Raw genomic sequence first — 55347 nt, forward strand, 5'->3', positions numbered from 1 at the left:
ACCGGCTCGACCGGGTGCCGGCCGAGGTGCTGCGCTCCCTGGAGGCGACGGACCGGCTGCGGAACCGGGAGGGCGGCTTCTTCACCGCGGCGGCGGACCCGGAGGTGGCCGCGCGGGCGGTGACCGGGACGGCGCCCCGCGCGGAGGTGCGGGCCCTGGCGGCGCTCTCCGACGGGGCGAGCCGCTGGGTGGAGCTGTTCGGCGAGGGCGACTGGACGGACTGCTTCGGCGTCCTGCGGAAGGAGGGCCCGGCCGGCCTGCTCCGCCGGGTGCGGGCCCTGGAGGCGGCGGACGCACGGGCCGGCGGCGCGCGGCGCTGGAAGCTGCACGACGACGCGACGGCGGCGTACGCGGAGCTGCCGGGGCGGTGAGCCTCGACCCGTCACCCCTCCGAGCGGAGGTTGAAGTGGTTCAGGAGGCGGGCCAGTTCGGCGACCTCGGCGCGGTCCCAGTCGGCGAGTTTGCGGACGTAGCGTTCGCGCCGGGCGTCGCGGACGCTGCGGAAGCGGCTGCGGCCCTCCTCGGTGAGACGGACGAGCGAGGCGCGGCCGTCGGCGGGGTCGGGGTCCCGGGCGACGAGCCCGAGGTCCTCCAGGGCCCGGAGCTGGCGGCTCATCGTCGCCTTGCCGACACCGAAGTACCCGGCGAGTTCGGTGGCCCGCTGGGGTCCGGCGTCGTCGAGGCGTACGAAGAGGCCGTAGGCCGCGGGTTCCAGTTCGGGGTGGACCTCGCGGGCCATCTCGCCGGACTGGGCGCGGGCGCGGCGCAGAAAGACCGCCAGCTCCCGTTCGAGGGCCAGGAATTCCTGGTCCACACCACTTCCGGCGGTGGCCCGGCCTTCACTTCCCGTACCGCTTCCGTGCACGTCAGCACCTCCCGCACGCTTTCCGGACCCTGAAAGTTTCTTGCGGCGACGTCCATCGCCGCAGCTCCTTCAGTATTTCGCAGGCGTAGACCAACGGCGGCAACCAGGCCCCCTTCCGCAGGGCGGGTCTACGTGCGTAGCGTCTTCTCCGGCAGGGCGTATGACATGTCCATTCCAGGCTTTGTCGTGCGGTCCGCCGCCATCGCTCCCCCACCGAGCCTTTCGGAGGCACGCAATGCGTGTGCACAGATCCGGAACGACCCTCGCCGGCGCCGCCCTCGCGGCCCTGGCCCTCCTCCTCCCCCTCGGCCTCTCCGGCACCGCCACCGCCGCCCAGGACCCGGGCGCCCGGAAGGCGACCCCCGCGCGCGGCTCCGCCTACATGGGCATGGGCGTGATCGCGCACGACGGACAGGGTGCCGAGCCGGCCGGCGGCGCCTCGCTCCTCGCCACCCAGACGGAAGGCGTGGACGTCTCCAGCCACAACGGCAACGTGGACTGGTCCACGCTGTGGAACAGCGGGGTCAAGTGGGCCTACGTCAAGGCGACGGAGGGCACGTACTACAAGAACACCTACTTCACCCAGCAGTACAACGGCTCCTACAACGTCGGCATGATCCGCGGCACGTACCACTTCGCCACCCCGGACACGACGACCGGAGCCGCCCAGGCCGACTACTTCGTCAACAACGGCGGCGGCTGGTCGAAGGACGGCAGGACCCTGCCGGGCGTCCTCGACATCGAGTGGAACCCGTACGGCGCGACCTGCTACGGCAAGACGGCGTCCGGGATGGTCGCCTGGATCCAGGACTTCGTGAACCGCTACCGGTACCGGACGGGCCGCGACCCGGTGATCTACACGGCCACCAGCTGGTGGAAGCAGTGCACCGGCAACTCCGCGGCCTTCTCCTCCACCAACCCGCTGTGGATCGCGCGGTACGCCACCGACGTCGGCGAACTCCCGGCCGGCTGGCCGTACTACACGATCTGGCAGTACACCTCCTCCGGCCCGACGGTCGGCGACCACAACCACTTCAACGGGGACTACTCGCGCGTGCAGGCACTCGCGAACGGCTGACCCCCGCCGCCCCGACGGCGGCCCCCGGTGTGCGGCGGCATTCCGGGGGCCGCCTTTTTCCGTCCACCCCCTTGCCCATTGGTATGGACCAATGCGAGGCTTCCTCCGCCGGTCGCCCGGATCAACTTCCGTGCGCCCGGCGCGCGTTGCTCAACCCGTACTCCCCCACGCACGAGAGAGAGCCCCCGCATGCCGTCCTCCCGCCGCACCGCCACCGGCGTCGCAGCCCTGTCCGCCGCCGCGGCCCTGGTCAGCCTCACGCCCGCCACCGCGAGCGCCCACGGAGCCGTCTTCAACCCCGTGAGCCGGATCGCGGCCTGCTACGCCGAGGGCCCCGAGACGCCCAAGTCGCAGGTCTGCAAGGACCTCGTCGCCGACTCCGGCACCCAGCCGCTCTACGACTGGAACGAGGTCAACATCGCCAACGCCGCCGGGCAGCACCAGGCACTCATCCCGGACGGCAAGCTCTGCTCGGCCAACCGCGAGAAGTACCGGGCGCTGGACTGGGCGCGCACCGACTGGCCGGCGACGGCCGTCGCAGCCGGCTCCTTCGACTTCAAGTTCCGCGTGACGGCGCCGCACTCGGGCACGATGACCGTCTACATCACCAAGGCGGGCTTCGACCCGACGCATCCCCTGAAGTGGTCGGACCTGGACCCGACGCCCGTCGCCGTCTACAACACCGGCCGCACCGCGACCGACGGCTACTACAACTTCACGGGCACCTTCCCGGCGCGCACCGGCCGCCACATCGTCTACAAGATCTGGCAGCGCAACGACAGCCCCGAGGCCTTCTACAGCTGCTCGGACGTCACGTTCGGCGGTACGGCGACGGCTTCCGCGACGACGGCCGGGGCCCAGGCCCCGACCGAGGCGAAGATCGCGGCGGGCGCCGAGCTGTCCACCGTGAGCCACGCGGGCCACGGCGGCGACGAGCAGCCCCCGGCCCTCTCCGCCGAGACCACCGAGGCCCCCGCCTCGCCGCTCCCGCTGGCCCTCACGGGCGCGGGCGCCCTCGCCGTCTTCGCAGCGGGCAGCCTGCTCCTGGGCCGCCGCCGCAACTCGTCGGCGTCCTGAACGCTCAGGGACCCGAACCCCTGAGGCCCCCGACACCTCGGACCTCGGGCCCCTGAGCCCCGGAGCCCGAGGTCCGGGCCCCCTCGGCTCCGGACACCGAGGCCCGGACACCGAGGCCCGGGCCCCGAGGCCCCGAGATCCCGGGAGCCGGGCCCCGTCAGGCTCCGACCCCGAGGCCCGGGCCTCTGAGGCCCGTACCCCTCCGGCTCCTAGGAGCCGGAGGTGGCGGGTGGGAAGAGGGCGGTGAGTCGGGGTATCGCCAACCCCTCCGGCCGAGAGCCCCGGGGCGACTCGCCCTCTTCCCATTCCCCCGCCGCCTCCGCGGCGTCCTCCGCCGCCTCCACCGCGTCGAGGAACTCCTCGCCGTGGTCGTCCTCCTGGCCCGTCAGCTCGTCCCACGCGTCCTGGGCGACGTAGTCGAGCTCCTCCCACTCGGGCCACTCGTCGTCGTGCCACTCGTCGTGGTGCCGGCCCACGAGCGCGCGCACCCCGGGCAGGTCCGCCAGCGCGTCCGGGTCGGCGAGGACCGACTCGTACGCCTTCCGCCCCTGGCCCACCAGCCAGAGGGTGAAGTAGTGGAAGCCGTCGTCCGTGCAGGCGCCGCCCTCTATCCGGTTCGCCGCCTTCCACAGCGCGCGCGTGTCCGCGAGCTCGGTCGTCCGCTCCAGGCGCACCTGGAACGCCACGCTCTCGGCCTCCGGACGCCGCAGCAACTCCGCCCGCAGCCATTCGAGCCGCTCCTCCCGGTCACCCGGCCGGCGGCCCAACTCGTCGATGAGAGCCCAGAAGGCGTCGTCGTTCATGCGTACGAGCATGCCAGCCCCGACTGACATCCGGGTAACGGGATCCGTACGCGCCGGAGCGGGGTGCCGACAGGGCACCCCGCTCCGGCGCGTGGGGAGTTACGCGGCCACGTCCACCGGCACGACCGCCGGGGCGAGCGCGATCTCCAGGACCTGGCGGACGTCCGTCACCGGGTGGACCTCCAGCTTCTCCAGGATCTCGGCCGGGACGTCGTCCAGGTCGGCCTCGTTCCGCTTGGGGATCACGACCGTCGTGATGCCCGCCCGGTGCGCGGCGAGGAGCTTCTGCTTCACGCCGCCGATCGGCAGCACGCGGCCGGTGAGGGAGACCTCGCCGGTCATGGCCACGTCCGTACGGACGAGCCGGCCGCTCAGCAGCGAGGCGAGGGCGGTCGTCATGGTGACGCCCGCGCTCGGCCCGTCCTTGGGCACCGCGCCCGCCGGGAAGTGGATGTGCACGCCCCGGTCCTTGAGGCCGGTGACGGGCAGCTCCAGCTCCGCGCCGTGCGAGCGGAGGAAGGAGAGCGCGATCTGCGCCGACTCCTTCATCACGTCGCCCAGCTGACCCGTGAGGGTCAGACCGGCGGCGCCCGTCTCCGGGTCGGCGAGGGACGCCTCCACGAAGAGGACGTCACCGCCCGCGCCGGTCACGGCGAGCCCGGTGGCGACACCCGGCACGGCCGTCCGCCGCTCCGCCGGGTCCTGGGCCGACTCCGGCACGTGGTGCGGCCGCCCGATGAGCTCCCGCAGGCCGTCCGCTCCGACCGTGAACGGCAGTTCGCGGTCGCCGAGTTCGTGCTGGGCCGCGACCTTCCGCAGCAGCCGGGCGATCGACCGCTCCAGGGTGCGGACACCGGCCTCGCGGGTGTACTCCCCGGCCAGCTTCCGCAGCGCGGACTCCTCCAGGACGACCTCGCCCGGCTCCAGACCGGCCCGCTCCAGCTGGCGCGGGAGCAGGTGGTCACGGGCGATGACGACCTTCTCGTCCTCCGTGTAGCCGTCGAGGCGCACCAGCTCCATGCGGTCGAGGAGCGCCTCGGGGATGGCTTCGAGGACGTTGGCCGTGGCCAGGAAGACGACGTCGGAGAGGTCGAGTTCGACCTCCAGGTAGTGGTCGCGGAAGGTGTGGTTCTGCGCGGGGTCGAGGACTTCGAGGAGGGCCGCCGCGGGGTCGCCGCGGAAGTCGGAGCCGACCTTGTCGATCTCGTCGAGCAGGACCACCGGGTTCATGGACCCGGCCTCCTTGATGGCGCGGACGATCCGGCCGGGCAGGGCGCCGACGTACGTCCGCCGGTGACCGCGGATCTCCGCCTCGTCGCGTACGCCGCCGAGGGCGACCCGGACGAACTGGCGGCCCATGGCGTGGGCGACGCTCTCGCCCAGGCTGGTCTTTCCGACGCCGGGAGGACCGACGAGAGCGAGCACGGCACCGCCGCGGCGGCCGCCGACCACGCCGAGACCGCGGTCGGAGCGCCGCTTGCGCACCGCGAGGTACTCGGTGATCCGTTCCTTCACGTCGTCGAGGCCGGCGTGCTCGGCGTCCAGGACCGCGCGGGCGCCCCGGATGTCGTACCGGTCCTCGGTCCGCTCGTTCCACGGCAGTTCGAGGACGGTGTCCAGCCAGGTGCGGATCCAGGAGCCCTCGGGGGACTGGTCGCTGGACCGCTCCAGCTTCTCGACCTCCTTGAGGGCGGCCTCCCGCACCTTCTCGGGCAGGTCGGCGGCCTCCACGCGGGCGCGGTAGTCGTCGGACTCGTCGCCCTCGGCCTCGCCGTTGAGGTCGCGGAGCTCCTTGCGGACGGCTTCGAGCTGGCGGCGGAGCAGGAACTCGCGCTGCTGCTTGTCGACGCCCTCCTGGACGTCCTTGGCGATGGTCTCGGCGACGTCCTGCTCGGCGAGGTGCTCGCGGAGCAGGGCGGTGGCGAGCTTGAGGCGGGCGACCGGGTCGGCGGTCTCCAGGAGTTCGACCTTCTGCTCGACGCTGAGGAAGGGCGAGTAGCCGGAGTTGTCGGCGAGGGCGCCGACGCCGTCGATCTGCTGGACGCGGTCGACGACCTGCCAGGCGCCGCGCTTCTTGAGCCAGCTGGTGGCCAGCGCCTTGTACTCCTTGACCAGTTCGGTCACGTGGCCGGGCAGCGGGTCGGGCAGGGTCTCCTCGACCGTGGCGCCCTCGACCCACAGGGCGGCGCCGGGGCCGGTCGTGCCGGCGCCGATGCGGACGCGGCCGAGGCCGCGGATCAGCGCGCCGGGATCGCCGTCGGACAGGCGCCCGACCTGCTCGACGATGCCCAGGACGCCGGTGCCGGCGTAGGTCCCGTCGACCCGCGGCACCAGGAGGACGCGGGGCTTGCCCGCGACGGCGCGGGCGGCGGCCTGGGCGGCCTCGACGGCGGCCCGTACGTCGTTGTCGGACAGGTCCAGCGGCACGACCATTCCGGGCAGCACGACCTCGTCGTCGAGCGGCAGCACAGGCAGAGTGAGCGGCACGGACGCCATGGACTCAGAAGCCATGATCTCCCCTTCGGCAGTCAAGTTGAGCTATGTGCACTCAATGCTTGTGAGCCCAGAGATGTTCCCGTCCATACGTTCGCTCTGAGCGATCACCCCCACACGCACCCACAGAGCCCACATGTAATGCCCTCATGAACATCTCATCCATTACTTCAGCGTGGGTGGCGGGCTGGACCGTCTCCCGGGGCGCCCCGGCCGCCGTCGCCGAGCCCTGGGGCTACCGGATCGACGTCGGCCTGCCCCGGCATGTCGTGCGGCACGTCCTGCCCGCCCCCGACGCGGCCTCCGTCGGCGCGCTCTGCGCCCGGCTGACCACGCCGTACAGCTGGCTCAAGGTGATGGCGGGTCCCGAGGAGGCGGCGGCGTGGATCACCGACGGATGGACGGTCCCCGACGACCCCGGCTTCATGATGGTCAAGCCCCTGGACCCCGGCGTCCGCCCCGCGCCCCCCGAGGGGTACGCCCGCACGACCGAGGTCGCGAACGGCGTCATCCGCGTCCGCGTCCTCGCCCCGGACGGCACCCTCGCCGCCCGCGGCCAGATCGCCCCGACCGGCTCCACCGCCGTGGCCGACCAGATCGAGACCGACCCCGCGCACCGGCGCCGGGGCCTGGGAGCGAACGTCATGCGCACCCTGGAGGCCGCCGCCGCCCAGGCCGGCGCCGAGACCGGCGTGCTCGCTGCGACCACGGACGGCCTCGCGCTCTACGACTCCCTGGACTGGCGCTACCGGGGACCGATCACCGGAATGGTCCGAACAGACACCCGGGGCTGAAACCCGGCCGTCCGGCTGCGAGCGGGACCCCGGAGCGGGCATGCTCGTCCCATGGTGCGAGGCGTGAGGGGTACGGGGAAGTGGTGCGGGGCCCTGCTGCTGGCGGGAGCCCTGGCCGGCGGCCTGAGCGGCTGCGGCCCCGGGGTGCCGCCCGTGCCCGGCGGAGCGCCGTCGAGCGCGAGCACGCCGGCCGTTCCGAGCCCCACGACGGACCCCGGCACACCCACCGCGGAACCCCAGCCGGGCGAGGTCCTCGTCGAGGTGGTCGTCAACGGCGGCCTCGCCGGCGTCCGCAACCGGCTCGTCGTCCACTACGACGGCAGCTGGACCAGCCGCTCCGGCACCAGACCGCCCCGGACGGGCCGGCAGACCCCCGCCGAGGCCGCCGAACTGCGCGCGGCCCTGGAGGACCCCGCCTTCGCCCTGGTCCCGGACCGCCCGACGGGCAAGCCGATCCCGGACGGCTTCCAGTACTACGTGACGTACCGCCACCGCCTGGTCGTCGCGGACGACCACACCCGCCCACCGGCCCTCGACCGCGTCTTCGCGGCCCTCCCGGAGGGCGGCCCGCCGACGAGCCCGTGAGGGGCGTACGAGAGACGGCGTCCCCGCGCGCGTACGGCTCGTTAAGTGTTTGTCCCGGTCGTCGCCGCCCCGCAAGGATGGCCGGGAGAGACCGTACGTTCACGAGACCACGGAGTGATCATGACCAGCCCCGTCACCCTCGACCGCCGCGATGGGCCGTACGGAGAAGTGGTGCTCCGCCGCAGGGCCGAGCACTACGAGATCATCGCCAACGGCACCTTCCTCATGGACACCTCCGACGGGCGCTCCGAGCGGCTGCTGATCGACGCGGCGCTGGGTGCCCTGCCCGAGGAGTCGCGGTCCGGTGCGTCCGTCCTCGTCGGCGGGCTCGGGGTCGGTTTCTCGCTCGCGCACGCCGCCGCCGAGCCCCGCTGGCGACGGATCGTCGTCGCCGAGCGTGAGGAGGCGATCATCGACTGGCACCGGCAGGGACCCCTCGCGGCGATCTCCGGGGCTGCGCTCGCCGATCCGAGGACCGTGATCCTGCACACGGACCTGGTGGAGTACCTGCGCACCACGACCGACACCTACGACGCCCTGTGTCTGGACATCGACAACGGGCCCGACTGGACGGTCACCGAGGACAACGAATCCCTGTACTCGGCCGAGGGTTTGGCGGCCTGCGCGGCCCGTCTCGACCCCGGCGGGATCCTCGCCGTGTGGTCCGCCCAGCCGTCCGCCGATTTCGAAGAGTCGTTGCGGAATGCCGGATTCAGCGGGGTACGGACGGAAGAGATCCCGGTTGCCCGGGGCGTCCCCGACGTGGTCCACCTCGCCGTCCGTCCCGGATAGCTCCTGGATAGCCGGGACGCCGCCGGTACCTCTAGGCTGCTGCACCGACATCGGCGACGCGAGGCGGAGCAATGGAGCAGACACACACCACTCACCACGGTGCGGCGGCCACTCCGGGGGCCCAGCGGCGCGTCCTTGTGGTCGAGGACGACGCCACGATCGTGGAGGCGATCTCCGCGCGGCTGCGCGCCGAGGGCTTCCTCGTGCAGACCGCGACCGACGGCCCCGCGGCCGTCGACGCGGCCGAGGCATGGCAGCCGGACCTGATGGTCCTGGACGTGATGCTGCCCGGTTTCGACGGCCTGGAGGTGTGCCGCAGGGTCCAGGCCCAGCGCCCCGTCCCCGTCCTCATGCTGACCGCCCGCGACGACGAGACCGACATGCTGGTCGGCCTCGGCGTCGGCGCGGACGACTACATGACGAAGCCGTTCTCGATGCGCGAGCTGGCCGCCCGGGTGCACGTGCTGCTGCGCCGGGTGGAGCGGGCCGCGCTCGCGGCGGTCACCCCGCGCAGCGGGATCCTGCGCCTCGGCGAGCTGGAGATCGACCACGCGCAGCGCCGGGTCCGGGTCCGCGCGGAGGACGTGCACCTGACCCCGACCGAATTCGACCTGCTCGTCTGCCTGGCGAGCACCCCCCGCGCGGTCCTCTCCCGCGAGCAGCTGCTCGCCGAGGTGTGGGACTGGGCGGACGCCTCCGGCACCCGGACCGTGGACAGCCACATCAAGGCGCTGCGCCGGAAGATCGGGGCCGAGCGCATCCGTACGGTCCATGGTGTCGGTTACGCGCTGGAGACCCCGGCGCCGTGAGCCGGCCGGGGCCCGGGAGGCCGCACGTGCAGGGGCCGCGCCGGTCCCGCCGCATCGTGATCTCGATCAAGACGAAGCTGGGCGCCCTGGTCGTCGGGGCGGTCCTGCTGACCTCCTGCCTGGCCCTGGTGGCGATCCGGACCTCCACCGAGTTCCGGTACATCACGATCTTCGCGATGATCGCGACCCTGCTGATCACCCAGTTCGTGGCGCAGTCCCTGACGGCCCCGCTCGACGAGATGAACACGGTGGCCGGGTCGATCTCGCGCGGGGACTTCAGCCGCCGGGTGCGGGGCGCGGACCGGCGGGACGAGCTGGGCGACCTCGCCTCGACGATCAACCGCATGGCGGACGACCTGGAGGCCGTCGACCGGCACCGCAAGGAGCTGGTGGCGAACGTCTCGCACGAGCTGCGCACGCCGATCGCCGCGCTCCGGGCCGTCCTGGAGAACGTGGTGGACGGGGTGTCCGAGGCCGATCCGGAGACCATGCGGTCGGCCCTGAAGCAGACGGAGCGGCTCGGGCGGCTCGTGGAGACCCTGCTCGACCTGTCACGTCTCGACAACGGTGTCGTGGCGCTCCGGGCGAGCCGCTTCGAGGTCTGGCCGTATCTCTCGGGGGTGCTGCGGGAGGCGAACCTGGCCGCGTCCCAGCGCGGCCTCTCGTCGACCTCGGGCCTTCACCGCCGTACGGACGTGCATCTGCATCTGGACGTGTCGCCGCCCGAGCTGGTCGGGCACGCGGACGCGGAGCGGCTGCACCAGGTGATGGCGAACCTGATCGACAACGCGGTGAAGCACTCCCCGCCGCACGGCCGGGTCACGGTCCGGGCCCGGCGGGGCCCGTATCCGGACTCGCTGGAGCTGGAGGTCGAGGACGAGGGTCCCGGCATTCCGGAGTCGGAGCGGCACAAGGTCTTCGAGCGGTTCAACCGGGGCTCGGTCCCGGACCGGCAGGGGCCGGGCAGCGACGGCGGCACGGGGCTCGGGCTCGCGATCGCCCGCTGGGCGGTGGATCTGCACGGCGGCGGGATCGGAGTGGCCGAATCGTCACGTGGATGCCGCATCAGAGTCACTCTTCCGGGCAGCCTTCCCCCCAGAGATTGACGTAGGGTTCGAACCGGAAGCGCACGTTCTGCGTGTACGTGGGCAGGACATGCGTCTCCGTGAGCGAGACCTGCGTCTTCGTGAGCGGGACGTGTGCCTCCGTGAGCGGGGCGTGATCAGGGGTGCGGCCGAACAGGGCCGTGCTCGCGCTTCCCCGTACCCTCACACATGCGGAACCACGCTTGTTTCCCGCCATTCATGGCATCGAAACACGCTGTCAAGTGTGACTTGCGCAACGTTGGACTGCCTGGCCTGCACCTCTCGGCCGGACAGGCGTAGCCTTTATTTCCGCTGTCCATCACCTTGCGAAGCGGAAGAGGGCGGTTGCCGCCGTGTCGTCTCAGTCCCCCAGTACCCCGAGCTCCCCGGCAGACCAAGACGGGCAGGGCGTAAGCCCCGCAGCCGCCTTCGGTGCCAATGAGTGGCTCGTCGACGAGATCTACCAGCAGTACCTCCAGGACCCGAATTCGGTCGATCGTGCCTGGTGGGACTTCTTCGCCGACTACAAGCCCGGAGCGTCGGAGACCCCGGCCGCCCCGGCCGCCACCACCACGCAGAGCGCCGCGCCCGCCGCGCCGCAGGCGGGCCCCGCACAGGCCGCGCCTTCGGCTCCCGCGGTCGTCCCGGCCCCCGCGGCCGCCCCGGCCCCGGCTCCCGTGAAGCCCGCCGCGGCCCCCGCGCCGGTCGCCGCGAAGCCGGCCGCCGCCGCTCCGGCGCCGGTCAAGGCCGCCCCGGCCGCCGAGGCACCCGCCGGCCCCGAGCTGATCACGCTGCGCGGCCCCGCCGCCGCGGTCGCGAAGAACATGAACGCCTCCCTGGAGGTGCCGACGGCCACGTCCGTCCGCGCCGTCCCGGTGAAGCTGCTCTTCGACAACCGGATCGTGATCAACAACCACCTGAAGCGCGCCCGGGGCGGGAAGATCTCCTTCACGCACCTCATCGGCTACGCGATGGTGCAGGCGATCAAGGCCATGCCGTCGATGAACTACTCCTTCGCGGAGAAGGACGGCAAGCCGACCCTGGTCAAGCCGGAGCACGTGAACTTCGGCCTCGCGATCGACCTGGTCAAGCCCAACGGCGACCGCCAGCTCGTCGTCGCGGGCATCAAGAAGGCCGAGACGCTCAACTTCTTCGAGTTCTGGCAGGCCTACGAGGACATCGTCAAGCGCGCCCGCGTGGGCAAGCTGACGATGGACGACTTCTCCGGCGTCACGGTCTCCCTGACCAACCCCGGCGGCCTCGGCACCGTCCACTCCGTGCCGCGCCTGATGCCCGGACAGTCCGTCATCATGGGCGTCGGCTCCATGGACTACCCGGCCGAGTTCCAGGGCACCTCCCAGGACACCCTGAACAAGCTGGGCATCTCCAAGGTCATGACCCTGACCTCGACGTACGACCACCGCGTCATCCAGGGCGCCGCCTCCGGCGAGTTCCTGCGCATCGTGGCGAACCTCCTCCTCGGCGAGGACGGCTTCTACGACGAGATCTTCAAGGCCCTGCGCATCCCCTACGAGCCGGTCCGCTGGCTCAAGGACATCGACGCCTCGCACGACGACGACGTCACCAAGGCCGCGCGCGTCTTCGAGCTCATCCACTCCTACCGGGTCCGCGGCCACGTCATGGCCGACACCGACCCGCTGGAGTACAAGCAGCGCAAGCACCCCGACCTGGACATCACCGAGCACGGCCTCACCCTGTGGGACCTGGAGCGCGAGTTCGCGGTCGGCGGCTTCGCCGGCAAGTCGATGATGAAGCTCCGCGACATCCTCGGCGTGCTCCGCGACTCGTACTGCCGCACCACCGGCGTCGAGTTCATGCACATCCAGGACCCGAAGCAGCGCAAGTGGATCCAGGACCGCGTCGAGCGCCAGCACTCCCGCGTGGAGCGCGAGGAGCAGCTGCGGATCCTGCGCCGGCTGAACGCGGCGGAGGCCTTCGAGACCTTCCTGCAGACGAAGTACGTCGGCCAGAAGCGCTTCTCCCTGGAGGGCGGCGAGTCCGTCATCCCGCTGCTCGACGCGGTCATCGACTCGGCCGCCGAGTCGCGCCTCGACGAGGTCGTCATCGGCATGGCCCACCGCGGCCGCCTGAACGTCCTGGCGAACATCGTCGGCAAGTCGTACGCGCAGATCTTCCGCGAGTTCGAGGGCAACCTCGACCCGAAGTCGATGCACGGCTCCGGCGACGTCAAGTACCACCTGGGCGCCGCGGGCACCTTCACGGGCCTCGACGGCGAGCAGATCAAGGTCTCCCTGGCCGCCAACCCCTCCCACCTGGAGGCGGTCGACCCGGTCCTGGAAGGCATCGTCCGCGCCAAGCAGGACGTCATCAACAAGGGCGGCACGGACTTCACCGTCCTGCCCGTCGCCCTGCACGGTGACGCGGCCTTCGCCGGCCAGGGTGTCGTCGCCGAGACCCTGAACATGTCGCAGCTGCGCGGCTACCGCACCGGCGGCACGGTCCACATCGTCATCAACAACCAGGTCGGCTTCACCGCCGCCCCGGAGTCCTCGCGTTCCTCGATGTACGCGACCGACGTGGCCCGCATGATCGAGGCGCCGATCTTCCACGTGAACGGCGACGACCCGGAGGCCGTGGTCCGCGTCGCGCGGCTCGCCTTCGAGTTCCGCCAGACGTTCAACAAGGACGTCGTGATCGACCTCATCTGCTACCGCCGCCGCGGTCACAACGAGGGCGACAACCCCCAGTTCACCAACCCGCAGATGTACAACCTGATCGACAAGAAGCGTTCGGTGCGCAAGCTGTACACCGAGTCGCTCATCGGTCGCGGCGACATCACCCTCGAAGAGGCGGAGCAGGCGCTCCAGGACTTCCAGGGCCAGCTGGAGAAGGTGTTCGCGGAGGTCCGCGAGGCCACCGCCGCCCCGGCGGCGACGACCGTCCCGGACGCGCAGGCCGAGTTCCCGGTCGCCGTCACCACCGCGGTCTCCCAGGAGGTCGTGAAGCGGATCGCCGAGTCGCAGGTCAGCATCCCGGAGCGGATCACGGTCCACCCGCGTCTGATGCCGCAGATGCAGCGCCGCGCCGCCTCCATCGACGACGGCACCATCGACTGGGGCTTCGGCGAGACCCTCGCCATCGGCTCCCTGCTGATGGAGGGCACCCCGGTCCGCCTGTCGGGCCAGGACTCCCGCCGCGGCACCTTCGGCCAGCGCCACGCGGTCCTGGTCGACCAGGAGACCGGCGAGGACTACACCCCGCTGCTCTACCTGACCGAGGACCAGGCTCACTACAACGTCTACGACTCGCTGCTCAGCGAGTACGCGGCGATGGGCTTCGAGTACGGCTACTCCCTGGAGCGCCCGGACTCGCTGGTCATCTGGGAGGCCCAGTTCGGTGACTTCGTCAACGGCGCGCAGACCGTCGTCGACGAGTTCATCTCCTCGGCCGAGCAGAAGTGGGGCCAGACCTCCGGCGTCACGCTGCTCCTGCCGCACGGCTACGAGGGCCAGGGCCCGGACCACTCGTCCGCGCGCCCGGAGCGCTTCCTCCAGATGTGCGCCCAGGACAACATGACGGTCGCCATGCCGACGCTGCCGTCGAACTACTTCCACCTCCTGCGCTGGCAGGTGCACAACCCGCACCACAAGCCGCTCATCGTCTTCACCCCGAAGTCGATGCTGCGTCTGAAGGCCGCGGCGTCCAAGGTGGAGGAGTTCACCACCGGCGGCTTCCGCCCGGTGATCGGCGACACCACGGTCAACCCGGCCGACGTCCGCAAGGTCGTCTTCTGCGCCGGCAAGGTCTACTACGACCTGGAGGCCGAGCGTCAGAAGCGCGGTGACACGGAGACCGCGATCATCCGTCTGGAGCGCCTGTACCCGCTGCCGGGTGCCGAGCTGCAGGCCGAGATCGCCAAGTACCCGAACGCCGCGAAGTACATCTGGGCGCAGGAGGAGCCGGCGAACCAGGGTGCATGGCCGTTCATCGCGCTCAACCTGATCGACCACCTGGACCTGGCGGTCGGCGCGGACATCCCGGCGGGCGAGCGCCTGCGCCGGATCTCGCGTCCGCACTCCTCCTCCCCGGCGGTCGGCTCGGCCAAGCGCCACCAGGCGGAGCAGCAGCAGCTGGTCAACGAGGTCTTCGACGCCTGATCCGCTGTCCCGTACTCGTACGGAAGGAGGCCCGGCACCCCTTGTGGGGTGCCGGGCCTCCGGCGTTTCCCGTATGCGTACGAGCTGTCAGCCCAGGTTGGCCTCGAAGTCCCAGTAGGGCCGGTTGCGCTGGCGCGCCGACAGGGCGTGCGGGTGCTGGGCCCCCAGGGTGCGGGTGAGGGTGAGCAGGGCGTCCTCCTCCAGCTTGCTCGCCTCCTCGTTCTCCCTGAGCCCGCGCAGGTCGGTGGCGAGGGCCACCTGGGACGAGAGGGTGAGCGGGTGCTCGTTGCCCAGGGTGTGCCGGGCCCGGCGCAGGGTGTCCCGGCTGAGCTCGGCGGCGTCGGCCACCCGGCCGTTGAAGTTGCGGGCGGCGCAGGTGTTGAGGGCGCAGCCGAGGACCCAGGGGTGGTCGGAGCCGAGCGAGGAGGTCAGTCCGGCGAGCGCGGCCTCCAGGATGGCGAGGGCGCTCGCGCGTTCGCCGGACGCCTGGAGGACGAGGGCGGTGTTGGCGAGGACGCCGGTGGCGACCGGGTGGGCGGGGCCGAGGAGGGCGCGGTAGCCGGCCTCCGCCTCCTGGCTGAGTTCACGGGCCTGGTCGAGGTCGCCGTGCTCGCGGAGGTAGTTGGCGTAGTTGTTGAGGGAGGAGAGCGTCACGTAGTGGGTGCGGCCGTGCACCTGCTCCAGCTGTTCGAGCAGGCTGGCCATGGTGGCTCCGAGGTCCTGCTGGAAGCCGCCCTCGCGGCGCCGGCACAGGGCGAGCTGGGTGCGGGCGTAGAGGGTCTGGAGGTGCTGGGGGCCGAGCACCTGCACATGGCGCAGGACGTTGGCCTCCTGGCGGGCGAGGGCTTCACGGTACCGACCGAGCAGCCGCAGGTCGTGCGCGAGGGCGTTGCTGGAGTTGAGGGTGTGGGAGTGGCGTTTGCCGAGCACCCGCTCGCTCAGGGCGAGGGTCTCGGCGTCGGACTCGTACGCCTCCTGGAAGCGGCCGAGCTGCCGCAGGGTGACGCCGAGGTTGTGCCGGGCGACGAGGGTGGAGAACTCGCTGTCGCCGAGGAGACGTTCGGCGTCGGCGAGGACGGCGCGCTGGAGTCGTTCCGACTCCTGGTACTGGCCGAGGAAGCGCAGGTCGCTGGAGATGGCGCTGCTGGAGAGCAGGGTGCCGAGCTCGTTGGGGGGCTGGGCGGCGACGAGGCGTTCCCGCTGGGCGAGGTCGAGGTCGTACGCCTCGCGGAAGCGGCCGAAGGAGCGCAGGATGTTGCTCTGCTGGGTGGTCAGGTCCAGCATGGGCTGGTCCAGCGGGTCCATGAAGGTGGACCAGTTGTCCCGGATCTTCTCGGCGAGCTGGATGCCGGCCCTGAACTCGCCGCTGCGGAAGCAGTAGCGCAGGCAGTTGAGCACCGCGGTCTGGGTGCGCGGGTTGTGACTGAGGAGCGCGCCGGAGGGTTCCAGGTGGGGCAGGAGTTCGGCGTAGCGGGGCCACTGCCGGCTGTCCATGGGGTTACCGGGGTCGGCCTCGGCGAGCAGGGTGCGGACGGCCTGGCGGTGGGCGGCGCGGTGGTCGCCCTCGGTGAGCCGGGCGACGATGTCGTGGACGAGCCGGTGCATGTGCACGGACTCCTGGTGGGGACCCACCTCGGCGTTGTTGACGGGGCCCCGGGTCTCGCGGGTGAGCACCGAGTAGTTGACCAGGGTGTCCAGGGCCCGGGACCAGGCGGCGAGATCCGTGACCATCCAGCGCAGGTCCTCGGGGAGATCCGCCTGCGGATAGGCGCGGATGAGACCGAGCGGGATGCGGCCGGGGGCGAAGGACGCGCACAGGCTGAGCACGTCGATGGCCTGCGGCTGGGCACGCCGGAGCCGGTTGATCAGTATCGACCAGGAGGTGAGGGAGGCCTGCGGGAAGCCGTCGCCGGACGGCTCGACGGCGGAGATCCGTCCTTCGCGGACCATGTGCAGGTACTCGGAGACCTCCATGTGGGACTCGCCCAGCCAGGCCGCGGCCTGGACCAACGGCAGAGGTACGTCCCCGAACTCGGCGGCGACCTCGTCGGCCTCGGGTGCCGTGATGTGCGGGGCGCGCCGCATCAGGTAGGCGGTGGATTCGGCGCGGTCGAAGCCGGGGACCTCGAGGATGTCGGTGTAGTCGCCCCAGCCGCGGTTGCGCGAGGTGACGAGGACGTGGCCGGGGCCGTGCGGCAGGATCACGTTCGCGCCGTCGGTGTCGTCCCAGCCGTCGAAGACGATGAGCCAGCGGGAATGCGGGTCGCCCCGGCGCAGGGCCTCGCGGACGGCGCGGATGCGTTCGCCGGGTTCGTTGCCGGTGGCGAGGCCGAGTTCGGCGGCGAGCTCGCCGAAGCGGTCGCGCTGCACGTTGCGGTCGTCGGAGCTGACCCACCACACCACGTCGTAGTCGGAGCTGAAGCGGTGGGCGTACTCGGCGGCGATCTGGGTCTTGCCGATGCCGGACATGCCGAGCAGGGTGCACGCGGCGTTGCCGCGTTCGGCGTCCATGAGCCGTTCCTGGAGCTCGCTGAGCAGGTCGTCGCGGCCGGTGAAGCGCGGGTTGCGGCGCGGGATCTCGCCCCAGATCTCGGGTGGGGTGTCGGGGAAGCGGACGAGGGAGCCGGCGGGCAGCCGGCGGCCGGTGGCGCGGCGGGGTTCGACGCCGAGCCTGCTGAGCAGCCGGGCTTCAGCCTCCTCCTCGCCGACGCCCCACAGGCTGACGGGTTCGAGGACGGCGGTGGCCGGGAGCAGGGTCCGGTTGGTGAGGTTGACCGCGGCGAACCGCTCGGCGTGGGCGGCGACGAAGCCGCGCAGCACGTCGTTCCACTCACCGGCGGCGCGCGGTCCGAGCTGGAAGAACCAGTCGTCCAGGACGAGCAGCACCTGTCCGCGGGCGAGCAGCAGGTCGCCGAGCGAGTCCTCCAGGGGCACCTCGCGCGGCGGGTCCCAGCGCTGAAGGCTCGCGCGCACCCCGTACGCGTCGAGCCGTTGGTTGATCCAGGTGGCCCACGGGCGGTGATAGCCGGGGAAGACCACGAGGACATGTTGCGGCGCGCTCCCGACTCCGTGGTCCGCCGCACCGCCCGATCGCTGTTCCGCCATCTGTCGTGTCTCCCGTCCCGCTCCCGCGCAACGCAGTGTCTTGTGCCGTGAGCACAGTGTTACCCAGCGACCAGGGGGGTCGCGCCGAGGCTCGCGTGGTGCAGTCCCATTTGACGAACGAACTCCCGTCCGTTCGCGGTCAGTTCATCGGATTCAAGCAGGATCGGCAGCGCCTCGCCCACCTGATCGTGGATGTCGTCGAACTGTTGCCCGGCGGCGGACCGCCAGGCCGCCGGCACTCCGTCGGCGGTGACGGCGCGCCACCACAGATCGGCCAGGGCCAGATGCGCGTAGGCGCCGTGCAGCACACCGGCAATGGGCCGTGGGTCCGAACGCCAGCCGACCCGGTGCACGGCGCCCCGCCCGGGGCCGTACAGCGGCACGAGTTCATGGAGTGTCGCGAGCTTGCTGTGGTGCAGCTCGTGCACGAGCGTTTCGGCCATCCCCTGCCCTTCGGCGGGCAGCGAGGTCAGTACGGCTCCGGGGGCGGCGCTCAGGGTGGCGCCCAGGTGCCGGGGTCCGCGCGGGACGACCGGGACGACCGCGCGGACGCCGCGCGCCACCTCGGCGGCCCGGCCGGGGTCCGTACGGGCGAGGAGGTCCCGGGCGGCGCACCAGGTGGCGGTCCAGGCGGTGTGGTCGGTGTCGGCGGGATCGGCCGCGGCGACCACCGCGCCGCCGCCCCCGCCGAACGGCACCCGGTACGGGTCGAGATCGTCCAGAAGCGCGCTGCCGCCGGGCAGCGGGCGGACGGCGCGCCAGCCGGGCCCGTGGCCGGCGGGGATGCCGTCGCGGCGGCCGGTCAGCTTCAGGAGCGCGGGCGCGGCGTGGCGGGCACCGTCCGGGTGGAACCGTACGGTCCGCTCGTCGGCGCTGATCCTGACACGGTCCGCGGCCACGGTCAGCCGACCCACGCCGGGCAGCGGGAGCAGGCCGTCCGGGGTCTCCACGGTCAGGTCGAGCGGGCCTCCGGCGCGCAGGGCGGCGGTGACCGCGAGGTGGTCGAGGTGGTCGAGCAGCCGGTCGAAGGCCGGCCCGGGGGGCTCGGCGAGCGCGCCGGCCAGCCAGGCCCCGGTCGTCGGGTAGTCGAGGATGTCCCGGACGACAGCGGGATGGTGCCGCTCGACCCGTTCGAGTAGTTCCCACGCGCGCTCGAACCGGCCGAGCGCGGCCGGTTCGACGGACTCCCGGTGCCGGTGGACGCGCACCAGGAGTGCTTTGAGGAGCAGCAACCGCCGGGCGTGCAGGGCGGATCGCAGCAGCGTGAGCCCGTCCGGGGCGGGGCTGACCCGGGCCAGCCGGACGAAGACGGGCTCGTGCAGGGGCGCGGGGTTCACTCCCGCCTCCATGGGCCTACGGGCGGCGGTACGCATCTGACCGAAAACGTCCGGTCGCCGCGGCGAATCCACCGGAGGTCAGCCGTCGGCCTTGTCCCCGCTGCCCTCGACGAACCAGGAAGCCCCCAACTCCTGCGGATGCCAGAGGACCCGGTCGACGGCGGCGACCAGGGCGGGATCGTCCATGAAGCGCAAGGTGCGCAGGTCCACACCGGTGAGGTCGGGCAGGCCCCATGGCCGGTCGCCGCCCCGGTCGACGCCTGCGACCCGCTTCGTGTGCTCCAACACCCTCGGCTCCTCCTCACCGACCCTTGTCCCCCACGGTCGTAGCGGCGGAGCGGTTCTTCCCGACACCCCAGAGGCGGAAACCGGTTCGACTCAACTGCGCCCATGCGCGCCCCCGTTATCCAGCCGTTCCGCGTCCTCCTCGCGCCAGGCCCACCAGGGCGGCGCGATCCGGCGCCGTTCCTCGCGAGAGAAGCGGTCCGGCCGCGGGCGGGGGACGGCCCTGACCTCGGCGAGCAGGGTCCGGGTCCGCTCGACATCCGCCCAGTCCACCGCCACCAGCATGCCGTCGAGCCGTCGCCACTGCTCGGCGGCCTCCGCCAGGACCGTCGCAGCGTGGCCGACGCGGTCCATCAGGTACAGCGCCGCCCCCTGGGCGTGGAGCGCCCGCGCCAGGGTGACCGTGCCCGGGGTGTCGCCGTGGGCGGCGCGGGTCTCGTCGGCGGCGTGCCGGAAGGCGGTGAGGGCGCCGACGAGCTGCCCGTCCCTCGCCGCCTCGCTCAGCTGCAGTTGCACCCAGCCCAGTTGGAGCCGGACCTCGGCCCGGGTCGCCGGGTCGCGGGTGGTGCGGAGGGCCTCGTCGAGGAGATGGCGGCTCTCGTACAGGTCCGGCAGGAATCCCGCGCGGTCGAAGCGCAGGGCGAGCACGTTGCCGATGAGGATCCTGGCCCTCTCGCGGGCGGGGGATCCGGCGGGGAGGCAGGTGAGGGCCTCGCGCAGCACGGACTCCGCGCGGTCGACCGGGCGGGTCCCGGTGCCGGCGGCGGCGCGGCGCAGCAGGGACTCGCCCCAGGTGAGCAGGAGCCGGCCGCGCTGCTCGCCCTCGGCGGGGGTGAGCAGGGTGGCCCGCTCGTAGGCCGCGTCGGCGGCCGGTCCGTCGCCCGCGGTCTCGTACAGCCGTGCGCGTGCGGCGGTGTGACGCAGCCTCAGCGCCCGGCCGTCGCCGAGGAGGGCCTCCGCGCGGTCGAGGACGGGGCCGATGCGGTCGGGTCCCGCCTCGACGAGGTGCAGGGCGTCGGCGAGGTCGAGCAGGGCCGCGGCGCTCTCCCCGAGGGCGAGGGCCGCGGTGAGCTCCTCGGCCGCCGCCGCGCCGTCGCCGCGCGCGAGGAGCAGCCGTCCCCGGCGCAGGTGCAGGGTGGGCCGGGCGGTCGGGGGCCACCGGCTCGCGTCCCCGGCGAGCGTGGCGAGGGCGGCGTCGAGCTGCCGCGCGTCCCCGGTCTCCTGCCACAGGGCGTGCTGGACGACGGCCCGTTCGAGGCGGGCCTCGGCCCAGTGCTCGTCCCCCGGCCGGGCCAGCTCCGCGGCGTTGACGAGGATGTCGTCGGCCCGGTCGAGGAGCTCGCGGCGACGTCCGGCACGCCGGACGGCCCCCGTGCCCGCCTCCGCGTACATGACACGGCCGAGGACGATCCGGGCCTCGGCGGGCGCGGTGGGGAGCGCCTCCTCGGCGCGCTCGCGGGCGGCGGAGAGGAGGGCGGGGTCGGACTGGGCGCGCCCCTGTTCGAGGAGGCGACGGGCTTCGGTGAGGGGGTCGGGGGTGACGAGGTCGGGGTGGTAGAAGCGGAGCACGCGCGCGGGGATGCGGGCGAAGAGTTCCGCCTCGGCGCCCTCCGGCCCGGCCGGTTCGTCGGTCTCGTCGGGCGCCAGGACGGGGCCGGGTCCGCCCTCGCCGTCGGCGGGGCCGTGGCCGGCGAGCCGGGCGGCGGCGAGCGCCGGGAAGTTCCGCATGCCCTGGCCGAAATTGCGCTCCACGTAGGCGGAGCAGTGTTTCAGGACGAGAGCGGCGGCGCCGGGGTCGAGCGAGCCGAGCAGGAGCTGCTGGATGCCGGGCGGATAGCTGAAGCAGGGGTACGGGGTGGGGCCGGGCAGTCTCCGCAGGAGGCCGCTGAGCAGGACCTCGGCCAGCTCCATGGGCCCGGTGTCGGGCAGCATCGCGCGCTGGACGAGCTGCATGACGGGGAGGGTGAGCGGGGCCGCCGCGAGCTGGACGGCGAGCCGGAGCGCCCCCGGGGAGGCGCCCGCCCGGAACGCGCGCAGGAGCTCCTCGTCGCCGCGCGGGACGCGGGGTGTCCGGGGCTCCGGCGGCCGCGTCGGCCCGGGGACGAGCCAGGCGGCCCAGCCGCGGATGGTGTCGCCGCCGTGGCCTGTGTGAAGCCGGGCCCAGGAGGCGAAGGCCTCGGGGGTGGGAGTGAGCACGGGAACCGCCCGCCGGGCCGGGTCGGGGACCGCCCAGGGTTCATCGTCGGAGCGGAAGGCGGCGGGGCCTCCGGGGCGGGAGGAGCGCTGGAAGGTGCCCGGTTCGGCGGGGAGCGCGGTGCGCGGCCACAGGCGCGGCGGCAGCGGCTGGACGAGGGCGAGCGGGGAGTGGCGGGGCCACTGGCGCAGGAAGCGCTGGGCGGCGCCGCGCTGCCAGAGGGGCCCGACGCAGTCGCTGACGACGAGGGTGAGGCGGCGCCCGGTGGGGTCGTGGAGCTGGTCGACGGGGCGGAGCCGGGGCCGGCCGTCGGCGCCGGAGGTGGTGGTGACGAGCGGGGGGCCTTCGCCCGTGTCGTAGAGGCGGTGCACCTGGACGTCGCGGAAGGCGCCGGACTGCTGGCAGGCCTGGCGGAGCTCCTCGACCATGCGATCCCAGACGACCATCGCGGGACCGGTGTCCATGAGGAGCTGGATGTCGGGGCGGCGGCCGGCGGCGGGGCGCAGGACGGGCGTGAGGATGCCCGCGGCGGCGCTGCTTTCGGCGGTGGCCTCCTCGTCGAGGACGCCCTCGTCGGGGCGCGGCGGGGCGGGCGCGTACCCCCGCAGCGGGCGCAGTGCCTTCTGGAGGCCGAGGAGCCCGGGCAGGGCGTTGGCGCCGGGCGCGCGTACGGACAGGGCCGCGCCACGCCCCGTACCGACGCCCCCGCCGCGGCGTGCTCCGTCCGCCGGGCCGACTCCGGCGCGCGTGTGGAGGGCGACGGACTCACGGCCCGCGGTGCGCTCGGGTGGGGGCGCGGGCGTGGGCGCGGGCGTCTCCTCGTGATTGGCCGGATCTCGCCCCTCGCCGACGGGCCGGGCGGCCTCCGCGTCTCTGCCCTCCGCGCGGGACGGTGACTCCGGATCGGGAGTCACCGGTTCCGGCAGCCACTGGGACAGCCAGAGCGCGTCCGCGACCGCCTCGGCGGACGGGTCCGTCCCGCCCGCCCGGAGTCTGCGGGTCAGCTCCTCCAGAGGCATCCGGTGCGTCCGGTGCATCCGGTCATCACCTCGGCTGATCGAGCGGCTGCATGAGCATGTCCGCGATCCGTTCCCTGGTCACCCGTTCGGCGCGGGAGGCGTGCTGGGTCAGATAGAGGGCGTTGAGGAGCTGGTCGGTGGCGATCACCTCGCCGGGCTCGCGGTTCAGGAAGCGCTGGACGAGGCCCTGTTCTCCGTCGCCCGTGACGGCTTCGGTCCCCAGGTGGGCCTCGATCATCGCGCCGAGCTGCTCCTCACCGGGCGGTTCGAGCTCCAGTCGGATGCAGCGGCGCAACAGGGCGGCGGGGAAGTCCCGTTCGCCGTTGGAGGTGAGCACGATGAACGGGAAGGTGCTGCAGCGGATCCGGCCGCCGTACACCGGCACCTTGCGGCCGTCGTCGCTGAGCACCTCGACGACCGGCTCCCGGTCGGCGAGCCGCTCCAGCTCGGGGATGGCGAACTCGCCCTCCTCCAGGGCGTTCAGGAGGTCGTTGGGCAGGTCGAGGTCGCTCTTGTCGAGCTCGTCGATGAGCAGGACACGGGGCTGCTCGGAGGGGAGCAGCGCGGTGCCGAGCGGTCCGAGCCGGATGTACGAGCCGATGCCGGCCGGGGCCGCGGCGGCGGAACCGGACGCACCGGCCTGGGCGCGCTCCAGCTGCACGTCCTGGAGGCGGCCGATGGCGTCGTACCGGTAGAGGCCGTCCTGGAGCGTGGAGCGGCTGACGATGGGCCAGCGGAGCACCCGGCCGAGGCGCAGCTCATGGGCGACGGCGTGCGCGAGCGTGGACTTGCCGGTGCCGGGGTTGCCGGTGACGAGGAGCGGACGCCGCAGGTAGAGGGCGGCGTTGACCGCGTCGGTCTCGGCGGGCCGGGGGTGGTGGTTCTGGACGAGCCTGCGCTTGACGCCGAGCCGGCGGTCGGAGCCGGCGAGGGTGTCGTCGGCGCCGCCCGCCGAGAAGTCGCGCCAGGGCGGCGGGGCGGGCAGGCGCCGTATCTCGTCATGCGGATGCCCGGCCCCACGGTAGATCCGCCAATCGTTCACGGTGAACTCCTCCTGGCTGTGGTGTGCTGGCCGGGCTTTCCGAACGTACTTCCCCGGGGCCGTCCTTGCCGACCCCCAAACCGGTCGTTCCGGGCGGGGACGGGAACTGCCGGACGCGCGGGGCGCTTTGGGCGGGGCGGGGCCGGTGACGGGCCGGGGCGGGTCGGCCCTTGTGGCGGACCGCGGCGGGATCCGCCGGCCTCACGAGGCCTGCCCGAGGCGCGCCCGGGCGGCGGGCGCCGCCGTCACGGGTCCTCCTCGCCGAGCAGCGGCGGGGGCTCCAGACGGCCGGCGGCCGGCGGGCGGTCGGGTGGGTCGTACAGGACGGCGATGGTCTCGGCCCAGGCGAGGTCGGCCCGCTCCGGTACCAGGGCACGCAGGGAACGGATGGGCTCGCCGAGCCCGTGGGCGGTGCGCGCGTCCGCGAGCAGCCAGTCCGCCTCCACGTGGAAGGCCGCGCAGTCGGTGTGGTCGTGGGCGCCGGTCCGCCAGAGGGCCAGCGGGTGGCCGGCGGCCAGGGCCGCGTTCATCGCCATGAGCCCGTCGCCGCTGCCCACCGGGCCGCAGTAGACGGGAACAGTGCCGCCCTCGGCCCGGCGGAGCCGCTCGCGCGTCTCCTCCAGGGTCTCCCGGCGCACGCGCGCGGTGTGGGCGTCCGGGCCCGCGCCGGGCACCTCGGCACGCAGCTGGGCCGCGCGCAGCGGCCCTCTCTCCCCCGCCTCCCAGCGCTCCCGCCACTCGGCCGACGGCTCCTTGCCGTGGCGCCGGGCGTCCCTGATGACCACGATGCGGCGCTGCCCGAGGGTGAGGGGTCCCTGCTCCTCGTCGGGTCCCTCCGGGGGTTCGAGCCGCCAGGTGTCGAGCGGCTCGTCGAAGAGCTCGCGCGGCAGCACGGCCTCCACGGAGGCCAGGTGCGGCCCGTTGTCGCCGAGCCGGAGCGCCTCGGCGAGCGGCCCCCGCAGGGTCTCCTTGAGCCGGGCCCGCTCGACACCCCGGTCGTCGCCCTTGAGCGGGGTGACCATGTGTCCGTCGCGGAGCAGCTTCACGCGCCAGGGGTAGCGCCGGTCCCAGCGGGGCGTGTCGATCTCCAGGAGCACGTCCGCGCGTGCGCGGCGCTCGCGGGCGCCTGCGAGGGCGGTCGAGCTGTTGGAGCCGATCAGGTCGTCGATCTCGCGGCGGAGGTACGGGCCCGCGTCGGCGGCCAGGTCGATGATCCAGTCCCGGAACGCGGTCACGTCGCCGACACCGCCGGGGCGGCCGGAGACCCGCCGGACGACATGGGCGGCGTACAGGAGCACGGCGTCGAGGCCGGGGTCGCCCGGATCGGTGCGGTCGGGCGCCCGCAGCCCGTACAGCAGGGCGGCGCCCTCGCTCCAGGTGCGCGGGTCGTCCTCGAAGGCGTCCGGGGTGGTGCTGTTCCTGATCCAGGCCCTGACCCGGTCGACCAGGTCCATGATCTCGCCGGCGTTGATCGGGGCGGGCAGCGCGGAGAGCTGCCCCCGTAACCGGGTGCGGAGTTGCGGGCTCAGCGGGTGCGGGCCGCCGAGCTGCTGCTGCGCGCGCGTCCAGTCGGATCCGTAGTCGAGGGACTGGAGGTAGTGGTCGAGGTGATGACGGTCGTGGTCACGCAGTGCCTCGGCCCAGAACCTGCCCCCGGGCGCGTCGTGCAGGCAGCGCAGGGCGGCGAGGGGGACGAGGGCGCCCTGGTCGGACCAGCGTCCCTTGTTGAAGCCGATCACGGCGCCCTGGAGGTCGTCGACGACGGGGCCGCCGGAGCAGCCCTCGACGGGCAGCACCCCCTCCGTCACGAGGGCGCGGGCGTCGACGCCGGTCAGCCGGCCGTGCACCTGGCGGATGCCCAGCTCCCCGGTCTCCCGGGACCAGCCGTGCAGGCCGACCTCGGTGGTCCGGGCCGGAGGCCGCTCGGCGAGCCGGACGCAGGAGGCCTTGAGCGTGCCGGGCACGCGCACGAGGGCGACGTCGGGGAAACCCCAGGGCTCGGGGCGCGCACCGGGGTCCTCGGGCCTGGGCAGCGCGAGGACCACCGTGCCGATGGACTGGCGCGTCCTCTTGCCGTCCTGCCAGGTGATGCCGACGGCAGGCTTCTTCCTCCACACCTCGCCACCCCCTTCGGCCACGACATGGGCACAGGTCAGCACCCAGCCGGGGGCGATGAAGAAGCCGGTCCCCCAGAACTGGCCGCCGTGCGGGTCATACCCGCCGTCGGGAGCGCCGATGCGTACGAGTGCGGGGCGCACGAGAGCGTCGAAGGCGCTCATACGGTGCCATCGGCCGCCGGACGCCGCTGCCGGGCTATCCCCGACGGCTGCTGCGCGGCCTCCGGCTCGGCGGAGGCGGGCGCGGACTCCGCCGCGGGTGCGGTCGGCGCGGTCGGCGGGCCCGGTTCGGTCCAGGTCAGGGACACGTTCACGGAGGCCTTGCCCGAGCCGTCCGCGAGGACGCCGATCACCTTGCCGGACTGCGCCGACAGTTCGATGCCGAAGCTGACGGCGACCTCCACGGACCCCTGCGGGTCGAGGCCGGCACGCAGGGAGCCGACGACCCCGCGCACGACGTCCGTGAGCCCGCCGGCCATCGAGACCACCCGGTCCCTGACACCGGTGTCCTGGAACCCGCCGCCCCGGCCGAGCTCCTCCGCGTCGCTGACGCGCGCCCACACGGGCGTGCCGTCGTCCAGTCGAATCCGAGCGATCCCGTGTGCCACAGCGGCCCCCGCTCCCCGAAGCGATGTTGGATCCAGAAGGCTAATCGGTGGGACTGACGGGCGACAGGGGACGTGAGGGGTACGGCCTATCCTGATCGCATGTACTTCACCGACCGTGGCATCGAGGAACTGGAGAAGCGGCGCGGCGAGGAGGAGGTCACCTTCGAGTGGCTCGCCGAGCAGCTGCGGACGTTCGTCGACCTCAACCCCGACTTCGAGGTGCCGGTAGAGCGCCTCGCGACCTGGCTGGCCCGTCTGGACGACGACGAGGACGAGGACGAGTAGGAGCTCCCTCCCGGCTGCGGGTCACAGCTCCCGCAGCCGGTCGCGCACTCGGCGATGCCGGTACCGACCGCCGGCTCACCGCTCCCGCAGGCTCCCCAGGCCCGGCGCCCCGGAGTGGGTCGTGCGCTCAGCATTCCCGGAGCCGCCGCACGCTCAGCATTGCCCGGAGCCGCCGCACGCTCACCGCTCCCGCAGCCGGTCGTAGACGAGTCCGAGCGCGCCGTGCGCGACGAGCAGCGCGCCGGCCGTCGCCCAGCCGCCGCTGCGGCGGCCCGCGCCCCAGAGCAGCAGCGGCACCCCCACGAGGAGCTGCGCCCCGTTCAGTACGCGCGCCTTGGGGCCGCGCAGGTACGGGCCGATGGGGCCGTCCTCCACCGCGTCCAGCTCGGCGCGCACGGCATCGAGCCATCCGGTCCGTTCGAGCTGTTCGGCGCCCTCGGCGAGGGCCGCGGCCCGGAGCCGGTCGGCGCTCTCGCCCGGGACGATTCCGGCGGGCAGGGCGAGTCCGGCGCGGGCGAGGACCGCGACGACCCCGACGAGCCGGGCGTGGGCGTCGGCGTCCGGGTCGGGCTCGGTGAGCGGTTCGAGGGCCTGAACGTCCAGGACGGGATCGAGGGCGAGGCGGGCGGCGAAGGTCCGCATGGCCTCGTCCTCGCCGACGGGGGTGCCGTCCGCGAGCCAGGTGTAGCCGACCGCGCGGCGGAAGCCGGCGGCGAGCGTGAGGCCGGCCCGGTCGCGGTCCCACCAGAGCGCGACGACCGGCCGGCCGGCGGCCGGGACGGCGAGGGCGGTGGCCCAGCCGGTGACGACCTGCTCGACGGGCTCCCCGCCGTGCAGCCAGGGCTTCCCCTCCGGTACGAGCACGGTCCACTCGGCGCCCGCGGGGGCGAGGAGCAGCCGTTCCCGGAGGAGTTGGGCCGACGGCCGGACCTCCGGGGGCTCGGCGCGGCAGAGCAGCAGGGCTCCGGCGGGGTGCGGCGGTCCGGGTGTCGCGTTCATGGCCCCACGCTAGGCCAATTTGTCCGTATAAGACCGCGATTACCCCACCCCTGTCAGGGATGAGTCGGGGTCGACTCAGGGTTGACTCCACGAGGCCGCGATATATCGTGTCTATCGAGAAACGCGATATGTTGCGTTGCCGATACGGGAGGTCAGCACCATGACAGAGTGGTCCGTCACCGAGCCGACGAAACTGGCTCCGGCCGACCCCGTGACGCTGCTGCAGGTCCGCATCGTCAACGGCACGGTGAACGTGGTGGGGACGGACGAGAGTTCCGCCCGCGTGGAGATCTCCGAGATCGAGGGCCCGCCTCTGATCGTGACGCAGGACGGCTCCACGCTGACCGTGACCTACGAGGACCTTCACTGGAAGAGCATCCTCAAGTGGTTCGAGCGCAAGGAGTACCGGCGAAAGGCCGTCGTCTCCGTCGCCGTCCCCGCGGGCGTCGACGTCGAGGTGGGCGTGGTCGGCGCCGAGGCGGTCGTCACGGGGATCAGAGGGCGTACGGAGGTGCGCGGCGTCACGGGCGACACCACCCTCCTCGGACTCTCCGGCCCGGTCCGCGCCGAGAGCGTCTCGGGGAACCTGGAGGCCCAGTCGGTCACCGGCGCGCTGCGCGTCAACTCCGTGACCGGAGACGTCACGGTGATCGAGGGCTCGGGCTCCTCCGTGAAGGCCGACACGGTCAGCGGCGACATGGTCATCGACCTCGATCCGACCCGGCTCGACGGACCGCCCGCCGACATCCGGCTCACCAGCGTCTCCGGCGAGGTCGCGATCCGGCTCCCGCACCCGGCCGACGCCCGGGTCGAGGCGAGCACCACGAGCGGCGCCGTGTCGAACGCCTTCGAGGACCTGCGGGTGGGAGGCCAGTGGGGCGCCAAGTCCATCACGGGCACGCTCGGTTCGGGCCGGGGCACGCTCAAGGCGACCACCGTCTCCGGCTCCATCGCCCTGCTCCGCCGCCCCGAGCCCGAGGAGGACGGCGACGCCGCCCCCTCGTCCGACCCCTCCGCGACCGGAAAGGTGCTCTGACATGCCGCCCGTCTTCGCCCACGGACGCCTCCGCCTGTATCTGCTCAAGCTGCTCGACGAGGCCCCGCGCCACGGGTACGAGGTGATCCGCCTCCTGGAGGAGCGCTTCCAGGGGCTGTACGCGCCTTCGGCGGGCACGGTGTACCCGCGCCTCGCCAAGCTGGAGGCCGAGGGGCTCGTCACCCACGCCAGCGAGGGAGGCCGCAAGGTCTACTCGATCACCGACGCCGGCCGCGCCGAGCTGGCCGGGCGCGGCGCCGAACTGGACGACCTGGAGCGGGAGATCCGCGAGTCGGTCTCGGAGCTGGCGGCGGAGATCCGCGAGGACGTGCGGGGCGCGGCCGGCCGGGTGCGGAGCGAGATGCGTGCCGCCGCCGGACAGAACCGCACGGTGGATCCCCCTTCCTTCGCCGAGGCGAAGGAGGAGATGCGCCGCTTCAAACAGGAGTGGAAGCGGCAGGCCCGCGAGGCCCGCGAGGAGGCCCGGTCGGCGCGCCGCCAGGCGAAGGAGTTCCAGCGCGTCGCCCAGCAGGTGCAGGACGAGGTCCAGGACCGGTTCGCGCGGGGCGACTGGCCCAAGGGGGTCTGGGAGGGGATCTCGGGCATCACGGCCCAGCTCGGCGACCTGGTGACGGGCACGACCCATCCGAAGGCCGCGACGCCGGATCCCCGGTTCGCGAAGGCCCCGGCCGGCGAGGCGCCGGAATGGGCGCGGGACACGACGGACTCGGGCGACCCGGCCCGCGACCTCGACCGCCTCCTCGACCGCTTCCGCGACGAGATCCGCGACGCGGCCCGCGACCACGGCGTGACGGAGGACCAACTCAGGGAAACCCGCGACCACTTGTCGACAGCGGCGACCCACATCACGGCCCTCCTCCACCCGGAGAGAAAGAGCTGACGGGGCCGGGGCCCCGCCCGGGCCCCGACCCCCCTCCCCCGGGGCCTCAGCCGCGCGTGACCGTCACCGTCACCCGGGCGCCAGGGGTCGCGAGGATCAGGGCTCGGCCTCGGTCCTTGCGGAGCACCAGCGCGGCACCGCGGGCCGTCACGCGCCAGTCGCCGGGCGGCAGGGAGAGTTCGGTGACGCGGGAGCCGCGCCGGGAGGCCGCTTCGTACGACAGGCGGTAGACCCCGGACGACGGGTCGTACGACGCGGAGCGGACCCGGCCCGCGACCGCCTCCGCGTACGGCTCGGCGGTCAGCTCCTTGTTCGTGCGGAAGGCTCCGGCGCCGTCCACGGCGCAGTAGCCGCCGCCGTAGCACCACTCCCAGCCGGTCCAGCCGGAGCCGTAGCGGCCGAGGGAGGCCATGGCCTCGCGGTAGAAGCGGTTCATGTTCGGCAGGGAGTTGTTGAGCGGCCCCCACTCCCCCACGATCACGGGCACCTTGTACTCCTTCGGGTACTGGGTGACCGCCGCCTCGTAGTTCTCGATCCAGCCGGCCGACGGGTCGTAGTCGCCGCCCGCCTCCATGGTGCCGTTGTAGAAGTGGGGGGCGTAGACGACCTTCGGGTCGTCGATCCGCCCCAGACCGGTGGGCACGCCCTCGCCCACGATCGGGGTCGGCTCGACGAAGACCCACCCGTCCTTGTCGACCGAACGGATCGCGTCCGCGATCCGGTTGTACATCGGGGTGATCTGGTCGCGTTCGATGCGCCGGGCTGCCGTCGCGAGGTCCTCGCCCTCGCGGAGCTCGCCCATCGGCTCGTTGATGAGGTCGTAGCCGAGCACGGCCGGGTGGTCCTCGAAGCGGTCGGCGAGCACCCGCCACATGCGGGCCTGGGCGCGCTGCAGGTCGGCGTCCTCGTAGAGGTGGGTGAAGGCGCGCTGGACGGCGGGCTCGAAGTACTGGGAGAACCAGTCGTCGGGGTGCGGGGTGAACGGCAGCCCGTCGGTCCTGGTTGCCCACGCCGGAATGCCCCGGGAGCCGAAGGCGGGCCCGTAGACGTCCTGGTGGGCGTCGAGGATGACCTTGACGTCGTACTTCTGGGCCCAGTCCAGGACCCGTTCGATCTTGCTCAGGTACGCCTGGCTGTACTGGCCGGGCCGGGGCTCCAGGTCGTCCCAGAAGACCAGGACCCGGGCGGTGTTGAAGCCCTTGGCCCGCATGTCGCGGAAGTACTTCTCCGTGATTCCGGAGAGGGCGGAGTCGCCGCTGTGCGACTTGTCCGCGACGTTCCAGCCGCGCAGGGTGAGGACCCGGCCGCGTGAGTCGGTGAGGGCGGGTATCGCGTCACCGCCGGTCTCCGCCCTGGCGGCGGTCGGGGCGAGCAGCGAGGCGACGACGACGGTCGCCGCGAGGGTGGTTCGCAACAAGGAGGCCTCCGGCACGACAAGGTGAGCGATGTTCACGTTTCTCGTGCCGGAGATCCCATCAGGTCGACCGACCTACTTCAAGATGTCGGTCAGGAGGTCTTCAGAACGATCTTTCCGAAGAGCTCGCCGGAGGCCATCTTCTCGAAGCCCTCGCGCGCCCGGTCCAGCGGCAGGACCTCGTCGATCACCGGCCGGAGGCCCGTCGCCGCGCAGAAGGAGAGGAGGTCCTCCAGCTCGTCCTTGGAGCCCATGGTCGAGCCGACGACCTTCAGCTCCAGGAAGAAGATCCGGGTCAGCTCGGCGTGCGAGGGACGGTCGCCGCTCGTGGCGCCCGAGATGACGAGCGTGCCGCCGGGCCGCAGGGACTTGACCGAGTGCGACCAGGTGGCGGCGCCGACGGTCTCGATGACGGCGTCCACCCGCTGCGGGAGCCGCGCCCCCGGCTCGTACGCCTCGACGGCGCCGAGCTCGACGGCCCGCTTCCGCTTGGCCTCGTCGCGGCTGGTGGCGAAGACCCGAAGGCCGGCCGCCTTGCCGAGGGCGATCGCGGCGGTGGCGACGCCGCCGCCCGCGCCCTGCACGAGCACGGAGTCGCCGGGCCGCACGCCGGCGTTGGTGAAGAGCATGCGGTAGGCGGTCAGCCAGGCGGTGGGGAGGCAGGCGGCCTCCTCGAAGGACAGCTCCTTCGGCTTGCGCAGCACGTTCCAGCTGGGGACGGTCACGCGCTCGGCGAAGGTGCCCTGGTAGCGCTCGGTGAGGATGGATCGGGGCTCGTCCGGACCGACGCCGTGGCCCGTCTGGCCGATGACGGAGTGCAGGACGACCTCGTTGCCGTCCTCGTCGATGCCGGCGGCGTCGCAGCCGAGGATCATCGGCAGCTTCTCCTCGGGCAGTCCGACCCCGCGCAGCGACCACAGGTCGTGGTGGTTGAGCGAGGCGGCCTTGACGGTGACGGTGGTCCACCCGGGCCGCGCCTCGGGTTCGGGACGTTCGCCCAATTCGAGGCCGTTCAGGGGCTGGTCGCGGTCGATTCGGGCAGCGTAGGCAGCGAACATGGCCCCGACCCTAGGGCGCCTCCGGTACGTGACGGAACCACGCCCCGGTGTGACCCGTGTCGCCTGGACAGAGCCGGACCGACACGCAACCGGACCCGACGCGACCGCACCACACACCGCACCACACCGCACCACACCGCACCACACCGCACCACACCGGATCGGACGGCACCGCACCCGATCCCGCGACACCGCACCGCGCCCTACGGCACCCGCTGCAGCACCCGCCCGCATCAGACGGCCCCGCACACCCCCCGCACGCCGAAGGGCCCCGTCCGGTGCAGTCCGGAACAGGGCCCTTCGGTGGAGGCGAACCGCGTCAGCGGCGGGCGACGCCCTCGGCGCGGGCGGCTGCGGCGACCGCGGCCGCGACGGCCGGGGCGACCCGCTCGTCGAACGGCGACGGGATCACGCAGTCGGCGGCGAGCTCGTCGCCCACGACGTCCGCGATGGCGTTGGCCGCGGCGATCTTCATGCCCTCGGTGATCCGGGAGGCCCGGACCTGGAGCGCGCCGGCGAAGATGCCGGGGAACGCGAGGACGTTGTTGATCTGGTTCGGGTAGTCCGAACGGCCGGTCGCCACGACGGCCGCGTACTTGTGCGCGACGTCGGGGTGGACCTCGGGGTTCGGGTTGGCCATGGCGAACACGAAGGAGTTCGGGGCCATCGCGGCGACGGCCGCCTCGGGGACCGTACCGCCGGAGACGCCGATGAAGACGTCCGCGCCGGCCAGGGCGCTCTCCAGGGAGCCGCTGAGGCCCGCCTTGTTGGTGAGCTCGGCGATCTCGCGCTTGACGTCCGTGAGGTCCTCACGGTCGCGGCTGACGATGCCCTTGCGGTCGGCGACGGCGACGTCGCCGAGGCCGGCCTCGAGGAGGAACTTCGCGATGGCCACACCGGCCGCGCCGGCGCCGGAGATGACACCGCGCAGGTCGCCGAGGGTCCGGCCGGTCAGCTTCGCCGCGTTGCGGAGGGCCGCGAGCGTGACGATCGCGGTGCCGTGCTGGTCGTCATGGAAGACCGGGATGTCGAGGCGCTCCTGGAGCTTGCGCTCGATCTCGAAGCACCGCGGGGCCGAGATGTCCTCCAGGTTCACCCCGCCGAAGGAGGGGGCGAGCCGGACGACGGTCTCGACGATCTCGTCGGTGTCGGTGGTGGCGAGGGCGATCGGGACCGCGTCCACGCCGCCGAACTGCTTGAAGAGGATGGCCTTCCCCTCCATGACCGGGAGGGAGGCCTCCGGGCCGATGTCGCCGAGGCCGAGGACGGCCGTGCCGTCGGTCACGACGGCCACGACCTGGGACTTCCAGGTGTAGTCGTTGACCAGCTCGGGCTGCTCGGCGATCGCGGTGCACACCTTGGCGACGCCGGGCGTGTACGCGAGGGACAGGTCGTCCTTGTCCCGCAGGGGGACGGTGGCCGCCACGGCCATCTTGCCGCCCCGGTGAAGGGCGAAGACAGGATCGAAGGGCTCCTCGGGAGCTTCCGTACCGCTGTCGTTGTGAGGATTGACGATTTCCGCTGCCATTGGGTTGACCCCTTGAGTCTGCTGCATTTGAGGGTTGGCCGCTCCTGGTGTGGAGCGGTGGGCGGGTCCCGCGGCCGCCGTGTCTGGCAGCCGCGCGGGCGCGCCGCACAACGCGCCCTGAGCCCCGGATGAGGGGTGTAAGGATCCTTCTTACCGGACAGACGGCACCGCAGACGAGTCCATATCCGCTCGGTGACGCGACTCATACCGAGTGCGTCCGGACACGGACGGAGAACGACACGTCACCCGATGTCCCGATAGATGGTTTCCGCACCCGATTGGCGGCCTTCCCATCGTCCGAATGGCGAGATGAACCGCAGATTTTTCGGTGACGGGGAAGGGATTCCGCAGAAGATCCGGCCCTGATGTACCGGCCTGTCGGGATTTCGGGGTCACCTGTTATCCGATTTTGACATCCGTGGCCGTCGGTTTGTGGCAGTCCGAATGGCAAGATGCCGTAATCACACGAGGTCGCGACACTCGAAGTTGTGTACGTGACCACCTGGCAGCACTTCACACGCCGGAGGAACCCGACCATGACCGCACGCTCCACGCGTTGTACGACCGCCAAGACCCGCACGTCCCGTCTTGCCGCGGTCGCCGCCATCGCGGTCGCCGGCTCGATGCTGCTGACCGCCTGTGGCGACCAGACCGAGAGCGCGGGCGGCACGAAGGAGTCCGGCTCGGCCGCCGCGAGCAAGGCCCCGCTCTTCGCGAAGCTCCCCGCCGACATCCAGAAGGCGGGTGTCATCAAGGTCGGCACGGACGCCTCGTACGCCCCGATGGAGTTCACCGACGGCGGCAAGATCGTCGGCGTCGACCCGGACCTCGGCGAGGCCCTCAGCAAGCAACTGGGCGTCAAGCTCGAGTTCGTCTCCGGCACCTTCGACGGCCTGATCACCTCGATCTACACCGGCCGCCAGCAGCTGATCATGTCCTCGATGACGGACAACAAGAAGCGCCAGGAGGGCCTGGACGACAACGGGAAGAAGATCGGCAAGGGCATCGACTTCGTCGACTACTTCAGCTCCGGCGTCTCCCTGCTGGTCAAGAAGGGCAACCCGCAGGGCGTCAACTCCCTCGACGACCTCTGCGGCAAGACCGTCGCCGTCCAGCGCGGCACGATCTACGAGGACACCTTCAAGGCGCAGGCCACCAAGTGCGGTGACAAGAAGCTGACCATCCAGGCCTTCGACACCGACGCCGAGGCCCAGACCCGCGTGAAGGCCGGCGGCGCGGTCGCCGACCTGAACGACTACCCGGTCGCCTCGTACATCGCGAAGACCTCGGGCGGCGGCAACGACTTCGAGGTCGTCGGCAGCCAGAGCGACGTCGGCCTCTTCGGCATCGGCGTCTCGAAGGACAACACCCAGCTGCGCGACGCCGTCAAGGAAGCCCTGGACGCGATCATCAAGGACGGCTCCTACACTGAGGTCCTGAAGAAGTGGGACGTCGAGGACAGTGCGGTCAAGTCGGCCACGATCAACGCCGGCAAGTGACCTCTCCTCGTACCACTGAAGGGCAGTCGTCATGACTGACAAGATCAGCAAGGACCCGGCCGCCGCTCCGGCCGGGCCCTCCCCCTCGGGTCTCCCGTACGAGGCGATCAAGGCCATTCCCGTGCGCCACTACGGCCGCTGGGTCAGCGCCGTCGTGGTCGTGGTCCTCCTCGGCTGGCTCGTCTACGCCTTCTCCCAGGGCGATGTCGTCTGGGCGACGGTGTGGGACAAGGTGTTCGACCCGTCCGTGATCAGCGGCATGTGGAACACCATCATCATCAGCATCTCGGCGATGGCCCTGGGTCTCGTCCTCGGCATCCTCTTCGCCGTGATGCGGCTCTCCAAGAACCCGGTGACCGGCGCGGTCGCCTGGCTCTACATCTGGTTCTTCCGCGGCACCCCGGTCTACGTCCAGCTGCTCGTCTGGTTCAACCTGTCGCTGATCTTCCACTACATCAACCTCGGTCCGATCTACAAGAACGAGACCGTGGACGTCATGACGCCGTTCATGGTGGCCCTGCTCGGCCTCGGCCTGAACGAGGGCGCCTACATGGCGGAGATCGTCCGTGCCGGCATCCAGTCGGTCGACGAGGGCCAGACCGAGGCGGCGCACGCGCTGGGCATGTCCTCGACGAAGACCATGGGCCGCATCGTGCTCCCGCAGGCCATGCGCGTGATCGTGCCGCCGACGGGCAACGAGTTCATCAACATGCTGAAGACCTCGTCACTGGTCTCGGCCGTGCAGTACACCGAGCTCCTGCGCGCCTCGTCGAACATCGGCAACACGGCCGGCGCCGTCATGGAGATGCTCTTCGTCGCCTCCATCTGGTACCTGGCGCTGACCAGCGTGTTCAGCGTCGGCCAGTACTACCTGGAGCGCCGCTTCGCCCGCGGTTCGACGCGCAACCTGCCGCCCACCCCGTGGCAGCGCGTCAAGAAGAATGTGATCACGTTCAAGCGTTCCCCGGAGGGTGCGGCATGACCGGTCAGCCCATGGTCAAGGCCGAAGGCGTCCACAAGTCCTACGGCGCGGCCCACATCCTCCGCGGCATCGACCTGGAGGTGCAGAACGGCGAGGTCTTCTGCCTCGTCGGCCCCTCCGGCTCCGGAAAGTCGACCTTCCTGCGCTGCATCAACCACCTGGAGCGCATCGACGGCGGCCGGCTCTCCGTCGACGGCGAGCTGGTGGGCTACAAGCAGAAGGGCGACAAGCTCTACGAGCTGAAGGACAGCGAGGTCGCGGTCCAGCGCCGTGACATCGGCATGGTCTTCCAGCGCTTCAACCTCTTCCCGCACATGACGGCCCTGGCCAACGTCATGGAGGCGCCCATCCAGGTGAAGGGCGAGTCCAAGGCCGTGGCGCGCGAGCGGGCCGAGCGCCTGCTCGACCGGGTCGGCCTCGGCGACAAGATGGGCAACTACCCGTCGCAGCTCTCCGGCGGCCAGCAGCAGCGTGTGGCCATCGCCCGCGCGCTGGCGATGGAGCCGAAGCTGATGCTCTTCGACGAGCCGACGTCCGCGCTCGACCCGGAGCTCGTGGGTGACGTCCTCGACGTCATGCGGGACCTTGCGGAGTCGGGCATGACGATGATCGTCGTCACGCACGAGATGGGCTTCGCCCGCGAGGTCGGCGACTCGCTGGTCTTCATGGACGGCGGCGTCGTGGTCGAGGCGGGCAACCCGCGGGACGTCCTGACGAACCCGCAGCAGGACCGTACGAAGGCGTTCCTCTCGAAGGTGCTCTGAGACGCGGCAGAAGGGGCGGTGGGGGGGCCGGGGGGCCCCCCCCCCCCCCCTGGGGCCCCCCCGGGGTCAACCGCGCGGGGGGGGGGGGGGGGGGGGGGGGGGGGCCCGGGGGCCCCCCCCCCCCCCCCTTCTGCGTCCCCTCGGGCTACTTCACGGCGAGGAGGAGGGTGTCGGAGGGCGAGGCCCAGACCGGCCGGGCCTCGCCGAAGCCGGCGGCGCGCAGGGCCTCGGCGTGCCAGCGGGGCGAGGGCGTGTCGCCGTCGGCGTGCTCGCCGTAGATCTCGAAGCGGCGGGCGGTGGGCCCGGCGAGGACCGGGTCCTGGGCGGCGAGGGCCCACCAGTCGGCCCAGTCGAGGACCCCGGCGGCCTTCTCCCGGTCCATGCGGGCGTGCCGCTGGGCGCGCTCTGCGGCGTTGATGCGAGGCGTGGCCTCGTCGATCATGTGGTCGGCGTTCATGAAGACCCCGCCCTCGCGGACGAGACCGGCCAGCTGCCCGTAGAGGACGGTCAGGGGCTCGCTGTGGAGCCAGTGGAGGGCGGTGGCGGTCAGAACGGCGTCGTACGAGCCGTACGGCAGGCTCTCGGCCCACGAGGGGTCCTTGAGGTCGGCGGTCACGAAGGTGACGCGCTCGTCGCCCGCGAAGGAGCCCTCGGCGATGGCGAGGAGGGCCGGGTCGAGGTCGACGCCGATACTGGTCGCGTCGGGGAACCGCCGGAGCAGCCGGCTCGTAATACTCCCCGTACCGCACGCGAGGTCGAGGACGCGGGGCTTCGGTCCCACCAGCGCCTCGACCATGTCGAGCATCACGCGGAACCGCTCCTCACGGTCCGGCATGTACCACTCCTGCTGACGGTCCCAGCTCTGCTGCCAGCCCGCCCAGTCGGTTCCGGTCATGACCTGTCCTCCCCGCGTTCGTAATACCCTCGAAGGGGAAACAGGCGTTACCCCTTCCGAGCGAGACACTAGCCCGCCGAAGTAAGGACTACAAGTGGAACTGGCCCATTACTCGGACTTCGCCGTACGTCTGGTCAACACCGAGGAGCCGGCCCGCAACAAGGACACCCTGACCTCCGTCGAGGTGCTCCGGGACCTCTTCGGCCCCGCCACGCAGATGGCCAGGAGGGTCACGGAGGCCGACCTGCCGCGCTTCCGCACGGTGCGGGCCCGCCTCCGGGCGGTCTTCGCCGCGGCCGACGAGGGCAACCACACGGGCGCGGTGGACCTGCTGAACTCGCTCCTCCTGGAGTTCCCCGTCAGCCCTCAGATCTCCGGCCACGACACCCTCGACGAGGAGGGCCGGCCCCGGTGGCACATGCACCTCGCCGACCACTCCTCGAACGCGACCACGGGCTACGCCGCCATCTCGGCGATGGGCCTCGCCTTCCACCTGACGGAGTTCGGCGCGGACCGGCTCGGCCTCTGCCAGGCGCCGCCCTGCCGCAACGCCTACCTGGACACCTCCACCAACCGCTCCCGCCGCTACTGCTCGGACCGCTGCGCGACCCGCGCCAACGTGGCCGCCTACCGGGCCCGCAAGCGCCTGGAGGCCGAACGGTCGGACCAGACGGGCCTGACCGAGGACACCAGCCAGGAGAGCATCACGGCCGGCGAACGCTGACGCCCCGGCGTCACCGGCCGGTACCGCGCCCGCACCCGCCCGAGAACCAGATCGGGCGGTACGGCCCCGAAGACGCGGCTGTCCCCCTCGGCGTCCGGGTTGTCGCCCAGCACCCACCAGCCGCCGTCACGTCGCTCGATCAGCCGCTTCACGATGAGCAGATCCTGCTGGAGCGGATGCCGCAGCACGGCCACGACTCCGGGCCGCAGCCGGGCCCCGTACTGCACGAGCAACTGATCCCCGTGCAACAGCGTGGGGACCATGGAAATCCCGGTCACCTCGGCGATCCCGAACGGCGGCGAACTCGCCTCGGCCACCCGCTCCCGCCCCGATCCCGTCACTGGGCACCTCCCGCTCCACGCCGAGTCGACTCGTTCACTCATCCACTCGACCCATACTGACCCTGGACTTTTGACCTAAGCCCCAGGGGGCGCCCGCGAAAACGCCCTTCTCACCGAGTAATGTCCCACCTGAGAAGACGATCACGAGGAAGGACGGCTCAATGCTCTCCCGCCTGTTTGCCCCCAAGGTGAAGGTCAGCGCCCACTGCGACCTCCCGTGCGGCGTGTACGACCCCGCCCAGGCCCGCATCGAGGCCGAGTCCGTCAAGGCTGTCCAGGAGAAGTACCTGGCCAACGAGGACCCGCACTTCCGCGCGCGCGCCACGGTCATCAAGGAGCAGCGCGCCGAGCTCGCCAAGCACCACGTCTCGGTGCTCTGGAGCGACTACTTCAAGGCCCCGCACTTCGAGAAGTACCCCGAGCTCAACCAGCTGGTCAACGACACCCTGAAGGCCCTCTCGGCCGCCAAGGCGTCGACGGACCCGAAGACGGGCGAGAAGGCGCTGGAGCTCATCGCCGAGATCGACCGCATCTTCTGGGAGACGAAGAAGGCCTGACCTTCCGATTCCCTTCCGGAGGGGTACGACCGCTCGGCGGTCGTACCCCTCCGGGCGTTCGGGGACGGAACGGGAGACGGCCGGGGCTTCGGGACGCCCTACGCCTCCGTCGGCAGCGTGTAGCGCCGTTTCTCCTTCGAGGTGGCGCCCAGGCGGTCGTAGAAGCGGATCGCGTTCTCGTTCCAGGTAGGGGTCTGCCACTGGAGTTCCGGGAGGCCCAGGGTGCGGGCCTCTGTGCGGAGGGCTTCCATCAGGAGGGGGCCGAGGCCGTGGCCTCGGGAGGGTTCCGTGAGGTAGAGGCAGTCCATGTGGAGGTACTCCGTGCCGTCCCAGGTGGAGAGCTCCGGGGCGCAGGTGGCGTAGCCCGCGAGGGTGCCGTCGGGGAGGGCGGCCACGAAGCAGCGGAGGCGGGGCGGCTCGGGGCCGAAGAGGAGGGCGGCGAGGCGGTCCGTCAGGCCCGGGGCCGGGGGTGCGGCCTTCTCGTACGCGGCGTGTTCGGTGATGAGTTCGACGACGCGGGGGAGGTCCTCCGGGCGCGCGTGGCGTACCTCTGCCCGGCCGGGATCTTCGCTCATACGGTCATCATGCACGGCCCCACCGACAGCGTGGCCGTCTCGCCCTGGCGGCGGAGCCACTCGCGGTACGGGGCCGCCCGCAGGGCCACCTCCCGGTAGGCCGCCGCGAGTTCGCCGTACAGCACGTCCAGGGGTGCCCCCGGGCGCCCGTACAGCAGGAGCCGGACGCCCAGCGGGTCGCCGCGCAGGGGCCGGATGGCCATGTCCTCGCGCGGGCCCGAGGTGGGCTGGCAGGGGGCGACGGCCTCGCCGAGGACGATGAGCGAGGCGGCCGTGTGGTAGTCGCCGTGCAGCAGGGGCGGGTCGATGCCGGCGGCGTCGAGGACCCGCCGGAGGCCGTCCCATTCGCCGTCGACGGTCGGGTCGACCATCCAGTGGTCGGCGGCGAGGTCGGCGAGGTCCACGACGGGGCGGGCGGCGGCCGGATGGTCGTGGGCCATGGAGATGAACTGCGGTTCGCGGTCCACGAGGATCCGGCCCGTCAGGCCTTCGGGGACCCGTAGGGGGCAGCCCTCCACCTCGTGCACGAAGGCCACGTCGAGCTGCCCGGCGGCGACCGTGCGCAGCAGCGCGTTGGCGGAGACGTCCACCCGGAGGCCGACGTCCGTGTCCGGCAGCCGCTGCCGGAGCCGGCGCAGCCAGCCCGGGAGCGCCCGGCTGGCGGTGGAGCCGACGCGGAGTCCGGGTCCGTCGGCGCGGGCGGCCGCCGCCCGGGTCTCGGTGACGAGCGCGGCCATGTCGGCGACCAGGGGCCGGGCCCGGCTGAGCAGGGAGCGGCCGAGCGGGGTGGGGCGGCAGCCGGTGCGGCCGCGGGAGAAGAGTTCGGCGCCGAGGGAGTTCTCGATCCGGCGCAGCTGGGTGGTCAACGAGGGCTGGCTGACGCCGAGTTGCCGGGCCGCCTTGTGCAGGCTTCCCGTGTCCGCGATGGCGCAGAGCGCGCGCAGGTGTCTCACCTCCAGCTCCATGCCCCGAGGGTAGGGCGGGGCGTGGAGTCGCACCAGACGACCGGCCGCCCTCAATTGCCTTTGATTTCAAGGCAGTTGAGTGTCACGGATCACCTGATGCCGTGGGGTTATCGGTGGTTGGCATCATCCCCGCGCGGGCCCGCTCCCCCGAGACTCTCTCCGACACCAACAGGAGGAGCCCCCCATGCGTCACCCCAAGGTCCTCACCTCCGTGCTGACCGCCGCCCTCGGTCTCGGTCTCGCCGCTTCCCTCGGTACGGCCCCGGCGGCAGCGGTCGGCACGGGCACCCTCACACAGAACTACGCCGGTTCGGCCGAGGAGGCCAAGGCCAACCAGGCCTTCTTCGACGCCGTCGTGAAGTCGGTGGCGAAGAAGCGGGCCGCCGTCCCCGGCGCGACCGCCGTCACCGTCGTCTACAGCACCGCCAACGCGCCGAGCTTCCGCACCCAGATCGCCCGCTCGGCGCAGATATGGAACAGCTCGGTGGCGAACGTCCGGCTCGTCGAGGGCAGCAACCCCGACTTCGCCTACTACGAGGGCAACGACTCCCGCGGCTCGTACGCCAGCACCGACGGCCACGGCAGCGGCTACATCTTCCTCGACTACCGGCAGAACCAGCAGTACAACTCGACCCGGGTCACGGCCCACGAGACCGGGCACGTCCTCGGGCTCCCGGACCACTACAGCGGCCCGTGCAGCGAGTTGATGTCGGGCGGCGGCCCCGGCACGTCCTGCCAGAACGCCCAGCCGAACGCGCAGGAGCGGTCCCGCGTCGACCAGTTGTGGCGTTACGGTCTCGCCTCCGCGTTCAAGGGCTGACCAGGAGTCGCGCAAGACGGTGGCGCCCCCTCCCCGGGGCGCCACCGTTCGCCGTCTCGGGCCGCCCGGCCTCAGGCCGCCTGGAGGAGCCTGCGGCCGAAGTCCGCGCCGGGCGGCAGCTGGCTCCGCACCCGCTCCAGGGCTCCGTCGAAGTCGCCCCCCGCGACGCACGCCTCGAAGGCGGCGCCGCCGTAGTGCAGCGTCAGGCTGAGGTCGGCGCGCTCACCGAGCGTCAGCAGGCAGGCCAGCGTGGCCTGCTGGGCGGCGCCGTCCACGACGACGGGGAGCGGCAGGTCCCACTCCAGGACGCAGCCCGTGAGGGCCCGCCCGCCCTCGTCGGCGGCACTGAGCGCGGCGAAGCTCTCGCCCGTGTACTCGATCCCCCTGATCCGGGTGGCGACGTGCCGCCCGTCGGCCGTGATGACGATCGCTTCCGCGCCGCTGCGGTCCCGGTACCAGCCGGTCCAGACTTCTGTCGACTCCGATGACATGCGCGGACTGTAGCGGTCTGACCGGCTCCGCCGCGCGCCCGGTCACCCCGGGGCCGGACTTCTCCCGATCTCGCCGTTCTTGCCGGTCACGTGCGTGGTAGCGGCTTCCGCACCCTCGTAGAGCGGGCAGTCGGGGTTGCGGCAGGGCTGCACCTCCCACTCCGGCACCCAGGCCCCGAGGACCTTGTGCCGGGTGGCCACCGTGCCGAGCGGTTCGCCGCAGGCCGGGCAGTGCCGCTCGGCGAGGGGGTCCCGCGTCGTGCGGGGCGTCTCCTCACCCATGCATCCAGGGTAGGTCGCCCCGCGCGACGTCGCCCGCCGCCGGCACCGGCGCTACCGCTTCCTGGTGTACGTCCGGACGAGCACGCCGTTGTCGAAGGTGCGCACCTCGCCCAGCTCGAAGTCGCGGGGCTCGAAGCCGGCGCCGAACATCGGCATGCCGGAGCCGTAGACCTGCGGGTAGGTCTTGATGACGAGCTCGTCGATCTCCTCGATGAGCTCGCCCGCGATGGTGGAGCCGCCGCAGAGGTAGATGCCCAGCGGGCTGTCCTCGGCCTTGAGCTCGCGGACCCGGCCCACCAGGTCGTCGGCGATCAGCTCGACGTTGGGGTGGGGCGACTCGGTGAGCGAGCGGCTGACCACGAACTCGCGCAGGTGGTTGTACGGGCTGGTGACGCCGATGTCGAGGGCGAGCTGGTACGACCGCCTGCCCTGGATGAGGGTGTCGTAGTGCTTGTTCTCGGCGTCGACCCCGAACATCTCCCGCGCCTGCGTCGGGACGGTCTCGGGGTACTCGGCGTTCATGACCGCCATGTACTCCGCGGTCGTGAACTTGAACATGGAGCTGGCGTCGCCCTCGGGGTCGCCGATGAAGCCGTCGATGGTGCAGGCGATGTAGTACGTGAGCTTGCGCAAACCGGTCCTCTTCGCGTCAGGGGTGCGGCCGCGATCGCAACCACGACAGTTATAGTGCTTCACCTGTAGTGGTTACGCAAGACCCTTTTTCGAAGAACCGTTTCCGTACTCAAGGAGCCCGACATGGCGAGAAACCCCGAACGCCGTACGGCCCTGCTCGACGCCGCGATCGAGGTCCTGGCCGACGAAGGCGCCCGCGGGCTGACCTTCCGGGCGGTCGACGCCCGGGCGGGGGTCCCCACGGGCACCTCGTCCAACTACTTCAACGACCGGGACCAGCTGCTCTCCCAGGTCGGCGACCGGATCTTCGTCCGGCTGACCCCGGACCCGGTCGACGCGGAGACCGCCATGGCCCCCGCGCCCAGCCGGGAGCTGGTGCTCGACCTGATGCGCTGGATCGCCCGGCGGCTCGCCGCCGAGCGCACCTGCTACCTCGGACTCTTCGAGCTCCGCCTCGAAGCCGTCCGCCGGCCCGAGCTGAGGACCCAGCTCACCAAAGTGCTCCGCTCCGACCTGGAAGCGAACATCCAGGGGCACCTCGCCGCCGGGATGCCCGGGGACGCGGACACGGTCCGGCTGCTGTACTTCGCCCTCACCGGACTGCTCCTCGACCACTTCACCGTCCCGGGAATCCTCGGCGACCGGGATCTGGACGACATGATCGAGACCGTGGTCACCCGGATCGTCCCGGAGGTGTGATCAGCGCGTGCGCCGCGTGACGAACTCCGCGAGGGCGAGCAGGTCCTCCGCCGCCGACAGGTCCGGCACCGCCTGGGCGAGGTGCTCGACGGCGCGGCCCATGCGCTCGGCCGCCTGGGCCTGCGCCCAGTCACGGCCGCCGGCCCGCTCGACGGCGTCCGCCGCCGCCCGCACCGCCGCCGCGTCGAGGGTCGGGCGGGAGTACAGCTCGGCCAGCTCCTCCCCGGCGGCGGTGCCGGAGGTGAGCGCCGCCACCACGGGAAGCGACTTCTTGTGGGCGACGAGGTCGGCGCCGGCCGGCTTGCCCGTGCGGTCCGGGTCGCCCCAGATGCCGATGAGGTCGTCGATCAGCTGGAAGGCGAGGCCGGCCTCCCGGCCGAAGGCGTCCATCGCCGCGACCTCCTCCTCCCCCGCGCCCGCGTAGAGCGCGCCGAGGGCGCAGGAGCAGCCGAGCAGCGCGCCGGTCTTGGCCGTGGCCATGGCCAGGCACTCGTCGAGGGAGACCTCGCGCGGGTCGCGCTGCTCGAAGGCGCAGTCGGCCTGCTGGCCGGCGCACAGCTCGATGACGCAGGCGGCCAGGCGTGCCGCGGCCGCCGCCGAGGCGGGGTGGGGGTCCTCGGCGAGCAGCCGCAGGGCGAGCGCGCTCATCGCGTCGCCGGCCATGAGGGCGTCGGGAATCCCGAAGACGGTCCAGGCGGTGGGCCGGTGCCGCCGGGTCGGGTCCTCGTCGACGATGTCGTCGTGGAGCAGGGTGAAGTTGTGCGCGAGCTCCACGGCCGCCGCGGCCTTCACGGCCCGGGTCTCGTCGGCACCGAGCGCGCGGGCCGCCGCGAGGACCAGGGCGGGCCGGATCGCCTTGCCCGACTGCCCCGCGTCCGGGGTGCCGTCGGCGCGCTCCCAGCCGAAGTGGTACATCGCCACGCGCCTCATGGAGTCCGGCAGGGACTCGACGGTCGAGCGCAGTTGGGGATTGACGGCGGTGCGCGTCCGGTCCAGGAGCGTCACGGCCCCCTGGCCGTCGGCGACGACATCCGTGCTGGTCATGGTCACGGTGATTTCCTTCGTATCCTTCGCCGATTCGCCGACGCGAGCCGGCACGAGCCGTGGCGGGCGGGGAGCGCCCGGGGGCGGGCGGGTTCGGTGCCCGCCCCCGGGTGTCGCCGGCTCAGCGCCAGCGGCTGACCTCGACGTTCTCCAGGACGCCCAGGGCGTCCGGGACGAGGATCGCCGCCGAGTAGTAGGCCGTGACGAGGTAGGAGATGATCGCCTGCTCGTCGATGCCCATGAAGCGGACGGAGAGGCTCGGCTCGATCTCGTCGGGGAGGCCGGTCTGGTGCAGGCCGATCACGCCCTGGTCGGCCTCGCCCGTACGCATGCAGATGATCGAGGTGGTCCGGGCGTCCGAGACCGGGATCTTGTTGCACGGGTAGATCGGCACACCGCGCCAGGTCGGGATGCGGTTGCCCGCGATCTCGATCGTCTCGGGCACCAGGCCGCGCTTGTTGAGCTCGCGGCCGAAGGCGGCGATGGCGCGCGGGTGGGCGAGGAACATCTTGGAGCCCCGGCGACGGGAGAGCAGCTCGTCCATGTCGTCCGGGCTGGGGGCGCCGTCGTGCGGCTGGATCCGCTGCCCGTAGTCGCAGTTGGCGAGGAGGCCGAACTCCTTGTTGTTGATGAGCTCGTGCTCCTGGCGCTCGCGGAGCGCCTCGACCGTGAGCCGCAACTGCTGCTCGGTCTGGTTCATCGGCTGGTTGTAGAGGTCGGCGACGCGGCTGTGGACCTTCAGCACGGTCTGGGCGACGCTCAGCTCGTACTCGCGGGGCGAGGCGTCGTAGTCGACGAAGGTGTGCGGGACGACCGCCTCGCCGACGTGGCCGGCGGAGAGGTCGATCGCGGCCTCGCCGTACGTGTTGGTGCGCTGCTCGGGCGTCGAGGCCACGCCCGCGAGGTGGGCGGCGAGCGAGCCGGCCCGCTCCGCGAGGTTCCGCACGTCGCTGCGGGTGAGCTCGAGGACCGTACAGGCGGTGGCGGCGCGGGCGGTCCAGTCCCAGGTGGCGTCCTCGCCGAGCAGGGCGTCCTCGCCGAGGTAGGCGCCGTCGGCGAGGACGCCGAGCACGGCCTCGTCGCCGTAGGGCCCCTCGCCGATCTGCTCGATGCGGCCGTGCGCGAGGAGGTACACCCGGTCGGTGGGGGCGCCCGCGACGGCGATGACCTCGCCCGCCGCGTACTCCCGCTGGGTGCAGCGGGACGCGAGCTCGGTCAGCGCGCTCTCGTCCTCGTATCCGCGCAGGGCGGGGAGTTCGCCGAGTTCGGCGGGGATCACCGCGACGCGCTCGCCGGTCTGCACGAAGGTGACGCGGCCGTCACCCACGGAGTAGCTGAGCCTCCGGTTCACCCGGTACGTGCCGCCCTGCACCTGGACCCACGGCAGCGTCCGCAGCAGCCACCGGGAGGTGATCTCCTGCATCTGCGGGGCCGACTTGGTGGTCGTGGCGAGGTTCCGCGCGGCGGCGGTGCCGAGACTCTGCTGCGGGGCCTGCTGCTCCGCGCGGACCTCGTCGCCAACCGAACCAACGGACATGGAACTCCCTCTCGTATGCCTGAGTCTTCGAGTGAAGCCTTTCAGCACGGAGCGTGTCGGCGCCATTACACTTTCGAGTGGGACTGTTCGACGATCTTCGGGGCATGTCACGCGATTTCCATCCGAACAGCGCACCCCCGCACGTCTCCTGACGATCTGACCGGATCGGCTCGCACGCGGTTCGAACGGATGGCGGTGGAGTCGCGGAATCCGGTACTCCGGAAGTTCACCCCGTCCTCCGGAAGGAGTCGGTCATGTCCTCACCCATGTCCGCGGACAGGTTCCTCCGCGCGCTGCGCGACGAGGGACTCACGGTCGTCCAGGTCGGCGACTGGTCCACCCACAACCGCAACCACAAGGGCCCCTGGGGCCCGGTGAACGGCGTGATGATCCACCACACCGCGACCCGCGGCACCGCCCACACGGTCCGGATCTGCCGGGACGGTTACGAGGCCCTGCCGGGGCCGCTCTGCCACGGCGTGATCGCCAAGGACGGCACGGTCCACCTCGTCGGCTACGGGCGCGCCAACCACGCGGGGCTCGGCGACGACGAGGTCCTCCGCGCGGTCATCGCCGAGCGGCGGCTGCCGCCGGACGACGAGGCCACCACGGACGGCAACCGGCACTTCTACGGCTTCGAGTGCGAGAACCTCGGCGACGGCGAGGACCCGTGGCCGAAGGTCCAGCTGGAGGCCATCGCGAAGGCGGCGGCCGCCGTCTGCCGGGTGCACGGCTGGACGCACCGCTCGGTCATCGGGCACCTGGAGTGGCAGCCGGGCAAGGTGGACCCGCGCGGGTTCACGATGGCGTCGATGCGGGAGCGGATCGCGGACCGGCTGCGCTGACCCCAGGGGCGCTTCGCGGTCAGGTCCGGTCCCGGGGTGCCTCCCGACCGGGCCTGGTCGGGGAGCGGCGAGAATGGCCGGGTGAACGCGCTCGACCTCTCCCGTCTGCGGCCCCGGCTCCCCTCGCCCCTGGAGCCGGTGGAGGACGAGCGCTTCGCCCGGCGCGGCCTCACGCTGCTGCTGAAGCGCGAGGACCTGATCCACCCCGACCTGCCGGGCAACAAGTGGCGCAAGCTCGCGCTCAACCTGCGCGAGGCGGCCGGCCGGCCCGTGCTCACCTTCGGCGGCGCGTACTCGAACCACCTGCGGGCGACGGCCGCCGCCGGCCGGCTGCTCGGCTTCCCGACGGTCGGGGTGGTCCGCGGCGACGAGCTGGCCGGGCGGCCGCTGAACCCGTCCCTCGCGCGGTGCGCGGCGGACGGGATGCGTCTCGAGTTCGTGGACCGGGCCACGTACCGCGCGAAGAACGACCCGGCCACGCTCGGCGCGCTCCTGGAGCGGGCCCCCGCGCGCGCGTACGTGGTCCCGGAGGGCGGCAGCAACACCCTCGCCGTCCACGGGTGCGTGGAGCTGGGCCGTGAGCTCGCCGTCCACGCCGACGTGGCCGCCGTCGCCTGTGGCACGGGCGGCACCCTGGCGGGGCTCGCGGCCGGCTTCGAGGGCCGGACCCTCGGCGTCCCGGTGCTCAGGGGCGGCTTCCTCGGCGGGGAGGTCCGGGCGCTCCAGGAGGCGGCCTTCGGCGGACCGCGCGGGGACTGGACCCTGGACGAGCGCTTCCACGGCGGGGGCTACGCGCGCGTGCCCCCCGCCCTGGAGGCGTTCGCACAGGACTTCGAGGCACGGCATGGACTCGCCATCGAGCGGCTGTATGTCGCCAAAATGCTGTACGGCCTGACGGCCCTCGCGGAGGAGGGCGCCTTCCCGGCCGGCACCCGGCTCGCGGCGGTGATCACGGGAGCACCGGAGGCCGCCTAGAGCCGGCCCCGACCCCCGGCCCCCGGCCATGACCCGCCCGGACAGGACCCGCCAGTCCGTCAGTCCGTCTCCCGGTGGGCCGCCGCCTCCTCCAGATCGAGGCGGCGGAGCAGGCTGCGCATCATCTCGTCGTCGATGCGGCGGGCGTCGCGCAGCCGTACGAAGACCTCGCGTTCGGCGTCGATCACCTCGCGCGAGAGACGCCGGTAGGTGTCGTCCGCGGTCTCCCCGGTGACCTCGTTGACCGCGCCGAGGCGCTCCCACACCGAGTTGCGGCGGCGCTCCAGGACCGTGCGCAGCCGGTCGGCGAGGGGTTTCGGCAGGGCGTTGCGTTCGTCGGCGAGGAGCTCGTCGAGGCGTTCCTCGGCGGCGCGCGAGGCCTCGCTCTGGGCCTGCGCCTCGGCCAGCGTCTCGGTGTACCTGTCCCGTCCGGGGAGCTTCAGGAGCCGGATCAGGGGCGGCAGGGTGAGGCCCTGCACGACGAGGGTGCCGATCACGGTGGTGAAGGTGAGGAAGAGGACGAGGTTCCGGGCCGGGAACTCCTTGCCGTCGGTGAGGACGGGGATGGAGAAGGCGATCGCCAGGGAGACCACGCCGCGCATGCCGGCCCAGCCGACGACGAGCGGCGCCCGCCAGTCCACCTCGGGCTCCCGCTCCCGGATGCGTGCGGACATCCAGCGGGGCAGGAAGGTCGCCGGGTAGACCCAGACGAACCGGACGACGACCACGGCGACGAAGACCCCGACCGCGTACCAGGCCGCCTCCGCGACCCCGTACGGCCCGAGCCCCTGGACGACGAAGGGCAGCTGGAGGCCGATCAGGGCGAAGACGGCGGACTCCAGGATGAAGGCGACCATCTTCCAGACGGCCTCCTCCTGGAGCCGGGTGGCGAAGTCGACCTGCCAGGCCTTGTGGCCGAGGAAGAGCCCGACCACGACGACCGCGAGCACGCCGGAGGCGCCGACCTCCTCGGCGGCGGCGTACGCGATGAACGGGATCAGCAGGGAGAGGGTGTTCTGGAGCAGGGCCTCACCCAGGTGCGTGCGCAGCCAGTGGATCGGCACCATCAGGACCAGACCGACGCCGATGCCGCCGACCGCGGCGAGCAGGAACTCCCCGAAGCCGCCCGCCCAGCTGATGCCCTCCCCCACCGCGGCCGCGAGGGCGACCTTGTACGCGGTGATCGCGGTGGCGTCGTTCACGAGGGACTCGCCCTGGAGGATCGTGGTGATCCGGTTCGGCAGGCCGAGCCTGCGGGCGATGGCGGTGGCGGCGACCGCGTCCGGCGGGGCGATCACGGCGCCGAGCACGAGGGCGGCGGTGAGCGGCAGGTCGGGCACGAGGACGTACGCGAGCCAGCCCACGGCCACGGTGGCGAAGAGGACGTACCCGACGGAGAGCAGCGCGACGGGCCGGATGTTGGCCCGCAGGTCGAGGTACGAGGAGTCGACGGCGGCCGTGTAGAGGAGCGGGGGCAGGATCAGCGGCAGCACGATGTGCGGGTCGAGGGTGTAGTCGGGGACCCCCGGGAGGTACGAGGCGACGAGGCCGACGGCGACCAGGAGCAGCGGGGCGGGCACCGGGGACCTGCGGGCGAACCCGGCCACGGCGGCGCTCGCCGCCACCAGTGCCACCAGCTGTAGTGCGTCCATGCCCGACCCCGTTCCGTGCCGCAACGTAACCTGGCCATCATGAGCGAGTGCCTGCACGTAGCCGAAATCCCGCGCCCCGAGCCGGCGCCGCTGGCCGAGACCTGCCTCGAATGCCTGTCGGACGGCACGCACCCGGTCCAGCTGCGGCTCTGTCTGGGCTGCGGGCACGTGGGCTGCTGCGACTCCTCGCCGGGGCGGCACGCGACGGGGCACTTCTCCACGACCGGGCATCCGGTGATGCGGACCTTCGAGCCGGGCGAGGCCTGGCGCTGGTGCTTCGTCGACGGTTCGATCGTCTGACGGCTGGGTACGTCAACCCTCCGCGGGTCTCCGCGGCCGCCGGGGTGGGGGCCGAGGGTCTCCGCGACTGCCGGGTCGGGGCCACGGCTCCGGGGCCGGGTCTCCGGGACGGGGTCTCCGAGGCCGGGTCTCCGGGAGCAGGGCGAGGAAGCCCTGGTCTCCGGGGCTCACGGCGACACGGCAGGATGGATCGCGATAGCGTCACGGCGGACCGCGCAGGCTCCCTGCGTACCGCCCGGTTCGGGGGGCTCTCCCCCCGAGCCCCGAATGAGCTTGTGCCACCTTGGAGGTGAGGGTGTCCCAGATCGCAGGCGAGCCCGGGACCCAGGACTTCGTGGAAGTCCGGCTGCCCGCTGCGGGTGCCTATCTGTCCGTGCTGCGTACGGCCACGGCCGGTCTCGCGGCGCGCTTGGACTTCACCCTCGACGAGATCGAGGACTTGCGGATCGCGGTCGACGAGGCCTGCGCCATCCTGCTCCAGCAGGCCGTGCCGGGGTCCGTCCTCAGCTGTGTCTTCCGGCTGGTCGACGACTCCCTCGACGTGACCGTCTCCGCACCGACGACGGACGGCAGGGCGCCGGAGCGGGACACCTTCGCGTGGACCGTGCTGTCGGCGCTGGCCGGAAAGGTGGAGTCGTCGGTGGCCGATGACCGTACGGTCTCGATCAGCCTGTACAAACAGCGCGGCGCGGGGCCAGGCCCGGCGTGAGGAGCGGGGACGCGACGGCCGGCATCCCTGAGCAGCAGGCGCGGCCGAACAGGGTCGCTACGGAGCAGGCGGACCAGATGAGCGAGCACGAGCAGCACCCCGAGGTTCCCGGGACGGCGGGGGCCTCCGAGGCCCCCGCGGCTCCCGGGCCGCGGATTCCTGACGAGGCCGAGGAGACTCCGGCCGAGGCTTCGGACGAGGCTGCGGCCGAGGACGGCGACGAGGACGACGCCGCCCCGGACCCGCACGACCGGAGCGGCGCCCGCGCCCTCTTCATCGAGCTGCGCGAGCTGCCCGAGGGCTCCCCGGAGAAGGCGGAGCTGCGCAACCGGCTGGTACGGATGCACCTGCCGCTCGTGGAGCACCTGGCGCGGCGGTTCCGCAACCGCGGCGAGCCGCTGGACGACCTGACCCAGGTGGCGACGATCGGCCTGATCAAGTCGGTCGACCGGTTCGACCCGGAGCGCGGGGTGGAGTTCTCCACGTACGCGACGCCGACGGTCGTCGGCGAGATCAAGCGCCACTTCCGTGACAAGGGGTGGGCGGTCCGGGTGCCGCGCCGGCTCCAGGAGCTGCGGCTCTCGCTGACCACGGCGACGGCCGAGCTCTCGCAGCAGCACGGCCGCTCGCCGACGGTGCACGAGCTGGCGGAGCGGCTCGGGATCTCCGAGGAGGAGGTCCTGGAGGGTCTGGAGTCGGCCAACGCCTACTCGACGCTCTCCCTGGACGTCCCCGACACCGACGACGAGTCGCCGGCGGTGGCGGACACGCTGGGCGCGGAGGACGAGGCCCTGGAGGGGGTCGAGTACCGCGAGTCGCTCAAGCCGCTCCTGGAGGACCTGCCGCCGCGGGAGAAGCGGATCCTGCTGCTTCGCTTCTTCGGGAACATGACCCAGTCGCAGATCGCGCAGGAGGTGGGCATCTCGCAGATGCACGTCTCTCGACTGCTGGCTCGGACCCTGGCGCAGCTGAGGGAGAAGCTTTTGGTGGAGGAGTAGGTCAGGCCTCCTGACCGGGGCGCCGGATGCCGAGCGCCTCGGTCGTGGCCGGGTTCACGAGGAGGACGAGCCCGGTCACCGCGAGGACGCCCAGGACGATGCCGGCCGGGATCATCGCGCTGTTCGCCTGGAGCATCTGCCAGGCGACGGGCAGGGCCAGGATCTGGGTGATGACGGCCGGGCCGCGGCTCCAGGAGCGGCGCAGCCACAGGCCGCGCGCGGCCACGAGCGGGATCAGACCGAGGGCGACGAGCGTGACCGCGCCCATGACGGCGCCGGTGAGGTCGCCGGCCGTCCCGGTCAGGGCGTTCACCGCCATGTACACACCACCGGCGACAAGCCCGAGGGCCTCGACCCCGGCGACGGCCGCCGCGGCGGCGAGACGGGTGGGCCGGGGGGTCTGCTCCGCACTGCTCATAGAGGGCAGGGTAACCGGGGGGCGTGGTGTCCCGGGGGCACCGGGTAGGGGGCAGGGCCCCGGCCCGGTGCGCGCTCGCCGGTCGGGGCGGTGCGGTCCCGGGTCGGGGCGGGGCGTGTCCACCCGTCGGGCCTGGACTGCGCCCGGTACCGCCGGGTAGGTACGCTGACGGTCATGCGCGCACTTCTCGTGGTCAACCCGGCAGCCACCACCACCAGTGCCCGCACCCGTGACGTGCTCATCCACGCGCTGGCCAGCGAGATGAAGCTGGAGGCCGTCACCACCGAGTACCGCGGGCACGCGCGCGACCTGGGCCGACGGGCCGCCGAGGCCGGGAACATCGACCTGGTCGTGGCCCTCGGCGGGGACGGCACGGTGAACGAGGTCGTCAACGGACTGCTGCACGACGGCCCCGATCCGGACCGGCTGCCGAGCCTCGCGGTCGTCCCCGGCGGCTCGACCAACGTCTTCGCCCGCGCCCTCGGACTGCCGAACGACGCCGTGGAGGCGACCGGCGCCCTGCTCGACGCGCTGCGTGAGCGGCGGACACGCACGGTGAGCCTCGGGCTCGCGTCCGGGACGCCCGGCACCGAGGACGAGTCGGTGCCCGAACGCTGGTTCACGTTCTGTGCCGGTCTCGGTTTCGACGCGAGCGTCATCGGCCGGGTCGAACAGCAGCGCGAGCGCGGCAAGAGATCGACGCACGCCCTCTATCTGCGCCAGGTGGTGCGCCAGTTCCTGGAGGAGCCGAACCGCCGGCACGGCACGATCACCCTGGAACGCCCGGGCGCGGAGCCGGTCGAGAACCTCGTCCTCTCCATAATCTGCAACACCTCCCCCTGGACCTACCTGGGCAATCGTCCGGTGTACGCGTCCCCGGAGGCGTCCTTCGAGACCGCGCTCGACGTGCTCGGGCTGCGCCGGCTCTCCACTCCGGCGGTGGCCCGGTACGCCACCCAGCTGCTCACCTCGACCCCGGAACGGGGTCCGCGCGGCAAGCATGCCGTCTCTCTGCACGACCTGACCGACTTCACCTTGCATTCGAAGGTGCCCCTCCCCCTGCAGATGGACGGAGACCACCTCGGACTGCGTACGAGCGTGACGTTCACAGGCGTACGCCGTGCACTGCGTGTGATTGTGTGAGTGGAAGGGCCCAAAGTCCTTTCACTCGAACGTTTAGGCGCGCATCCACCCCTAAGAAGTACGGCTGTGACCTAGCCGACACCGAGGAATCAAAAAAAACTTTCCGGAAGGGGTTGTATCCGTTGCTGGGGTTTGGGAGTCTCTTCTTGGCGATCGGGACGGCCCGCAAGACCGGCCTCCACTGAGAGCCAGAACCCCTCCTCAGCACAAGGACCACACCAGTTCTCCTGGCAGTCGGCCCTTCCCTTGCGGGGGGATTCGTGAAAGCGTTCACATTCACAAGCAACTCGCACGAAACACTGAGAGAGGTAGCAGCCATGGACTGGCGTCACAACGCCGTTTGTCGTGAGGAAGACCCCGAGCTGTTCTTCCCCATCGGCAACACCGGTCCTGCGCTGCTGCAGATCGAGGAAGCCAAGGCCGTCTGCCGCCGCTGCCCCGTCATGGAGCAGTGCCTGCAGTGGGCGCTCGAGTCCGGCCAGGACTCCGGCGTCTGGGGTGGCCTCAGCGAGGACGAGCGCCGCGCGATGAAGCGCCGTGCCGCTCGCAACCGGGCGCGTAACGCCAGCGCCTGAGCCACCTGCACAGCCTGAGGCAGCGGCGCGTACACCGCGTACGCAATCACCGCCTTCGAGCCGCAGCACGCAGCAGTAACCCACAGCATTCGAGCCCCGGACCGATTCTCTTCGGTCCGGGGCTCGCTGCTGTGAACTCGCCGACTCGCCGAGCTCGCTGAACTCGCTTTATTTCTGGGGCTGTACGGGGATGTCGAGGACCACCTTCGTGCCGCGCTCGGCACCCGGCTGCATGTCGAAGCTGCCACCGAGCTCGCCCTCGACGAGCGTCCGCACGATCTGCAGGCCGAGGTTGCCGGCCCGCTGCGGGTCGAAGCCCTCGGGCAGACCGCGGCCGTCGTCCTGGACCGTGATCAGGAGCCGGGCGTCCGTCCGGCTCTCGCCGCGGACGGCGCTGACCTCGACCGTTCCCTGCTCCCCCTGCACGAAGGCGTGTTCGAGCGCGTTCTGCAGGATCTCGGTGAGCACCATGGAGAGCGGGGTGGCGACCTCTGCGTCGAGGATGCCGAAGCGGCCGTTGCGCCGGCAGGTGACCTTGCCCGGGGAGATCTCGGCGACCATCGCGATGACCCGGTCGGCGATCTCGTCGAACTGGACGCGCTCGTCCAGGTTCTGGGACAGCGTCTCATGGACGATCGCGATCGAACCGACGCGCCGCACGGCCTCGTTGAGGGCCTCGCGACCCCGGTCGGAGTCCATCCGGCGGGCCTGGAGGCGGAGCAGGGCGGCAACCGTCTGGAGGTTGTTCTTCACCCGGTGGTGGATCTCCCGGATGGTGGCGTCCTTGGTGATCAACTCGCGCTCGCGGCGACGCAGTTCGGTGACGTCCCGGAGCAGGACGAGCGAACCGATGCGGGTGCCCTTGGGCTTGAGCGGGATCGCCCGCAGCTGGATCACCCCGCCGTTGCCCTCGACCTCGAACTCGCGGGGCGCGTAGCCGGAGGCCAGCTTGACCAGGGCCTCGTCCACCGGGCCCCGGGAGGGGGCGAGTTCGGCGGTGATCTGGCCGAGGTCCTGGCCGACCAGGTCGGCGGCGAGACCGAGCCGGTGGTACGCGGAGAGCGCGTTCGGCGAGGCGTACTGGACGACGCCCTCGGCGTCGAGGCGGACGAGACCGTCGCCGGCGCGCGGCGAGGAGTCCATGTCGACCTGCTCGCCGGGGAAGGGGAACGTTCCGGCAGCGATCATCTGCGCGAGGTCGGAGGCCGACTGGAGGTAGGTGAGCTCCAGTCGGGAGGGGGTGCGGACGGTCAGCAGGTTGGTGTTGCGGGCGATGACGCCGAGGACCCGGCCCTCCCGGCGCACGGGGATGGACTCGACCCGGACCGGGACCTCCTCGCGCCACTCCGGGTCGCCCTCGCGGACGATCCGGCCCTCGTCGAGGGCGGCGTCGAGCAGCGGACGGCGGCCGCGCGGGACCAGGTGGCCGACCATGTCGTCCTGGTAGGAGGTGGGGCCGGTGTTGGGCCGCATCTG

Annotated in this window: 52 protein-coding genes (2 of these 52 only partly in view); 26 read left to right on the top strand and 26 right to left on the bottom strand. The window is 72.2% G+C overall.

Translation table 11 applies throughout. From position 1 onward, the window contains the following. Positions 1 to 371, top strand: the 3' portion of a protein-coding gene (locus ACFYX3_RS00455; RefSeq protein WP_389006665.1) for a hypothetical protein. It extends 421 nt beyond the left edge of the window; only the last 371 of its 792 coding nucleotides appear in the window; its start codon lies off the left edge, out of view; its stop codon occupies positions 369 to 371. 11 nt (positions 372 to 382) lie between these two features. Here ACFYX3_RS00455 and ACFYX3_RS00460 read toward each other — a convergent pair whose 3' ends face one another. Next, positions 383 to 865, bottom strand: coding sequence for a MarR family winged helix-turn-helix transcriptional regulator (locus ACFYX3_RS00460; protein ID WP_116158854.1), 483 nt, complete (start codon positions 863 to 865; stop codon positions 383 to 385). Positions 866 to 1100: 235 nt separating this feature from the next. On the opposite strand from ACFYX3_RS00460, the gene ACFYX3_RS00465 reads away from it, so the two are divergent. Both ACFYX3_RS00465 and ACFYX3_RS00470 read left to right on the top strand, forming a co-directional pair. Continuing rightward, positions 1101 to 1943: a lysozyme gene (locus tag ACFYX3_RS00465; protein WP_389006668.1), complete on the top strand. Its 843-nt coding sequence runs from the start codon at positions 1101 to 1103 to the stop codon at positions 1941 to 1943. 189 nt (positions 1944 to 2132) lie between these two features. Further along, complete coding sequence (locus ACFYX3_RS00470; protein WP_389006671.1) at positions 2133 to 3020, top strand: lytic polysaccharide monooxygenase; 888 nt, start codon at positions 2133 to 2135, stop codon at positions 3018 to 3020. 209 nt (positions 3021 to 3229) lie between these two features. Here the strand turns inward: ACFYX3_RS00470 and ACFYX3_RS00475 are convergent, their stop codons facing one another. Beyond that, the gene (locus tag ACFYX3_RS00475) at positions 3230 to 3823 is read right to left on the bottom strand and encodes a DUF4240 domain-containing protein (RefSeq protein ID WP_389006674.1); all 594 of its coding nucleotides are present in this window, start codon (positions 3821 to 3823) and stop codon (positions 3230 to 3232) included. A gap of 99 nt (positions 3824 to 3922) precedes the next feature. Next, complete coding sequence (gene lon / locus ACFYX3_RS00480) at positions 3923 to 6334, bottom strand: endopeptidase La (protein WP_389006677.1); 2412 nt, start codon at positions 6332 to 6334, stop codon at positions 3923 to 3925. A gap of 131 nt (positions 6335 to 6465) precedes the next feature. Between lon and ACFYX3_RS00485 the strand changes: the two genes are divergently transcribed. From ACFYX3_RS00485 to ACFYX3_RS00510, 6 genes are all read left to right on the top strand, one after another. Then, positions 6466 to 7110 carry a GNAT family N-acetyltransferase gene (locus ACFYX3_RS00485; RefSeq protein WP_389006680.1) on the top strand — a complete coding sequence of 215 codons (645 nt, stop codon included), beginning with the start codon at positions 6466 to 6468 and terminating at the stop codon, positions 7108 to 7110. Between the two features lie 51 nt (positions 7111 to 7161). Continuing rightward, a complete protein-coding gene (locus ACFYX3_RS00490; RefSeq protein ID WP_389006683.1) occupies positions 7162 to 7695 on the top strand; it encodes a hypothetical protein in 534 nt (177 codons plus the stop codon). A gap of 120 nt (positions 7696 to 7815) precedes the next feature. After that, positions 7816 to 8487, top strand: a complete 672-nt coding sequence (locus ACFYX3_RS00495) for a spermidine synthase (RefSeq protein ID WP_382662399.1) — start codon at positions 7816 to 7818, stop codon at positions 8485 to 8487. Between the two features lie 71 nt (positions 8488 to 8558). Next, positions 8559 to 9296: a response regulator transcription factor gene (locus tag ACFYX3_RS00500; RefSeq protein WP_030688813.1), complete on the top strand. Its 738-nt coding sequence runs from the start codon at positions 8559 to 8561 to the stop codon at positions 9294 to 9296. After that, positions 9293 to 10402, top strand: coding sequence for an ATP-binding protein (locus ACFYX3_RS00505; RefSeq protein ID WP_382662397.1), 1110 nt, complete (start codon positions 9293 to 9295; stop codon positions 10400 to 10402). The genes ACFYX3_RS00500 and ACFYX3_RS00505 overlap by 4 nt, the downstream gene beginning before the upstream one ends. Before the next feature lie 332 nt (positions 10403 to 10734). Then, the gene (locus ACFYX3_RS00510) at positions 10735 to 14520 is read left to right on the top strand and encodes a multifunctional oxoglutarate decarboxylase/oxoglutarate dehydrogenase thiamine pyrophosphate-binding subunit/dihydrolipoyllysine-residue succinyltransferase subunit (protein ID WP_382662395.1); all 3786 of its coding nucleotides are present in this window, start codon (positions 10735 to 10737) and stop codon (positions 14518 to 14520) included. Positions 14521 to 14607: 87 nt separating this feature from the next. On the opposite strand, the gene fxsT is transcribed toward ACFYX3_RS00510, so the two are convergent. The 7 genes from fxsT to ACFYX3_RS00545 form a co-directional block, all read right to left on the bottom strand. Beyond that, entirely contained in the window at positions 14608 to 17625 is a 3018-nt protein-coding gene (gene fxsT / locus ACFYX3_RS00515; protein ID WP_382662393.1) for an FxSxx-COOH system tetratricopeptide repeat protein, read from the bottom strand. A 59-nt stretch (positions 17626 to 17684) separates the two neighbouring features. After that, positions 17685 to 18962, bottom strand: coding sequence for an aKG-HExxH-type peptide beta-hydroxylase (locus tag ACFYX3_RS00520; RefSeq protein ID WP_389006689.1), 1278 nt, complete (start codon positions 18960 to 18962; stop codon positions 17685 to 17687). 78 nt (positions 18963 to 19040) lie between these two features. Continuing rightward, the gene (locus ACFYX3_RS00525; RefSeq protein WP_376589714.1) at positions 19041 to 19250 is read right to left on the bottom strand and encodes a hypothetical protein; all 210 of its coding nucleotides are present in this window, start codon (positions 19248 to 19250) and stop codon (positions 19041 to 19043) included. Positions 19251 to 19340: 90 nt separating this feature from the next. Then, positions 19341 to 22478 carry an SAV_2336 N-terminal domain-related protein gene (locus tag ACFYX3_RS00530; RefSeq protein WP_389006694.1) on the bottom strand — a complete coding sequence of 1046 codons (3138 nt, stop codon included), beginning with the start codon at positions 22476 to 22478 and terminating at the stop codon, positions 19341 to 19343. A gap of 7 nt (positions 22479 to 22485) precedes the next feature. Beyond that, positions 22486 to 23502 carry an AAA family ATPase gene (locus tag ACFYX3_RS00535; RefSeq protein ID WP_389006697.1) on the bottom strand — a complete coding sequence of 339 codons (1017 nt, stop codon included), beginning with the start codon at positions 23500 to 23502 and terminating at the stop codon, positions 22486 to 22488. Between the two features lie 245 nt (positions 23503 to 23747). Then, positions 23748 to 25781 (bottom strand): trypsin-like peptidase domain-containing protein, encoded by a 2034-nt coding sequence (locus ACFYX3_RS00540; protein ID WP_389006700.1) that lies wholly within the window; start codon positions 25779 to 25781, stop codon positions 23748 to 23750. Further along, positions 25778 to 26227, bottom strand: coding sequence for a CU044_2847 family protein (locus ACFYX3_RS00545; RefSeq protein ID WP_389006703.1), 450 nt, complete (start codon positions 26225 to 26227; stop codon positions 25778 to 25780). The genes ACFYX3_RS00540 and ACFYX3_RS00545 overlap by 4 nt, the downstream gene beginning before the upstream one ends. A 99-nt stretch (positions 26228 to 26326) precedes the next feature. Here ACFYX3_RS00545 and ACFYX3_RS00550 point away from each other — a divergent pair, with 99 nt between their 5' ends. Continuing rightward, positions 26327 to 26512 (top strand): DUF6104 family protein, encoded by a 186-nt coding sequence (locus ACFYX3_RS00550; RefSeq protein ID WP_018102711.1) that lies wholly within the window; start codon positions 26327 to 26329, stop codon positions 26510 to 26512. Between the two features lie 180 nt (positions 26513 to 26692). Here the strand turns inward: ACFYX3_RS00550 and ACFYX3_RS00555 are convergent, their stop codons facing one another. Then, complete coding sequence (locus ACFYX3_RS00555; protein ID WP_389006706.1) at positions 26693 to 27511, bottom strand: hypothetical protein; 819 nt, start codon at positions 27509 to 27511, stop codon at positions 26693 to 26695. Between the two features lie 160 nt (positions 27512 to 27671). On the opposite strand from ACFYX3_RS00555, the gene ACFYX3_RS00560 reads away from it, so the two are divergent. Then, positions 27672 to 28547 carry a DUF4097 domain-containing protein gene (locus tag ACFYX3_RS00560; RefSeq protein WP_389006709.1) on the top strand — a complete coding sequence of 292 codons (876 nt, stop codon included), beginning with the start codon at positions 27672 to 27674 and terminating at the stop codon, positions 28545 to 28547. Position 28548: 1 nt separating this feature from the next. Then, the gene (locus ACFYX3_RS00565) at positions 28549 to 29448 is read left to right on the top strand and encodes a helix-turn-helix transcriptional regulator (RefSeq protein WP_389006712.1); all 900 of its coding nucleotides are present in this window, start codon (positions 28549 to 28551) and stop codon (positions 29446 to 29448) included. 46 nt (positions 29449 to 29494) lie between these two features. Here the strand turns inward: ACFYX3_RS00565 and ACFYX3_RS00570 are convergent, their stop codons facing one another. The 3 genes from ACFYX3_RS00570 to ACFYX3_RS00580 all read right to left on the bottom strand — a co-directional run bounded on the left by ACFYX3_RS00570 (position 29495) and on the right by ACFYX3_RS00580 (position 33448). Continuing rightward, positions 29495 to 30865, bottom strand: coding sequence for a cellulase family glycosylhydrolase (locus tag ACFYX3_RS00570; RefSeq protein WP_389006715.1), 1371 nt, complete (start codon positions 30863 to 30865; stop codon positions 29495 to 29497). 89 nt (positions 30866 to 30954) lie between these two features. Continuing rightward, positions 30955 to 31920, bottom strand: coding sequence for a zinc-binding dehydrogenase (locus ACFYX3_RS00575; protein ID WP_030688786.1), 966 nt, complete (start codon positions 31918 to 31920; stop codon positions 30955 to 30957). A 319-nt stretch (positions 31921 to 32239) separates the two neighbouring features. Continuing rightward, positions 32240 to 33448, bottom strand: a complete 1209-nt coding sequence (locus tag ACFYX3_RS00580; RefSeq protein ID WP_116158872.1) for an NADP-dependent malic enzyme — start codon at positions 33446 to 33448, stop codon at positions 32240 to 32242. 536 nt (positions 33449 to 33984) lie between these two features. On the opposite strand from ACFYX3_RS00580, the gene ACFYX3_RS00585 reads away from it, so the two are divergent. The 3 genes from ACFYX3_RS00585 to ACFYX3_RS00595 are packed head-to-tail and all read left to right on the top strand — an operon-like array spanning position 33985 to position 36693. Then, on the top strand, positions 33985 to 34947 hold the full coding sequence (locus tag ACFYX3_RS00585; RefSeq protein ID WP_389006723.1) for an ABC transporter substrate-binding protein: 963 nt from the start codon (positions 33985 to 33987) through the stop codon (positions 34945 to 34947). 31 nt (positions 34948 to 34978) lie between these two features. Further along, complete coding sequence (locus ACFYX3_RS00590) at positions 34979 to 35929, top strand: amino acid ABC transporter permease (RefSeq protein WP_389006727.1); 951 nt, start codon at positions 34979 to 34981, stop codon at positions 35927 to 35929. Next, a complete protein-coding gene (locus ACFYX3_RS00595) occupies positions 35926 to 36693 on the top strand; it encodes an amino acid ABC transporter ATP-binding protein (RefSeq protein WP_376589735.1) in 768 nt (255 codons plus the stop codon). Before ACFYX3_RS00590 ends, ACFYX3_RS00595 begins: the two co-directional genes overlap by 4 nt. A gap of 145 nt (positions 36694 to 36838) precedes the next feature. On the opposite strand, the gene ACFYX3_RS00600 is transcribed toward ACFYX3_RS00595, so the two are convergent. Further along, entirely contained in the window at positions 36839 to 37588 is a 750-nt protein-coding gene (locus ACFYX3_RS00600; protein ID WP_389006732.1) for a class I SAM-dependent methyltransferase, read from the bottom strand. A gap of 94 nt (positions 37589 to 37682) precedes the next feature. On the opposite strand from ACFYX3_RS00600, the gene ACFYX3_RS00605 reads away from it, so the two are divergent. Beyond that, on the top strand, positions 37683 to 38312 hold the full coding sequence (locus ACFYX3_RS00605; protein ID WP_389006736.1) for a CGNR zinc finger domain-containing protein: 630 nt from the start codon (positions 37683 to 37685) through the stop codon (positions 38310 to 38312). On the opposite strand, the gene sodX is transcribed toward ACFYX3_RS00605, so the two are convergent. Next, a complete protein-coding gene (sodX, locus tag ACFYX3_RS00610) occupies positions 38216 to 38653 on the bottom strand; it encodes a nickel-type superoxide dismutase maturation protease (RefSeq protein WP_389006739.1) in 438 nt (145 codons plus the stop codon). The genes ACFYX3_RS00605 and sodX overlap by 97 nt on opposite strands. A gap of 161 nt (positions 38654 to 38814) precedes the next feature. Here sodX and sodN point away from each other — a divergent pair, with 161 nt between their 5' ends. Further along, positions 38815 to 39210, top strand: coding sequence for a superoxide dismutase, Ni (gene sodN / locus ACFYX3_RS00615; protein WP_041131199.1), 396 nt, complete (start codon positions 38815 to 38817; stop codon positions 39208 to 39210). A 98-nt stretch (positions 39211 to 39308) separates the two neighbouring features. Here sodN and ACFYX3_RS00620 read toward each other — a convergent pair whose 3' ends face one another. Together ACFYX3_RS00620 and ACFYX3_RS00625 are read right to left on the bottom strand one after the other, a co-directional pair. Further along, on the bottom strand, positions 39309 to 39785 hold the full coding sequence (locus tag ACFYX3_RS00620; RefSeq protein ID WP_389006743.1) for a GNAT family N-acetyltransferase: 477 nt from the start codon (positions 39783 to 39785) through the stop codon (positions 39309 to 39311). After that, positions 39782 to 40750 carry a LysR family transcriptional regulator gene (locus tag ACFYX3_RS00625; protein WP_385665421.1) on the bottom strand — a complete coding sequence of 323 codons (969 nt, stop codon included), beginning with the start codon at positions 40748 to 40750 and terminating at the stop codon, positions 39782 to 39784. The genes ACFYX3_RS00620 and ACFYX3_RS00625 overlap by 4 nt, the downstream gene beginning before the upstream one ends. A gap of 184 nt (positions 40751 to 40934) precedes the next feature. Between ACFYX3_RS00625 and snpA the strand changes: the two genes are divergently transcribed. Continuing rightward, positions 40935 to 41570 carry a snapalysin gene (snpA, locus tag ACFYX3_RS00630; RefSeq protein ID WP_359513643.1) on the top strand — a complete coding sequence of 212 codons (636 nt, stop codon included), beginning with the start codon at positions 40935 to 40937 and terminating at the stop codon, positions 41568 to 41570. Between the two features lie 71 nt (positions 41571 to 41641). Here the strand turns inward: snpA and ACFYX3_RS00635 are convergent, their stop codons facing one another. From ACFYX3_RS00635 to ACFYX3_RS00645, 3 genes are read right to left on the bottom strand one after another with little or no spacing between them, the layout of a single operon-like run. Then, positions 41642 to 42061: a DUF6304 family protein gene (locus tag ACFYX3_RS00635; protein ID WP_382660899.1), complete on the bottom strand. Its 420-nt coding sequence runs from the start codon at positions 42059 to 42061 to the stop codon at positions 41642 to 41644. 42 nt (positions 42062 to 42103) lie between these two features. Further along, positions 42104 to 42343 (bottom strand): hypothetical protein, encoded by a 240-nt coding sequence (locus ACFYX3_RS00640; protein ID WP_376594530.1) that lies wholly within the window; start codon positions 42341 to 42343, stop codon positions 42104 to 42106. 51 nt (positions 42344 to 42394) lie between these two features. Then, on the bottom strand, positions 42395 to 42976 hold the full coding sequence (locus ACFYX3_RS00645) for a dihydrofolate reductase family protein (RefSeq protein WP_389006750.1): 582 nt from the start codon (positions 42974 to 42976) through the stop codon (positions 42395 to 42397). Between the two features lie 123 nt (positions 42977 to 43099). Between ACFYX3_RS00645 and ACFYX3_RS00650 the strand changes: the two genes are divergently transcribed. Next, positions 43100 to 43675, top strand: a complete 576-nt coding sequence (locus ACFYX3_RS00650) for a TetR/AcrR family transcriptional regulator (RefSeq protein WP_389006753.1) — start codon at positions 43100 to 43102, stop codon at positions 43673 to 43675. On the opposite strand, the gene ACFYX3_RS00655 is transcribed toward ACFYX3_RS00650, so the two are convergent. Next, on the bottom strand, positions 43676 to 44719 hold the full coding sequence (locus tag ACFYX3_RS00655; protein WP_389006756.1) for a family 2 encapsulin nanocompartment cargo protein polyprenyl transferase: 1044 nt from the start codon (positions 44717 to 44719) through the stop codon (positions 43676 to 43678). 121 nt (positions 44720 to 44840) lie between these two features. Further along, positions 44841 to 46256 (bottom strand): family 2B encapsulin nanocompartment shell protein, encoded by a 1416-nt coding sequence (locus tag ACFYX3_RS00660; RefSeq protein WP_389006759.1) that lies wholly within the window; start codon positions 46254 to 46256, stop codon positions 44841 to 44843. Between the two features lie 254 nt (positions 46257 to 46510). On the opposite strand from ACFYX3_RS00660, the gene ACFYX3_RS00665 reads away from it, so the two are divergent. Both ACFYX3_RS00665 and ACFYX3_RS00670 read left to right on the top strand, forming a co-directional pair. Further along, the gene (locus ACFYX3_RS00665; protein ID WP_389006762.1) at positions 46511 to 47101 is read left to right on the top strand and encodes an N-acetylmuramoyl-L-alanine amidase; all 591 of its coding nucleotides are present in this window, start codon (positions 46511 to 46513) and stop codon (positions 47099 to 47101) included. 81 nt (positions 47102 to 47182) lie between these two features. Continuing rightward, a complete protein-coding gene (locus ACFYX3_RS00670) occupies positions 47183 to 48076 on the top strand; it encodes a 1-aminocyclopropane-1-carboxylate deaminase/D-cysteine desulfhydrase (RefSeq protein WP_389006765.1) in 894 nt (297 codons plus the stop codon). A gap of 59 nt (positions 48077 to 48135) precedes the next feature. On the opposite strand, the gene ACFYX3_RS00675 is transcribed toward ACFYX3_RS00670, so the two are convergent. Next, positions 48136 to 49728: a Na+/H+ antiporter gene (locus ACFYX3_RS00675; RefSeq protein WP_389006768.1), complete on the bottom strand. Its 1593-nt coding sequence runs from the start codon at positions 49726 to 49728 to the stop codon at positions 48136 to 48138. A 39-nt stretch (positions 49729 to 49767) separates the two neighbouring features. Here ACFYX3_RS00675 and ACFYX3_RS00680 point away from each other — a divergent pair, with 39 nt between their 5' ends. The 3 genes from ACFYX3_RS00680 to ACFYX3_RS00690 all read left to right on the top strand — a co-directional run bounded on the left by ACFYX3_RS00680 (position 49768) and on the right by ACFYX3_RS00690 (position 51735). Continuing rightward, the gene (locus ACFYX3_RS00680; RefSeq protein ID WP_382660894.1) at positions 49768 to 50028 is read left to right on the top strand and encodes a UBP-type zinc finger domain-containing protein; all 261 of its coding nucleotides are present in this window, start codon (positions 49768 to 49770) and stop codon (positions 50026 to 50028) included. A gap of 295 nt (positions 50029 to 50323) precedes the next feature. Next, positions 50324 to 50737 carry an anti-sigma regulatory factor gene (locus ACFYX3_RS00685; RefSeq protein WP_019889334.1) on the top strand — a complete coding sequence of 138 codons (414 nt, stop codon included), beginning with the start codon at positions 50324 to 50326 and terminating at the stop codon, positions 50735 to 50737. Next, complete coding sequence (locus ACFYX3_RS00690; RefSeq protein ID WP_389006773.1) at positions 50734 to 51735, top strand: RNA polymerase sigma factor SigF; 1002 nt, start codon at positions 50734 to 50736, stop codon at positions 51733 to 51735. Before ACFYX3_RS00685 ends, ACFYX3_RS00690 begins: the two co-directional genes overlap by 4 nt. A gap of 1 nt (position 51736) precedes the next feature. Here ACFYX3_RS00690 and ACFYX3_RS00695 read toward each other — a convergent pair whose 3' ends face one another. Continuing rightward, positions 51737 to 52153: a hypothetical protein gene (locus ACFYX3_RS00695; protein WP_359513613.1), complete on the bottom strand. Its 417-nt coding sequence runs from the start codon at positions 52151 to 52153 to the stop codon at positions 51737 to 51739. A gap of 174 nt (positions 52154 to 52327) precedes the next feature. Between ACFYX3_RS00695 and ACFYX3_RS00700 the strand changes: the two genes are divergently transcribed. Both ACFYX3_RS00700 and ACFYX3_RS00705 read left to right on the top strand, forming a co-directional pair. Beyond that, positions 52328 to 53296, top strand: a complete 969-nt coding sequence (locus ACFYX3_RS00700; RefSeq protein WP_382660893.1) for a diacylglycerol/lipid kinase family protein — start codon at positions 52328 to 52330, stop codon at positions 53294 to 53296. Positions 53297 to 53613: 317 nt separating this feature from the next. Continuing rightward, positions 53614 to 53871: a WhiB family transcriptional regulator gene (locus ACFYX3_RS00705; RefSeq protein WP_003953983.1), complete on the top strand. Its 258-nt coding sequence runs from the start codon at positions 53614 to 53616 to the stop codon at positions 53869 to 53871. Positions 53872 to 54039: 168 nt separating this feature from the next. Here ACFYX3_RS00705 and ACFYX3_RS00710 read toward each other — a convergent pair whose 3' ends face one another. Next, positions 54040 to 55347, bottom strand: the 3' portion of a protein-coding gene (locus ACFYX3_RS00710) for a histidine kinase N-terminal domain-containing protein (protein WP_352028192.1). Its footprint extends 159 nt past the window's final position; 1308 of the gene's 1467 nt are visible here — the last part of the coding sequence; the start codon falls outside the window, past its right edge — the gene reads right to left on this strand; the stop codon is at positions 54040 to 54042.

The organism is Streptomyces sp. NPDC002463 (genome assembly GCF_042889835.1).
Classification (GTDB): Bacteria; Actinomycetota; Actinomycetes; order Streptomycetales; family Streptomycetaceae; genus Streptomyces; species Streptomyces nymphaeiformis.

Coding starts and splice junctions, on each gene's coding strand:
- ACFYX3_RS00655 (WP_389006756.1), bottom strand. CDS start 44,719: ATGACCAGCACGGATGTCGTCGCCGACGGCCAGGGGGCCGTGACGCTC.
- ACFYX3_RS00465 (WP_389006668.1), top strand. CDS start 1,101: ATGCGTGTGCACAGATCCGGAACGACCCTCGCCGGCGCCGCCCTCGCG.
- ACFYX3_RS00485 (WP_389006680.1), top strand. CDS start 6,466: ATGAACATCTCATCCATTACTTCAGCGTGGGTGGCGGGCTGGACCGTC.
- ACFYX3_RS00635 (WP_382660899.1), bottom strand. CDS start 42,061: ATGTCATCGGAGTCGACAGAAGTCTGGACCGGCTGGTACCGGGACCGC.
- ACFYX3_RS00660 (WP_389006759.1), bottom strand. CDS start 46,256: ATGTCCGTTGGTTCGGTTGGCGACGAGGTCCGCGCGGAGCAGCAGGCC.
- ACFYX3_RS00475 (WP_389006674.1), bottom strand. CDS start 3,823: ATGAACGACGACGCCTTCTGGGCTCTCATCGACGAGTTGGGCCGCCGG.
- ACFYX3_RS00705 (WP_003953983.1), top strand. CDS start 53,614: ATGGACTGGCGTCACAACGCCGTTTGTCGTGAGGAAGACCCCGAGCTG.
- sodN (WP_041131199.1), top strand. CDS start 38,815: ATGCTCTCCCGCCTGTTTGCCCCCAAGGTGAAGGTCAGCGCCCACTGC.
- snpA (WP_359513643.1), top strand. CDS start 40,935: ATGCGTCACCCCAAGGTCCTCACCTCCGTGCTGACCGCCGCCCTCGGT.
- ACFYX3_RS00530 (WP_389006694.1), bottom strand. CDS start 22,478: ATGCACCGGACGCACCGGATGCCTCTGGAGGAGCTGACCCGCAGACTC.
- ACFYX3_RS00595 (WP_376589735.1), top strand. CDS start 35,926: ATGACCGGTCAGCCCATGGTCAAGGCCGAAGGCGTCCACAAGTCCTAC.
- ACFYX3_RS00585 (WP_389006723.1), top strand. CDS start 33,985: ATGACCGCACGCTCCACGCGTTGTACGACCGCCAAGACCCGCACGTCC.
- ACFYX3_RS00580 (WP_116158872.1), bottom strand. CDS start 33,448: ATGGCAGCGGAAATCGTCAATCCTCACAACGACAGCGGTACGGAAGCT.
- ACFYX3_RS00540 (WP_389006700.1), bottom strand. CDS start 25,781: ATGAGCGCCTTCGACGCTCTCGTGCGCCCCGCACTCGTACGCATCGGC.
- ACFYX3_RS00490 (WP_389006683.1), top strand. CDS start 7,162: ATGGTGCGAGGCGTGAGGGGTACGGGGAAGTGGTGCGGGGCCCTGCTG.
- ACFYX3_RS00560 (WP_389006709.1), top strand. CDS start 27,672: ATGACAGAGTGGTCCGTCACCGAGCCGACGAAACTGGCTCCGGCCGAC.
- ACFYX3_RS00555 (WP_389006706.1), bottom strand. CDS start 27,511: ATGAACGCGACACCCGGACCGCCGCACCCCGCCGGAGCCCTGCTGCTC.
- ACFYX3_RS00495 (WP_382662399.1), top strand. CDS start 7,816: ATGACCAGCCCCGTCACCCTCGACCGCCGCGATGGGCCGTACGGAGAA.
- ACFYX3_RS00665 (WP_389006762.1), top strand. CDS start 46,511: ATGTCCTCACCCATGTCCGCGGACAGGTTCCTCCGCGCGCTGCGCGAC.
- ACFYX3_RS00590 (WP_389006727.1), top strand. CDS start 34,979: ATGACTGACAAGATCAGCAAGGACCCGGCCGCCGCTCCGGCCGGGCCC.
- ACFYX3_RS00550 (WP_018102711.1), top strand. CDS start 26,327: ATGTACTTCACCGACCGTGGCATCGAGGAACTGGAGAAGCGGCGCGGC.
- ACFYX3_RS00565 (WP_389006712.1), top strand. CDS start 28,549: ATGCCGCCCGTCTTCGCCCACGGACGCCTCCGCCTGTATCTGCTCAAG.
- fxsT (WP_382662393.1), bottom strand. CDS start 17,625: ATGGCGGAACAGCGATCGGGCGGTGCGGCGGACCACGGAGTCGGGAGC.
- ACFYX3_RS00650 (WP_389006753.1), top strand. CDS start 43,100: ATGGCGAGAAACCCCGAACGCCGTACGGCCCTGCTCGACGCCGCGATC.
- ACFYX3_RS00640 (WP_376594530.1), bottom strand. CDS start 42,343: ATGGGTGAGGAGACGCCCCGCACGACGCGGGACCCCCTCGCCGAGCGG.
- ACFYX3_RS00620 (WP_389006743.1), bottom strand. CDS start 39,785: ATGAGCGAAGATCCCGGCCGGGCAGAGGTACGCCACGCGCGCCCGGAG.
- lon (WP_389006677.1), bottom strand. CDS start 6,334: ATGGCTTCTGAGTCCATGGCGTCCGTGCCGCTCACTCTGCCTGTGCTG.
- ACFYX3_RS00600 (WP_389006732.1), bottom strand. CDS start 37,588: ATGACCGGAACCGACTGGGCGGGCTGGCAGCAGAGCTGGGACCGTCAG.
- ACFYX3_RS00500 (WP_030688813.1), top strand. CDS start 8,559: ATGGAGCAGACACACACCACTCACCACGGTGCGGCGGCCACTCCGGGG.
- ACFYX3_RS00700 (WP_382660893.1), top strand. CDS start 52,328: ATGCGCGCACTTCTCGTGGTCAACCCGGCAGCCACCACCACCAGTGCC.
- ACFYX3_RS00680 (WP_382660894.1), top strand. CDS start 49,768: ATGAGCGAGTGCCTGCACGTAGCCGAAATCCCGCGCCCCGAGCCGGCG.
- ACFYX3_RS00470 (WP_389006671.1), top strand. CDS start 2,133: ATGCCGTCCTCCCGCCGCACCGCCACCGGCGTCGCAGCCCTGTCCGCC.
- ACFYX3_RS00625 (WP_385665421.1), bottom strand. CDS start 40,750: ATGGAGCTGGAGGTGAGACACCTGCGCGCGCTCTGCGCCATCGCGGAC.
- ACFYX3_RS00675 (WP_389006768.1), bottom strand. CDS start 49,728: ATGGACGCACTACAGCTGGTGGCACTGGTGGCGGCGAGCGCCGCCGTG.
- ACFYX3_RS00575 (WP_030688786.1), bottom strand. CDS start 31,920: ATGTTCGCTGCCTACGCTGCCCGAATCGACCGCGACCAGCCCCTGAAC.
- ACFYX3_RS00695 (WP_359513613.1), bottom strand. CDS start 52,153: ATGAGCAGTGCGGAGCAGACCCCCCGGCCCACCCGTCTCGCCGCCGCG.